42 protein-coding genes and 1 tRNA gene (2 of these 43 running past the window's edge) are annotated in these 57,671 nt (G+C 43.3%); 24 read left to right on the top strand and 19 right to left on the bottom strand.

The genetic code is table 11. From position 1 onward, the window contains the following. On the bottom strand, nt 1-3,048 hold the 5' portion of the coding sequence (locus J2X69_RS04525) for a two-component regulator propeller domain-containing protein (protein ID WP_310099101.1). The gene continues 1,029 nt to the left of window position 1, outside the view; 3,048 of the gene's 4,077 nt are visible here — the first part of the coding sequence; the start codon lies at nt 3,046-3,048; its stop codon lies off the left edge, out of view. Nucleotides 3,049-3,816: 768 nt separating this feature from the next. Here J2X69_RS04525 and J2X69_RS04520 point away from each other — a divergent pair. The 8 genes from J2X69_RS04520 to J2X69_RS04485 all read left to right on the top strand — a co-directional run bounded on the left by J2X69_RS04520 (nt 3,817) and on the right by J2X69_RS04485 (nt 18,057). Continuing rightward, nucleotides 3,817-6,969, top strand: coding sequence for a TonB-dependent receptor (locus J2X69_RS04520; RefSeq protein ID WP_310099099.1), 3,153 nt, complete (start codon nt 3,817-3,819; stop codon nt 6,967-6,969). Nucleotides 6,970-6,986: 17 nt separating this feature from the next. Beyond that, entirely contained in the window at nt 6,987-8,855 is a 1,869-nt protein-coding gene (locus tag J2X69_RS04515; protein WP_310099097.1) for a RagB/SusD family nutrient uptake outer membrane protein, read from the top strand. A gap of 22 nt (nt 8,856-8,877) precedes the next feature. Beyond that, nucleotides 8,878-9,582, top strand: coding sequence for a DUF3823 domain-containing protein (locus tag J2X69_RS04510; RefSeq protein WP_310099095.1), 705 nt, complete (start codon nt 8,878-8,880; stop codon nt 9,580-9,582). Between the two features lie 116 nt (nt 9,583-9,698). After that, a complete protein-coding gene (locus J2X69_RS04505; protein WP_310099090.1) occupies nt 9,699-10,751 on the top strand; it encodes a family 43 glycosylhydrolase in 1,053 nt (350 codons plus the stop codon). A 4-nt stretch (nt 10,752-10,755) separates the two neighbouring features. After that, nucleotides 10,756-12,846 carry a hypothetical protein gene (locus J2X69_RS04500; RefSeq protein WP_310099087.1) on the top strand — a complete coding sequence of 697 codons (2,091 nt, stop codon included), beginning with the start codon at nt 10,756-10,758 and terminating at the stop codon, nt 12,844-12,846. A 591-nt stretch (nt 12,847-13,437) separates the two neighbouring features. Further along, entirely contained in the window at nt 13,438-14,982 is a 1,545-nt protein-coding gene (locus J2X69_RS04495) for a glycoside hydrolase family 43 protein (RefSeq protein WP_310099084.1), read from the top strand. Nucleotides 14,983-15,058: 76 nt separating this feature from the next. After that, a complete protein-coding gene (locus J2X69_RS04490) occupies nt 15,059-16,903 on the top strand; it encodes a sugar-binding domain-containing protein (RefSeq protein WP_310099079.1) in 1,845 nt (614 codons plus the stop codon). A gap of 5 nt (nt 16,904-16,908) precedes the next feature. After that, the gene (locus tag J2X69_RS04485) at nt 16,909-18,057 is read left to right on the top strand and encodes an aldose epimerase family protein (RefSeq protein WP_310099076.1); all 1,149 of its coding nucleotides are present in this window, start codon (nt 16,909-16,911) and stop codon (nt 18,055-18,057) included. Nucleotides 18,058-18,446: 389 nt separating this feature from the next. Here the strand turns inward: J2X69_RS04485 and J2X69_RS04480 are convergent, their stop codons facing one another. After that, nucleotides 18,447-19,610, bottom strand: coding sequence for a DUF4221 family protein (locus J2X69_RS04480; RefSeq protein ID WP_310099073.1), 1,164 nt, complete (start codon nt 19,608-19,610; stop codon nt 18,447-18,449). A gap of 102 nt (nt 19,611-19,712) precedes the next feature. Between J2X69_RS04480 and J2X69_RS04475 the strand changes: the two genes are divergently transcribed. Continuing rightward, complete coding sequence (locus J2X69_RS04475; RefSeq protein WP_310099070.1) at nt 19,713-20,609, top strand: cyclase family protein; 897 nt, start codon at nt 19,713-19,715, stop codon at nt 20,607-20,609. A 118-nt stretch (nt 20,610-20,727) separates the two neighbouring features. On the opposite strand, the gene J2X69_RS04470 is transcribed toward J2X69_RS04475, so the two are convergent. From J2X69_RS04470 to J2X69_RS04445, 6 genes are all read right to left on the bottom strand, one after another. Next, entirely contained in the window at nt 20,728-22,134 is a 1,407-nt protein-coding gene (locus J2X69_RS04470; protein WP_310099068.1) for an efflux transporter outer membrane subunit, read from the bottom strand. 100 nt (nt 22,135-22,234) lie between these two features. Next, a complete protein-coding gene (locus J2X69_RS04465) occupies nt 22,235-25,402 on the bottom strand; it encodes an efflux RND transporter permease subunit (RefSeq protein WP_310099065.1) in 3,168 nt (1,055 codons plus the stop codon). A 15-nt stretch (nt 25,403-25,417) separates the two neighbouring features. Beyond that, nucleotides 25,418-26,551: an efflux RND transporter periplasmic adaptor subunit gene (locus J2X69_RS04460; protein ID WP_310099062.1), complete on the bottom strand. Its 1,134-nt coding sequence runs from the start codon at nt 26,549-26,551 to the stop codon at nt 25,418-25,420. A gap of 245 nt (nt 26,552-26,796) precedes the next feature. Next, entirely contained in the window at nt 26,797-27,384 is a 588-nt protein-coding gene (locus J2X69_RS04455; protein WP_310099059.1) for a TetR/AcrR family transcriptional regulator, read from the bottom strand. A 60-nt stretch (nt 27,385-27,444) separates the two neighbouring features. Beyond that, nucleotides 27,445-28,350: a serine hydrolase gene (locus J2X69_RS04450; RefSeq protein WP_310099056.1), complete on the bottom strand. Its 906-nt coding sequence runs from the start codon at nt 28,348-28,350 to the stop codon at nt 27,445-27,447. Between the two features lie 166 nt (nt 28,351-28,516). After that, on the bottom strand, nt 28,517-28,711 hold the full coding sequence (locus J2X69_RS04445) for a hypothetical protein (protein WP_310099053.1): 195 nt from the start codon (nt 28,709-28,711) through the stop codon (nt 28,517-28,519). Between the two features lie 25 nt (nt 28,712-28,736). On the opposite strand from J2X69_RS04445, the gene J2X69_RS04440 reads away from it, so the two are divergent. The 10 genes from J2X69_RS04440 (at nt 28,737) to J2X69_RS04395 (ending at nt 40,348) form a co-directional block, all read left to right on the top strand. Next, nucleotides 28,737-28,958: a hypothetical protein gene (locus J2X69_RS04440; protein ID WP_310099050.1), complete on the top strand. Its 222-nt coding sequence runs from the start codon at nt 28,737-28,739 to the stop codon at nt 28,956-28,958. A gap of 167 nt (nt 28,959-29,125) precedes the next feature. Then, nucleotides 29,126-29,803, top strand: a complete 678-nt coding sequence (locus tag J2X69_RS04435) for a response regulator transcription factor (protein ID WP_310099048.1) — start codon at nt 29,126-29,128, stop codon at nt 29,801-29,803. After that, a complete protein-coding gene (locus J2X69_RS04430) occupies nt 29,800-31,065 on the top strand; it encodes a HAMP domain-containing sensor histidine kinase (RefSeq protein WP_310099045.1) in 1,266 nt (421 codons plus the stop codon). The genes J2X69_RS04435 and J2X69_RS04430 overlap by 4 nt, the downstream gene beginning before the upstream one ends. Nucleotides 31,066-31,434: 369 nt before the next feature. After that, nucleotides 31,435-31,881, top strand: a complete 447-nt coding sequence (locus tag J2X69_RS04425) for a PepSY-like domain-containing protein (RefSeq protein WP_310099042.1) — start codon at nt 31,435-31,437, stop codon at nt 31,879-31,881. A 54-nt stretch (nt 31,882-31,935) separates the two neighbouring features. Continuing rightward, on the top strand, nt 31,936-33,120 hold the full coding sequence (locus J2X69_RS04420; RefSeq protein ID WP_310099039.1) for a porin: 1,185 nt from the start codon (nt 31,936-31,938) through the stop codon (nt 33,118-33,120). 368 nt (nt 33,121-33,488) lie between these two features. Then, entirely contained in the window at nt 33,489-35,075 is a 1,587-nt protein-coding gene (abc-f, locus tag J2X69_RS04415; protein ID WP_310099036.1) for a ribosomal protection-like ABC-F family protein, read from the top strand. 102 nt (nt 35,076-35,177) lie between these two features. After that, on the top strand, nt 35,178-36,077 hold the full coding sequence (locus J2X69_RS04410) for a sugar phosphate isomerase/epimerase (protein WP_310099033.1): 900 nt from the start codon (nt 35,178-35,180) through the stop codon (nt 36,075-36,077). Between the two features lie 189 nt (nt 36,078-36,266). Then, on the top strand, nt 36,267-37,079 hold the full coding sequence (locus J2X69_RS04405; protein ID WP_310099030.1) for an alpha/beta hydrolase family protein: 813 nt from the start codon (nt 36,267-36,269) through the stop codon (nt 37,077-37,079). 172 nt (nt 37,080-37,251) lie between these two features. Next, nucleotides 37,252-38,793: a M20/M25/M40 family metallo-hydrolase gene (locus tag J2X69_RS04400; protein WP_310099027.1), complete on the top strand. Its 1,542-nt coding sequence runs from the start codon at nt 37,252-37,254 to the stop codon at nt 38,791-38,793. A 469-nt stretch (nt 38,794-39,262) separates the two neighbouring features. Next, nucleotides 39,263-40,348: a serine hydrolase domain-containing protein gene (locus J2X69_RS04395; protein ID WP_310099022.1), complete on the top strand. Its 1,086-nt coding sequence runs from the start codon at nt 39,263-39,265 to the stop codon at nt 40,346-40,348. 193 nt (nt 40,349-40,541) lie between these two features. Here the strand turns inward: J2X69_RS04395 and J2X69_RS04390 are convergent, their stop codons facing one another. The 3 genes from J2X69_RS04390 to J2X69_RS04380 form a co-directional block, all read right to left on the bottom strand. Beyond that, on the bottom strand, nt 40,542-41,063 hold the full coding sequence (locus tag J2X69_RS04390) for an ATP-binding protein (RefSeq protein ID WP_310099019.1): 522 nt from the start codon (nt 41,061-41,063) through the stop codon (nt 40,542-40,544). 216 nt (nt 41,064-41,279) lie between these two features. Beyond that, nucleotides 41,280-41,912 carry a nicotinamide riboside transporter PnuC gene (gene pnuC, locus J2X69_RS04385; protein ID WP_310099016.1) on the bottom strand — a complete coding sequence of 211 codons (633 nt, stop codon included), beginning with the start codon at nt 41,910-41,912 and terminating at the stop codon, nt 41,280-41,282. 195 nt (nt 41,913-42,107) lie between these two features. Beyond that, a complete protein-coding gene (locus J2X69_RS04380; RefSeq protein ID WP_310099012.1) occupies nt 42,108-42,659 on the bottom strand; it encodes a hypothetical protein in 552 nt (183 codons plus the stop codon). Nucleotides 42,660-42,919: 260 nt separating this feature from the next. Between J2X69_RS04380 and uvrA the strand changes: the two genes are divergently transcribed. The 5 genes from uvrA (at nt 42,920) to J2X69_RS04355 (ending at nt 47,757) form a co-directional block, all read left to right on the top strand. Continuing rightward, nucleotides 42,920-45,736: an excinuclease ABC subunit UvrA gene (uvrA, locus tag J2X69_RS04375; protein WP_310099009.1), complete on the top strand. Its 2,817-nt coding sequence runs from the start codon at nt 42,920-42,922 to the stop codon at nt 45,734-45,736. A gap of 528 nt (nt 45,737-46,264) precedes the next feature. Further along, nucleotides 46,265-46,795 carry a hypothetical protein gene (locus J2X69_RS04370; protein WP_310099006.1) on the top strand — a complete coding sequence of 177 codons (531 nt, stop codon included), beginning with the start codon at nt 46,265-46,267 and terminating at the stop codon, nt 46,793-46,795. A gap of 51 nt (nt 46,796-46,846) precedes the next feature. Next, nucleotides 46,847-46,921: transfer RNA gene (locus J2X69_RS04365), tRNA-Val, on the top strand. A gap of 112 nt (nt 46,922-47,033) precedes the next feature. Beyond that, the gene (locus J2X69_RS04360) at nt 47,034-47,444 is read left to right on the top strand and encodes a nucleotidyltransferase substrate binding protein (RefSeq protein ID WP_310099004.1); all 411 of its coding nucleotides are present in this window, start codon (nt 47,034-47,036) and stop codon (nt 47,442-47,444) included. After that, entirely contained in the window at nt 47,434-47,757 is a 324-nt protein-coding gene (locus tag J2X69_RS04355) for a nucleotidyltransferase domain-containing protein (protein WP_310099001.1), read from the top strand. The genes J2X69_RS04360 and J2X69_RS04355 overlap by 11 nt, the downstream gene beginning before the upstream one ends. A gap of 64 nt (nt 47,758-47,821) precedes the next feature. On the opposite strand, the gene J2X69_RS04350 is transcribed toward J2X69_RS04355, so the two are convergent. The 8 genes from J2X69_RS04350 to J2X69_RS04315 form a co-directional block, all read right to left on the bottom strand. After that, nucleotides 47,822-48,223 carry a nuclear transport factor 2 family protein gene (locus J2X69_RS04350; protein WP_310098998.1) on the bottom strand — a complete coding sequence of 134 codons (402 nt, stop codon included), beginning with the start codon at nt 48,221-48,223 and terminating at the stop codon, nt 47,822-47,824. A gap of 230 nt (nt 48,224-48,453) precedes the next feature. Further along, nucleotides 48,454-49,059, bottom strand: coding sequence for a Crp/Fnr family transcriptional regulator (locus tag J2X69_RS04345; protein WP_310098995.1), 606 nt, complete (start codon nt 49,057-49,059; stop codon nt 48,454-48,456). Between the two features lie 154 nt (nt 49,060-49,213). After that, nucleotides 49,214-49,447 (bottom strand): AAA family ATPase, encoded by a 234-nt coding sequence (locus tag J2X69_RS04340; RefSeq protein WP_310098992.1) that lies wholly within the window; start codon nt 49,445-49,447, stop codon nt 49,214-49,216. A gap of 155 nt (nt 49,448-49,602) precedes the next feature. Then, nucleotides 49,603-50,508, bottom strand: coding sequence for a carbohydrate kinase (locus J2X69_RS04335; protein ID WP_310098990.1), 906 nt, complete (start codon nt 50,506-50,508; stop codon nt 49,603-49,605). Next, a complete protein-coding gene (locus tag J2X69_RS04330) occupies nt 50,501-51,844 on the bottom strand; it encodes a sugar porter family MFS transporter (protein WP_310098987.1) in 1,344 nt (447 codons plus the stop codon). The genes J2X69_RS04335 and J2X69_RS04330 overlap by 8 nt, the downstream gene beginning before the upstream one ends. Before the next feature lie 36 nt (nt 51,845-51,880). Then, nucleotides 51,881-53,395, bottom strand: a complete 1,515-nt coding sequence (locus J2X69_RS04325; RefSeq protein WP_310098984.1) for a glycoside hydrolase family 32 protein — start codon at nt 53,393-53,395, stop codon at nt 51,881-51,883. A 446-nt stretch (nt 53,396-53,841) separates the two neighbouring features. After that, nucleotides 53,842-55,581, bottom strand: a complete 1,740-nt coding sequence (locus tag J2X69_RS04320; protein ID WP_310098982.1) for a RagB/SusD family nutrient uptake outer membrane protein — start codon at nt 55,579-55,581, stop codon at nt 53,842-53,844. 125 nt (nt 55,582-55,706) lie between these two features. Further along, nucleotides 55,707-57,671, bottom strand: the 3' portion of a protein-coding gene (locus J2X69_RS04315) for a TonB-dependent receptor (RefSeq protein WP_310098979.1). It continues 1,185 nt past the right edge of the window; the window shows 1,965 of its 3,150 coding nt (coding positions 1,186-3,150); its start codon lies beyond the right edge, outside the window — the gene reads right to left on this strand; its stop codon occupies nt 55,707-55,709.

Here is a 57,671-nt window from a genome sequence, read left to right as displayed (position 1 = left end):
GAAGGGTTCAAAGATTTTTTCAGCCATATCTTTTGGAATGAGATGGCCGTCGTTGGAAATTTCTATTTTGAAGCCATAAGGATGGTCGGGATCATAGTGCAAGCGAATGTGGATCATGCTCTCGGCATTTTTCAGTGCATTGATCAGCAGATTGCTCAGAATTTTGGTGACAGCTTCTTTATCCACATCTGCGAAAAGTGTCGTCGTGGATTTTTGGATCGTAAAGTTCAAGCCCGACTGACCGGCAGTGACTTTGAACCGGATATATAGCTCATCCAAAATTCCGCATATTTCAGTTTTGAGAAAGCTCAGCTTGAAGCCCCGCTGCTCAGTCTTGCGAAAGTCAAGAAGCTGATTGCTTAGATCAATGAGACGGTTGGTATTCTTCTCGATGATCAGGAGGTCATTTTTCACCTCTGGATCGCAGTTTCTATCCTTGCTCAGAATATCTTCGAGCGGCCCTTTGATGAGCGTCAGGGGCGTTCGGATTTCATGCGTGATGTTAGTAAAAAACTCGATTTTAGCTTCGTAGAGCTCTTTTTCTTTTTCGGCTTCCAGTAAATTAATCTGTACCAAATGCCGGTTATTTACCCTCCTTTTATACATGGAAATGAGCCAATAGGCGACCAATATCGTCAGCAACGCATAGAATGCATAGGCCAAGGGAGTGAGATAAAACGGAGGAAGGATGACGATTTTCAGCTGCACCTCCTCATAGGAATCTGTGACGGGGTTTTTGGGAGCCCGAACGATCAGCCTGTAATCCCCGGGAGGCAGGTAAGAGTAAGAAATCGTTTGTGAATCATTCATCTGTCTCCATTCCTCCTCCAATCCATCCATTCTGTAGGCGAAGTTCCAGCTTTGAGAATTGGTAAAGCCAAGAGATGCTACTTCAAATGTCAGGGAGTTTTGATCATGTTCGAGAATAATTTCATCTGTGAAGACAATGGATTTGGTAAGAATACCTCCATCAGGATCAATGGGAATTTCTTGGTTGAACAGCTCAACTCTTGTAAAGATAAGTTCCGGCTGAAAGTTGGGAGTTTCAATCTTCTCGGGATGAAAGGAAATCAGCCCGCCCTGCGATCCAAAATAAAGTGTTCCGTCTTCAGCTTTGTAACCGGAGCGATAATTAAACGGGCTGGGAATAAGCCCGCTTTTTTCATCATACAAGCGGATGGTCTCCGTGGAAGGATCAAACTGTATCAATCCTTTGTTGGAAGTTATCCACAGCACACCATGATTGTCCTCTATTATTTTGTAATAAGTACTTGCAGGAAAACCGCTCGAAACGCTATAAGTCTTGAACGTTTGATCTTTCTCATTGAATTTGGCAAATCCACCTCCTGTGGTAGCTACCCAAATCGTATGTTGGGAATCTTCGAACACGTCTATAATCGTGTGATGGGGAATACTTCCCTCTTTTGCAGGATCGGGAGTATATTGGGAAATCTCAAATGAGTCCGGATTTAGACGGATCAATCCATCATTGTAAGTTCCCGCCCAAATATTTCCGTTATGATCTTCCAGAATATTGTAGACAAAATAGTTTTTGAGCTCCTCTACCTTTCGGAATCTATCTTCTTGGACGCTGACAAACATCCCATGGGGAGTACCGAGCCAGACCCGATCCCTGCTGTCGATAAGTATAGAGAAGATATCATCGCTGGTCAATCCGGCACCCTGTGTGCCCGAATTGATTTTTTTTATTTTGCCCGTTCTTGCATCAATTATATTTAACCCTCCGGTGAAAGTCCCCACCAAGAGTTTGTCTCCTTTTTTGGCTAGTCCGTGTACATTTCTATAAGATAATTGACTATCTGAATCTCCTACCGGCAGATGCTCAAAAGTTCCAGTCTGTGGATCAAAGAGGTTAAGACCCGCGTCTTCCGTTCCTATCCAGATCCTGCCATCACCGTTTCCTACTATTTCACGCACTCTTCTCCCACTGATGGTATTGACATTGGTAATGGGATAATATTTTTCGAATTTTACGGGCTGATTTGGAAGGTAATTTACTCCTCCAAAGTAACTCCCAACCCATATTCCTCCTTCTGTATCCTTCCAAAGTGAATAGATTGCATTATTGGCTAAGGAGTAGGGATCATCTGCATTCTCCTGAAGGTGCTGATACGTTTTGGTGACAAAATCATAAATAAACAATCCGGATTCAGTCCCAATCCCCAACTCATTTTTGCTGAATTGAAACATATCCCGTACAAAAAGCGGAGCACCATTTTCATCGTTTAGCAAGAGATCAGTCACCTTTCCACTGCTTTTCTCCATTTTCTTCACTCCGGAATTCTTAGTACCAATCAAGATAAAATCTCCCCAGTCCTGTAGCCCTATGATAAAATCTTGCGGAAGTTTCTTCTCATCATCCATATACATGGCAAATGTTTCTGTATCCTCCTGAAAACGCCCTACCCCATTTCCGATAATTGAAATCCACACTACATTATTATCATCCACTTTGACACTGGAAACATCTCCCGCAGGAATGCTTCCTTTTTTGCCGGGATCATGGCTAAATAGTATCAGCTCTTTCTTCTCAAAATCAAATCTGAAAATTCCACGATTATTTCCACCTATCCAGATATTTCCAGCCTGATCTTCGGCAAGGGAAGATATGATGCCTGTGGGGAAGGTGCCATTTTCTGTTTTATAAGGCAATGGGGAGAATCTATCCAGAGTCTTGTCATATAAATAAAGCCCTTCGTCTGTTCCTATCCACAATATTCCATCACGGTCTTCGTGGATAGCATGCACATAGTCATTTCCCAAGATAGTTGAGGGGTCACCTTTGGAGTCTGTGTTGTAGCTTTTCCACCGCTGCCCATCAAACCTACTAAGCCCATACTTGGTCCCAAACCACATAAATCCCTCGCTATCCTGAAAAATAGAAAAAACGGAATTGTGGGATAGCCCGGCATAAACGTCATAATGCCGAAAGTAGTAGCGCTTTTCTTGAGCAAGTCCCGGGCCGACACTACAGAGCAGGAAACTCAGGCTTAGTAAACCTGCCAGTAAACTTTTGGACAAGGTCATAGGATTTTGGGTTGTGAATCTGAAATTATCAAAATTCAATTGCCCAACTCAGATAGATTGGAAAATTTACAATCCTCGAATGATAATTGGAGATTTCCTTTCATTTGCTGACTGAAAAGTTACAAATCCTCAACAACTGTAATTTTTTTTCGAAATCGATTGCGAGTGGTTTTAGTCATCGCTATACCAAATCCGCAGGACATGTAAGTTTTTAGGCACTTTCCGAACACACGCAGGCTTTCTTGTGAAAAAAAATAGCCACTAACCAATTTTTATTTTGAAAAGTTTACTTTTTGAAGGTTTTAAAGAAAGTATGCAGCGGTAAATCTTTCATTTTTTGAAGCTTTTTTGGTATAAGCTCGGTGAAGGGGAAATTACATTTATAGACTCGGAAAAAGAGCCATTTCTTCACTAAAATGCTTGGCTGCCGAAGTGGATATTTTACATTAAACCCTAAAGAAACCCAATGATAAAAAGCCTAACTCCTACCTAGCCAAATCCCTCGGCGCTTCGCTTAATCACTTCTGATCAGCGTAGTATTTCTTCCCTTTCCCAGCCTTCTCGATAGGGCCTTTTTCAAGGCTTCAGGGAAAATATTGCCAAAACCGAAGACCTATTTATTAACAAATTTTCTAACCCAAAATGATATCATATGAAATCGAGCATGTCGAAAACGACACACAACTTGTCCCGAACTTGCTTCGGGAGAGGGATGATTATTCACCATGCGAGATTCCATATGGCCTTAAAAAATTCAATTATAAACATATGAAAAGACTTCTTCTCATGAAATCTAGCCTGCTGCTGTTTATAAGTATGCTGGCTGTAATCCCACTGATGGCACAGACAGGCACCACCCTTCAGGGAACGGTACTGGAAGAGTCCTCTGGAGAACCACTGCCGGGTGTAAGTATCCTTGAAAAGGGAACCTCCAACGGAACCGTCACAGACCTTGACGGCAAATTTGCAATTACGCTAAAAAGTGAAAGTGCTGTACTGAGAGCTTCCTTTATTGGATTCAAATCTCAGGAAATAATAGTGGGGACTCAGACTGAACTGAACCTCAATATGGTAAGCGATCTAGGAAGTCTGGATGAGGTAATCGTAGTGGGCTACGGAGAGCAACAAAAAGAAACCATCACCGGAGCGATAGCCAATGTGACGAGCCGTGATATAGATAAGGTACCGTCTGCTACGGTTTCGGGAGCTTTGGCAGGTAAAATGGCCGGACTTTCTTTCCGTCAGCCGGATGGACGCCCGGGAGCAGGCGCATGGCTTCAGATCAGAAATATGGGAACGCCGCTCTTTGTAATTGATGGAATCCAAAAGGATGAAGGGCAATTCAACAATATTGCTCCCGGAGATATAGAAAGTATCACCATTCTGAAAGATGCATCGGCGGCAGTGTACGGATCCCGTGCTGCAAATGGTGTAGTAGTGGTGAAGACCAAGCAGGGCAGCAGGGGAGAAACTCCCACTATCAATATCAACGGCTATTACGGCTGGCAAAACTGGTCCCGGTTTCCTGATGGTGTGAACGCCTACGAGTGGATGCTGGGCAAAGCCGATGCGGATATCAATCAGTTTGGAAACACCAATATTACCGCAGAGGAGTTGGAAAAATGGAAGCAGGGCACTGAGTATGGATTTAGATCCTTTGATTGGAAAGACTTTATCATCAAAGGAAATGCTCCACAGAGCAATTTCAACGCTTCTGTATCCGGAGGTTCTGAGCGGACGAATTACTATTTATCGGTAACCCGATTTGACCAGAAGGCCGTGTTCTCAGATGAGTTTGAATTCAACAGAACCAATATTCAGTCCAATATCAATACAGACATCACCAACAAGTTCAAAGTGGGAATGCAGATCAATGGCCGAATCGAAAACCGCAACAATCCCGGAGTTCCCGGTCATGATGATTACTGGCAGCCAAGATTTGCGCTGTTCAGAAACAGACCTACCGAGCGACCCTATGCCAACGACAATCCGGATTACCCGGCGAATATCAACAATATTGAGACCAACTGGGCACTGCTAAACTATGACCGTACAGGCTTCTACGAAAACAAATGGCAGGTACTTCAGACCAACTTTACAGCAGAGTATGAGATCGTTCCTAGTCTGGTAGCTAAGGGATTGTATTCTTATTATTTGGCAGACAATATTTTCAACACGTTCGAATACACTTATGATGTCTATGGATACAATCCTGAGTCAGATGAATACTTTCGATCCGGTGGAAACGAGAACCCTTACCGTGACCGCGGACAGGAAAAGATCATGGAAAATGTATGGCAGCTATCTTTGAACTACAATAAAACCTTTGGTGATAAGCACAACATTTCAGCCTTATTCCTAAACGAGCGGATCGAGCGCACCCGCCTTTATAATTTCTTACACTCCGTACCAACGAATAATTTCTTGGACATTATCAGATTTGCCGATACAGACACCTATAATGATGTGCGAGAGGAAGAAGCTAGAATAGGCTATGTAGGCCGTGTAAACTATGACTATGCAGGAAAATACCTGTTGGAAGTAGCGGGTCGTGCGGATGCTTCTTGGAAATTTTCTCCTGACAATCGCTGGGGGTTCTTCCCTTCAGTGTCTGCGGGGTGGAGGATTTCGGAAGAGGCATTTATGGATGATTTCGCAGCACAGCTGGATTTGGATGAATTGAAGATCAGAGCATCTTATGGGCAGCTGGGCGATGATAATATCAACATGGGAATTAATCGAAATGACCCAAGATATATTACCCCTTTTGATTATCTGAGAGGCTATCAATATGGAATAGCCACGGTGATAGTAGATGGGCAAAATGTGCAGGGATCAAGGAATACAGGTCAGCCGATTGATAATCTATCCTGGTTTGTAAGTTCAATAGCGGATATAGGATTAGATTTCTCTTTTGGCAGTGGAAAAATCACCGGTGCAATAGATTATTTTCAAAGAAAAAGAACAGGCCTGAGAGGGATAAGAAATGACATTTTCCTGCCTGCAGAACTTGGCTATGGACTTACCGATGAGAATCTGAATTCCGACTCCCATTCCGGAGCTGAGATCGCAGTAAATTGGAATGGGAAAGTCGGGGACTTGGTATTCAGAATAGGTGCAAATGCCTCTTATGCCCGCAGCAAATTCCTAAGCTCCTACAACCCAACCTTCAGCTCTTCTTGGGATCACTACAGAAACTCCGGTGAAAATAGATACAGTGGTATCTTCTGGGGCTATGAGGTCATCGGTCAATTTGAATCCTACGATGCAATCAATGACTATCCCGTAAATATCGACGGACAAGGAAATAAGACCTTGCTTCCTGGAGATTTTATCTACAAGGATATCAACGGAGATGGTAAAATAGACGGATACGACGAACGCCCAATCGGCTATCAATCTGCCGGACAGCCAATCATAAACTTTGGCTTAAACTTTAATTTTCAATACAAAGGATTTGACCTGACCGCCGACTTCTCCGGTGGAGGGATGTACTCTTACAACCAAAACTGGGAGATGAGATGGCCTTACCAGAACGGTGGCAACCTCCTGACAGCCATGTATGAGGATCGTTATCACAGAGAGGATATTCTGGACATCAACAGCCCGTGGGTAGCAGGAAAAAATCCTCCACTGAGATTCAATACAGGAGGACACAGTAATTACAACAAGAATTCTACCTGGTGGCTTACCAATGTAAAATACCTGAGAATGAGAACACTGGAGGTCGGTTATACCCTTCCGGAGAAACTCCTGAACAGATGGAATATGTCCAGAGCTAGAGTGTTTGTAAGCAGCTACAATCTATTTGCGCTTGACAATGTAAATCAGTTTGGAATTGACCCTGAAATAGCAGACGAAAACGGCCTGCAATACCCACAGAACAAAGTGGTGAATGTGGGATTCAACGTATCATTCTAAGTAAACCCGAACCAACAATGAAAAACTTCAAATACATATACTTGGTCATTTTTCTGGCAGCTGCAGGATGTAGCAATGACGAGTTTCTAGACAGAGAGCCCACTGATATTCTTGGTGAAGAGCAGGTGTGGGGCAATGAAGATCTGGTCTTTTCCGTGCTGGCCGATCTGTACAATCGCCTCCCGGACTATCAGGGTCTGGAAAACTGGTGGGAATATACCAATTTCGATGAGGCATTTGCGAGCAATGCCGGCGATTATGGGAGACATCAAAATCAGGAATATAGCTATGGAGACTGGGGAATGTGGGATTATGCCTACATCCGTGACCTGAATCTATTTATAGAAAGATGTGAGGCTGCGACGGCGTTGTCCACAGAATCAAAGGCCAGCTTCTTAGCCGAAGCCAAATTCATCCGTGCCATGGTATATTTCGAGCATGTGAAGCGAATGGGCGGCGTGCCATTGATCTTGGAGTCCATGGAATATGACTACAGCGGTGACCCTACCTACCTTCAATACCCCAGAGCGAAAGAACATGAAATCTATGATTTTGTAATAGCCGAGATGGAAGATGTGAAAGATGACCTTCCAAACGGCAGTACCAAATCGAGAGCAACTAAAGGAGCAGCATTGGCTTTGGTTTCAAGAGCAGCTTTGTATGCAGGCTCTATTGCAAAGTACGGTCAGTTGACTCCTGAGGTGTCCCTTCCAGGTGGAGAAGTAGGAATTCCCAACAGCATGGCAGATGCGTATTATACCACTGCTTTGAATGCTTCTGAAGAAGTAATGTCACTGGGAACGTACGAACTCTATAACCAGGATCCCGACAAATCAGAGAACTACACCAATATCTTCCTGAATAAAAGCTCGAACAATGAAGTGATTCTTGCCAAAGACTTCTTGGTGCAGGGAAGAACACATGGATTCACCATAGAAACCATCCCTCGCTCCCTTAGAGAAGAAAATACTTCCGGCGGCAAATTAAATCCTTCACTCAATTTGGTTCAGTCTTATGAATTGCTTGATAACACCTTTGCCGAATTACCCACAAAGGATGCCTCAGGAAACCCGATCTACTACGACGATCCAATGGAAATTTTTGCCGGAAGAGACCCAAGATTATTGGGAACAGTGATCGTACCCGGCTCATCCTTCAGAGGTAAGAAAGTGGATATCTGGGCAGGATATAAGCTGCAAAACGGTTCGGTCATCACTTCAGATCAACTGGGTGGACAGGCACAACTGCCCGGAAGCTCCTCATCTGTGCAAGTCGTAGGTTTTGACGGACCGATAGACCAACTGGAATGGTCTGCGCAGAATGGTTTCTATCTTAGAAAATATGTGGATACATCTGTAGGCTCAGGACAAAGAGGAACCGGTTCGGCGGTTTGGTTGGTAAGATTCAGATTTGCTGAGATTCTCTTAAATGCTGCTGAAGCTGCCTTCGAACTGGATCAACTGGACAAAGCCGCTGAGTATATGAACCAGGTGAGAAGGAGAGCTGGGTTTCCCGTCGATCTAACGCCAAGCGAGATTGATTTTGACAGAATCGTACACGAAAGAAAAGTGGAATTGGCTTTTGAAAACCATATTCTTTGGGACAAAAAGAGATGGAGATTGGCGCATCGGATCTGGAATGGAGTAAGCACTAATCTCACCAATAATCCGGGAGATGCTTTGGCTGTAAGCACGAGAGTTTTCGGACTGAAGCCCTACAAATACTACGAGCCCGGCTCACCGAATAACGGCAAGTGGATTTTTGAAGAATTTGTGCCTGCACCGGTATTCAATGCTCACCGGTTCAGATTGGGCAATTATTATTCATTCATCAGTGATGGTGTGAGAAATAACAATCCGAAAATCATCCGAAACCCAAATCATTAACTTCCTCTAAACTCAAAAAAATATGAACATAAATTTCAAAAATATACTGGGATTAATGGGGATAGCAATTTCCTTTGTATCCTGCAGCTTTGACAATTACGACGAGCCCAACTTTCAGCTGGATGGCAGAATAACCTATCAGGGGGAGCCGATAGGCGTAAGTTATAATGACGTGTACATTGAGCTATGGGAACAGGGCTGGCAGCGTCTTGGTAACATAGGCGTAGCAATAGATCAGGATGGATCGTATTCGTCACTTCTGTTTAAGGGTGAATACAAAATGATCATTCCCGACAATCAGGGACCTTTTATAAAAACCATCAATGACCAAACAGGTAATGACACAATTCCAGTGAGTCTTACGGGGAGCAGAACGATGGATATAGAAGTCATTCCTTACTACATGATCCGCAATACGAATATCAATGGCGGGAGCAATAAAGTCTCAGCGACTTTTGACCTGGAACAGATTATCACCGGAGACGATGCCAGAGAGGTCCAGGAAGTTTACCTGTATGTAAGTAAGACGTTATTTGTCGACAATCGCACGAGCATCGCTACCAGCAACAGAGGTGGAGGCGATCTGGAGGATTTATCTTCCATCACACTGGAAGTGGATGTGCCTGAGAGAGTCCCTACCCAGAACTATGCCTATGCAAGAATAGGCGTAAGGATCCGAGGGGTAGAGGATATGATCTTCTCTGAAATATTAAAAGTAAATCTATAAGCCTCTTATGGATATGCCGGGGAGTTCAGCCAGTGAGATGGGTACTGGACGACCCCGGCTTTTTTCTGAAAGTCTATTTAAGATCTTTTAATAATATGTTTAGAAAAAATCATCATATGCATCTTCTACTAAGTCTTACTATCGTACTCGGATCTTGCTCAGAATCTGCTGAGAATCTCGTCACCACTCCTGACCAACCAACAATCAGCGACACCCTTACTTATATCAATCCTGTTTTCGAACCTGTATTGGCTGATCCTACCGTAGTGAAAGTTGGGGATGTCTTCTATGCTTATGGCACCGAAGACAACTGGGGAGAAGAAGGAGGCTACCATTTGGTTCCCGTGATCAAATCCAGTGATCTGGTAAACTGGGAAGTAGTCGGAAATTCTATGGATGAGAAACCAAGCTGGAAAGAACGGGGTGGTATCTGGGCACCGGATGTGACTCAGGTAGGAGATCAATTCTACATGTATTATTCCTTTTCCACTTGGGGAGATCCAAATCCCGGAATCGGACTGGCCATAGCTGACAGTCCCGAAGGGCCATTTGTAGATCAGGGAAAAGTATTTGACTCGGAAGAAATCGGAGTCGCCAATTCTATTGATCCCTTTTATATAGAAGAAAATGGGGCAAAATTTCTAATCTGGGGAAGCTTTCATGGCTTATATCTTACCGAACTGACAGCCGATGGCAAGAAGCCCACAGGGGAAAAACTCCGGGTAGCAGGTGATCACTTGGAAGCTGCTTATGTCTACAAAAAAGACGGATATTATTATCTTTTCGGGTCGGCAGGGACCTGCTGCGAAGGAGCTAATAGTACGTACAAAGTTCTGGTAGGGAGATCTGAGAATCTGGAAGGACCATACTTGGATAAGGAAGGAAAAAGCCTGCTCGATTCTGATTCGGGAACGTTGGTCGTAGGTAGAAACGAAGGCGAATCCGGTTATGCAGGTCCGGGACATAATGCGGAAATCGTACTGGACGATGCGGGTCAGGAATGGCTTCTTTATCATGGCATGGACAAGCAGAAACCAAAACTTGAAAATGGTACCAATCGCAGGGTACTGCTTTTGGATAAGATCATCTGGGTAGACGGGTGGCCAAGTGTAAGTGGATTAGTCCCCGGCACAAGCTCACAAAATGCTCCTATTTTAGACTTAAAATAATCCCATGTATTCCACCAAACAATTTGTATTAATTCCACTCCTACTATTATTCACCTCCTTAGCTATTGCTAGGCAGAACGTAATTCTTGAGGAATTTTCTTCAGAAAACGGTGCTGAAGTCATAGAAAAAAACGGGGAGGTCCAGGTTTCTTGGCCCTCGGGAAAAGGTGAAAAAGGTACTCTTCACCTTGATATGAGCTCAGGTAATCCGCTTTTCAAAGCTATTCTACTTGAAGATTCTCAGCAAACAAAGACTATAGCGAAAGCAGTTGATCCTCTTTTTCTGCTTACGGTAGGTCAGCGGGATCTCAGCAAAGAAAGTGGTTGGAATATATTCTTTGACAGAACCGCTTATAATCCTTACGAAGAGCACCTGATAATGCTGGAGAAGCAAACCATAGCAGTGAAAAGCCAAGGTCAGCGAACAGTCATTCAAGTCAACACCATGACTGCCGGTAATTTCCATGGCTGGCTGGAAATCACGCTTTATCATGGCAGTACTCTGCTGAATATGGCTGCTGTAATGGCTACACCTGATGATGCAAAAGCTATTATTTACGACGCAGGACTAGTCAGCAAGAATAGTCCTTGGACAGAGCTCTTTTGGTCAGATACCGAAGGCTATTTGCAGTCTTCGCAAATTTCTGCGGGGAAAAATTCCAGTGAAAATCTGGCCGTTAAGTACCGAACAATTATTGGAGAAGGTGAAGAAGGAAGTTTAGCTGTTTTTCCTGCACCACACCAGTATTTCTACCCGCTGGATAATGCTTATAACCTAAAATATGTATGGTTTGGAGCTAATTATCGGAATATGACAGAGGAATTTGGGATTGGAATTCGACATGATTTAATGGGTGACAATAGGCATGTGCCCTGGTTTAACGCTCCGCCAAACACCAATCAGAGACTTAATTTCTTCGTCCTGTTGTCAGATTCCAAAGACGGTCAGATTCTAAAGGATGTCAAGGCTTTTACTCATGATGATCAGTATAAACCCCTTAATGGATACCGGACTATGGCGAGTCATTTTCATACTGAGCACATGGACGATATTCTGACCCATAAGCCGGTACCTGCTATTCCCGGGCACGTGAAAGCCTTGCGAAGTATGGGAGTAAATATTATGCACTTGGGAGAATATCATCTTGCAGGAAATCCACGCGACCCGGGACCTAGGAGACTGCCTGAATTGAAATTGATGTTTGAAGAAAGCGCACGCTTATCATCTGGCGACTTCCTGATGATTCCCGGTGAAGAACCAAATGTCCACTATGGAGGGCACTGGATGAATATGTTTCCCAAGCCGGTGTATTGGATCATGTCCCGTGAAGATGGGCAACCTTTTGTAGAAGAAACCAAAGAATATGGTAAAGTCTATCGGGTGGGCAGCAAGGAAGAGATGTTAAAACTTTTGGAAGCTGAGGGTGGACTAGCTTGGACTGCCCATGCTCGAACCAAAGGATCTACCGGATTTCCCGATAACTATAAGGAAGAGGGATTTTTCCACTCCACCACTTTCAACGGGGCCGCTTGGAAAGTAATTCCCGCAGATCTGTCATTGCCAACTATGGGCAGAAGGGTGCTTGACTTGATGGACGATATGGCCAACTGGGGTGAGCGAAAATACGTGATCGCAGAAGCGGATCTTTTCAAGTTGGAACCGGATTATGAGATCTACGGGCCGATGAATATTAATTATTTACAGCTAGACAAACTTCCAAAATTTGAGGATGGGTGGCAAACCGTAGTGGATGCTATGCAAAATGGTAAATTTTTCTCGGGTACAGGAGAGATCCTATTGCCTGCTTTCTCTGTGAATGGCAAAAGCAGTGGAGAAACGCTAAAGCTCGACGACAGCCAAACCGCTGAGGTGAATGTGACTATCGATTGGACATTTCCATTGAATTATGCAGAGATTATTTATGGAGACGGAGAGAAAGTTTTTCGTGAAAAAATCGACCTCAGCGATACACAAGCCTTTGGAATACAGGAATTTCAATCCACCATAAACATAAAAGGGGTAAAATGGATAAGATTAGAAGTTTGGGATGTAGCTGCAAATGGAGTCTTTACCCAACCGGTTTGGGTCGAGTGAAAATTTGGCTGTTAAGATTGCTGTTAAAGTTTTCATTCTAAGCTTGCTGTCTTAACTTTAAGGGTTAAACTGATCACAAATTTCAATTACTTAACCCAAACCTATTATGAAAAAGTCTTACACGAGAAACACTACTAAAATCAAACCTAGTCTAAAACAAGGTGTAGCGCTCTCCGGGAAGTTCATAATCCCCAAACCTGCCAAAAATGTCAAAAAACCACTTTAAATCAACACTTGCACTACTTTGTAGTGGTTCGTTGATTTCTTGTACCCCTGACAATAATTCCGGAAATTCGGTCACACTGGCTGACCGAATTTCTACAGATAATACGAATCTATTTTACGTCAGCAATTGTGAATTGTGAGCTGTTGGTTCCAAGTGCGCTGATCAAGCTATCCGTAACGGTGAAGCCTGAAGGATATCTAAAGGAATACCGGAATGGCAATTAGATCAATACGGCTCGGTGGGTGAATTGAAAGATCTGCCAAAAACTTCTGATGAGCATTTAATCCATGTCACGCTTGTGCCCATGGGTACTGCACGATTATGCCTTACCGTTTTTCCGAAATTAGATAATAACCCAAAATGGAATGAATAAACTACTTGGCTTACCCAGAATAATCTTACTATTTCTCCTGCTTCTCAGCTTTGCCCATGTAGGTTTAGCCCAAAGTAGGGCCTTTGACAATCCCGTTTTGGCCGGAGATCGACCGGATCCTACCGTGGTGCAAATCGGTAAGTATTATTATGCTTCTGCCACCTCCAATGAATGGGCACCGCTTTTTCCAATTTTTAAATCTACCGATTTGGTGAATTGGGAACTGGTGAATTATATTTTTCCGGACGGCGCGCCCGATTGGGCAAAGAATAACTTTTGGGCACCGGAACTTTCCTACGACGAGAAGCAGAAAAAAATCTACGCTTATTACACGGCAAGGGACAAAGACAGCAATCTCTTAAGTGTGGCTGTTGCAAGTGCGGATTCGCCCGAAAGCAAATTCACTGATCACGGACCGTTGGTAGCGCAAGAATACGGCTCCATCGATGCATTTGAGGCGCGAGATGAAAATGGGAAGCTCTATGTGCTGTGGAAAGAAGACGGAAACAGCAAAGGACAGAAAACTCCGATTTGGGCTCAGGAAGTGAATGAGGAGCGCACTGAATTGACCGGTGAAAAGCATGAGTTATTCACTAACGATCAACCTTGGGAAGGCGGATTGGTGGAAGGAGTAGCGATTTTTCAGAAAAACGGCTATTTCTATGCAACCTATTCTGCCCGTGGATGCTGCGAAATCACCTGCGATTATGTCACGGGAGTTGCCCGAAGCAAAACGCTTCTGGGACCTTGGGAAAAGTATGATATGAATCCAGTCCTAAAGGATAACGATAACTGGAAATGTGCCGGACACGGAACGGTTGTGGAGAAAGACGGAGACTTCTGGATGCTCTACCATGCGTACAATACCGAAGGAAGCGTATATGTAGGAAGGCAGGGAGTCTTGGAGAAAATTGAATGGACTTCCGATGACTGGCCTATTCTGGCGAATAATGCAGGCTACGAACGCAGCAAAGCTTCCTTAGAATTTAGGGACAATTTCAAAAAAAGATTGGATCCGATCTGGCAGTGGAGAGTGACGCAGGATATCCAATACGAAACAGGCAAAAAGGGGCTTAAGCTTCAGGCATCTGAAGAGAATGAAACCTTGGGAACCCTGCTCGTGCAAGGCACCAAATCGCTCGATTACCAATACGAAGCGACAATTATTCCTGATGAAAATGCAGCAGCAGGCTTGGCGGTAATCGGCGGTGCAAATAATGGTTTCGGAGCTCCCCCAGCTGGAATGGGAATTTCCGTGAAAGGAAATCAGCTAGTCCTTTGGGAGACTATCAACCGAAAAACAAGAGAAATTGCCACTGAGACAGTTCCTTCAGGCAAAGAAGTGAAACTGATACTGAGTATGAAAGAAGGATACAAAATGACCACTTCAGCCATCGTGGATGGAAAAACAATCCAAGTAGGTGAAGTGCAAGATGTAAAGCATTTGGTACCTTGGGGAATGGGATTCCGACTTGGATTGGTAGCCAAAGGAGCTACGGATTCTTATGCCCATTTCAAGGAAGTGAAGATTTATTAGTAGAAAGTATAAAGTAGCAGGTATCAAGATTCGGGACACACTGAATCCCGAATTACTCACCAATAAACCTACACCTATGAAGAAAACACTGATTTTTGGCGCATGCCTGCTTTTTGGGCAGCATCTCGCAACAGCGCAAACTGGCAATTACAAACCTGTAGAAGGGAAAATCATGACCGAATGGGCAGCTCAGGTAACTCCTGAAAATGTCCATCAGGAATATCCACGGCCTCAGATGACCCGGGAAAATTGGGTGAATCTGAATGGGCTCTGGGACTATGCCATCAAACCAAAAGGGCAGGCTGTACCAACTAGCTTTGATGGAGAAATTTTAGTGCCTTTCGCAGTTGAATCTGCGCTTTCCGGAGTAGGAAAGGAAGTTGGAAAGGACAACGAACTTTGGTACAATACGACTTTTGCTACTCCAAAAAAATCAAGCAAGGACAAAGTACTGTTGCATTTCGGAGCATCTGACTGGGAAACGGAAGTATTTATCAACGGTAAAAGTGTTGGAAAGCACCAGGGAGGATATGATCCTTTTGAGTTTGATATTACCGGTCAATTAAAGCCCGGAAAATCGCAGACACTACAAGTACGTGTATGGGATCCAAGCGATGATGGGCCTCAGCCCCGTGGCAAACAGGTCAAGAATCCTCATGCGATATGGTACACTCCCGTGACAGGAATCTGGCAGACAGTGTGGGTTGAAACTGTACCCACATCCTATATTTCCAGGTTGAGAAATAGCTCAGACATCAAGAGTAAGGAGATCCTAGTCACCCCTGAGGTAACAGGAGCCATGGGAACACAGCAGGTAAAAGTAAGTGCCTGGAAGGACGGAACCATGCTCGCCGAGCAAACAGTGAAGCCTACTGAAACTGCCAAGTTGTCGATTAAAGATGCCCAACTTTGGGAACCGGGAAATCCGGCACTTTATGATTTGAAAGTGGAATTGGTAGATGGCAAAAAAGTGGTGGACGCTGTAGAAAGCTATGCGGCTTTGAGAGAAATCAGTATGGCTCCGGACGCAAATGGTATCCAACGAATGATGCTGAATGGAGAGTTTTTATTTCAATATGGCCCTCTGGATCAAGGCTGGTTTCCTGACGGATTGTACACGGCTCCAAGCCATGAAGCGATGGTCTTTGATATCCAAAAGACCCAAGACATGGGTTTCAATATGATCAGAAAGCATGTGAAAGTAGAGCCTGCCACTTGGTATCATGCCTGTGACAAAATGGGCATGCTTGTATGGCAGGATATGCCGAGTGGAGATATGGGAAATGGCTGGGAAATGAAATTGGCCGTACTCGGAGAGCAGACGGATAGGGATAGAACTCCGGAGTCCGAAGCGATTTTCAGAGAAGAATGGAAAGAGATCATGGATGACTTCTATAACTTTCCTTCTATCGTAGTTTGGGTACCTTTCAACGAAGCCTGGGGTCAGTTTAAAACCAAGGAAATCACCGAATGGACTAAGAAGCATGATCCTTCCAGACTGGTAAACAGTGCCAGCGGAGGCAATTTTGAGATGGAAGGAACCAAGATTGCGGGTGATATCATTGATCTGCATAATTATCCGGATGCGAAAATGCCTGATCCGAAGATTTACGGAAAAGACAATATTCTAGTGCTGGGAGAATTTGGTGGACTGGGACTTCCTGTGGATGGGCATGTGTGGCAACAGAAAGACAATTGGGGCTATCAGTCCTTCAAAAATCAGGAGGAACTTTACAATCGCTATGCACAATTGATAACAAGACTTGGTGAGTTGGTAGAAGCCGGTCTCTCGGCGGCAGTCTATACCCAGACCACAGATGTGGAAGTAGAGACCAACGGACTGATGACCTATGACAGAAAAATCATCAAGTTTGATGTGTCCAAGATGAAAAGCATACATTCCCCTTTATATAAAAAGTGAGCGCAATGAATAATCATTTCAACAAAATCCTTGGTGCAGCTGCACTGGGGGTTTTACTTTACAGTTGCGAAAGCAAACCCAAAGAAGAAACTAAACTAGAAGAACCTGTACAAGAGCAGGTTTTCGGCACAACCTTTCAAGATAAAAAAGTGGAAACATACGAGATCAAGAATGCCAACGGCATGAAAATGAAAGTCACCAATTTCGGTGCACGCGTGACCCATCTGTGGGTACCGGATAAGGACGGAAATCCGGTAGATGTAGTTCTGGGTTTTGAGACCTTGGACGGATATCTGGAAAGTAGTGAGAAGTACTTTGGCGCAGCCATTGGTCGCTATGGGAATCGTATAGCGAATGGAAAATTCACCTTGGACGGCAAGGAATATACATTGCCTCAGAACAATAATGGACAGACACTACATGGTGGTCCGGGTGGATTGGATTATGTAATCTGGAATGTGGAAAAGTCCGGAGAAAACGGACTGATTTTCAGCTACACTTCGCCTGATGGAGATGAAGGTTTTCCGGGTGAGCTGAAAGTAAAAATGGTCTACACGCTCACAGATGACAACGAATTCAAGGTTACCTACGAAGCCGAAACTGACAAAGCCACACCTGTAAATTTGACCCACCACTCATTTTTCAACCTAAACGGTGCAGGAAACGGAACAGTGCTGGATCATACGCTGCTATTAAGTGCCAGCGAATACACTCCTGTAAATGATGTACTGATTCCTACAGGAGAGGTGGTTTCAGTAAAGGAGACGCCTTTTGACTTTACAGAACCAACTACGATTGGCGCGAGAATCAACGAGGAAAATGAGCAATTGAAGTTCGGTGGCGGATATGATCACAACTGGGTGCTGGACAAATCCGGAGCTGATTTGACTCAAGCGGCAGTGATCTCATCTCCGCAGACCGGGATAGAAATGGAAGTGTGGACAACTGAGCCTGCAATCCAGTTTTACAGTGGCAATTTTCTTGACGGAACCATCACCGGCAAAGGTGATAAAGTCTATGAACAGAGATCTGCATTCTGTCTGGAAACCCAGCATTATCCGGATTCTCCCAATCAACCGGATTTCCCGTCTACAATTTTAAAACCCGGAGAGAAGTACGGGCAGACTTGTATTTACAGGTTTGGGACGAAGTAAAAACAGAAGCCATCTTGAGAAATCGGGATGGTTTTTTTTAGATTAACCACAAGTCCACCAAGGAGCACAAAGGTTAGAATTTGCTTTTCCTTGACCATTGAATTTGAAAATTGAGAATTGATCATTTTTTTGAGCCACATAGGAACATAGCAAACATAGAGGAACTCGTATTTCAATAAGTCAAAGTCAGGAGACTTGAACTAGATAGTGTTTTTTAAACCGCAAAGCACTAAGGAAGCGCAAAGGACACGGCTGCCCTGCTTCTCATGAAGCAGGGCGATATACGTTCTTGCATCTGCCGCAGTGAGTCCATAAAACTATAGACTGGATCTTTATGAATAGTTTTTTCACAACCACATACCAAAAACAAACCTATCCAAAGAATATACCTACAGCTTGACTTCAAACAGTTGAAATACCTTTTTGTCTTCATCATCTGTTTGCACTTCGATAAGCAATCCTTCTTTTACCACTCGAATAAAATCCACATAATAGTTGTCCCGGTCGAGCTCAACCACACCAAGTTCTCTGAAGTCCTCGTCGAATACCATAATGGTTCTTTCAGGGAGTCTTCCCTTTTTATTATCTCCAAGGGATTTCGTTTCTATCAAATGCTTGATAGTTTCATCAGGGTATGGTCCTGACATAACCCTATAATACAGATTCCTGTAGGAATCATAGAGGATCATGTTGTTCTTTGGATTGGTATAGATGTGCTGATAAAAAATACTTGGGTCAAGATCAAATTTTGGAAGTGAATGAAAGCGTCCCTCATAAAGTTGGCTAAAGAGTGCCGGGGACTTCAACAGGTTTAGGTCAAAATCATACACCATCACTCGCTCCTCGATGGGAAAAGACTGTAAGATTACAGAATCTTTATAGTTGACGGTGTAGGAGGGCATCTCTAACATGACTCCCCAAAAGCCTGATTCCATGTATTTGTCACTGTATCCCAGATGATAGCCAAAAGCCTTGCTCTCCAGATCCAGAATCATGCTAAGGTTTTTCTGTTTGTAGCCATTTTTAAAAGGATCAATATCCGGCATGGAGGAAATCATAAGCTTTGTTCCTAAATCAATTATGGGAGCATAAGTCCAAAGTGTAGGCAGTGCAGTTTCTTGGGATGGCCTGTTGGAATCATCTGACCGCAGCCTATAGCGACTCTTGATCCGTCCAGAAGTATCAACCAGATTGAGTTCATACTTATACTGGTTTAACACGAAAATACTGTCTAAGTTTCTGATATGAAAACCGTCGAGTGCCCCTATCCCTTCCGGCCCTTCCAAGGCTAATTGCACCTTAAAAGACTTCTCCGGATCCGCTATATGTGCGAAGTGAATAAATCTCTTTTTGGCTCTAATCATATCATGATAAGCTAGGTATTCTTCTCCCTTTAGGTTGATTGCCTGCATAAACCACCAATTCGTGGACGTTTGATCATCTATAGGAATCTCCACCAAGCGTTTGGGAATAAGTTCAAGTTTGCGGTACTCTTGAGATCGGGAGCAGGAAAGGAAAAGCCATGGAATAAGCAGAAAAACCAAATATTTCATATTCCAAAAGATTTTATATTTAAATGAAAGTATAAAGTAAGGCTGGTATTTATTATGAGCAACTTAAGCAAAGGGGATTTGAAAAGCTTCAAAAAATCATAAATGGACAAAAGAGTAAAATTCGATTTTGAACTCTACTTCACCAACGGTGGCAGTATCAAGGGAGAGGATTTTCGACTGGATATCGCAGGGGATGATATTTCGGACAAAGAACTTGCAGACTACATCATCAAAGACCTTAGGTTGCTTATGGTGGGACGGGCTATCATTCTGAACAAAGAAATCCTGGTGGAACCTCATAAACGCAAACCCATCGATCAAAGCAAAGGAAAAGAGCTACTGGTTGATCTGAGCCATACTATCGAAAATGGACTGGTTACCTACAAAGGACTCCCTGCTCCTATCATCTGTGATTATCTGAGTAGAGCAGATTCTAAACAGTACTATGCTGAAGGAACGGAATTTCAAATCGGAAAAATAGAAATGGTGACAAACACCGGCACGTATATCGACTGTCCCTTTCATCGCTATGAGACAGGAAAAGACCTTTCAGAGGTAGAATTGGAAGCCTTTACTGACTTAGAAGCTGTAGTCATCCGAGTGCCGCATTCTCAAACCCTGGAAATAACTGAGGAGCATCTGCTAAGCTACGAAATCCGAAATCGGGCGGTATTGATCCACACAGGCTGGGATGCCCACTGGAATACGGAAAAATACTATGAAAACCACCCCTACCTCACGGAGGGTGCAGCACAGTATTTAAAAGATTGCTCGGTCAAATTGGTGGGCATTGATTCTCACAACATCGACTGCACAGCCGGAAAAACCAGACCCGTTCACTCTATTCTTTTGGGGGCTGAAATCCTGATCGTGGAACATCTGTGTAATTTAAACCTGCTGCCTGAAGATGGGTTTACCTTCAGTGCCATCCCTCCAAAATTCAAAGGAGCAGGTACATTCCCCGTCAGAGCAATGGCTAAATTGAAAAAAATCAATTGATCTGAAAGGCAGAACCGGTTATTCAAAACCTATCTGATTTCATTTCAGCTTTTTCAAAAAACCCGGTTAGAATTGCTATTCCAACCGGGCTTTTATCCAACTACTAAACGTCCTAAAATCAACGCCAGCCTCCACCCAAAGCCCGGTAAAGGTCAATGGAAGCATAAAGCTTGGCGCTTCTTATTTCCACCAGATCCAATTGGCTTTGGAGCAGATTGCCCTGTGCGGTAATAACTTCCAGGTAATTGGCCACGCCATTTTCAAACAAGAGATCGGCATCGCCCACGGCGTGCTCCAACGCCTCCACACGTGATGTAGCCACATTCTGCCGCTCAGCTGTCTTTTCTATTCTGACCATCGCATCAGACACTTCCTTTATGGCAGTCAGTACAGTTTCTTGGAAGGTGTAAATTTGCTGCTCCCTCTGGATTTGCTCTGTTTGCAGTCTGGTTTTCAGCCGTCTCCTGTTCAACACAGGCTGGGCAAGGCTTCCGCCCACCACGCCAAATACCGATCCGGGAAAGTTAAACCAATTAACGGCTTCAAAAGCATTGAGTCCCATGGACGCAGTGATTCGAAGGGAAGGATACATCATCGCTTTGGCAACACCCACTCTTCCGTTGGCCGCTTGCAGTCCCAGCTCGGCCGCCTTTACATCCGGGCGTTCACTCAGAAGATCTGCAGGAACACCTGTTCCGATCACACTTGCCAGATTTTCCTGAAACACACCCCGTGCGATTGAGTTAGGAGCAACACCCGTCAATACGCTGAGTGTGTTTTCCTCTACCGCTATTTCTCCTTCCAGATAAGGAATCAACTGCTGTGCCTGCTTCAGCTGCGCAGTGGCCTGATCTTTTGCAAGCGTGGTGACCAGTGCCGATTCAAACTGTAGATCAATGACCTCTTGAGTCCGCATGCTGAGTTCTAGATTCTGTTCTGCCACTTCCAACTGAGCATCGAGTTTCAGCAGATTATAGTAGCTTTTGGCTATCGAAGCTACTACCCCTGTCTGCAAAGCCTTGGCAGCCTCACCGGTCTGCAGGTATTCAGCAAGGGCAGTCTGAGTTTGCCTGCGTATTTTACCCCAGATATCAGCCTCCCAGCTCAGCAAGCCCTGAAGTTGGTAATCTTCCAGGCTTTTCCGCTCCAGAAATAAATCAGTACTGATTCCATTCAGGGAGTTGTCTGAAAAACGGGAGGAATTAGCTGTCACCAACAGATCAAATTCGGGGACATTGCCCCATTTGGCTTGCTTAAAATTCAACTGCGACACTTCGATGTTCTTTCTGGCGATCAACAGATTGTTGTTTCTTTCCAGTCCCCGTTCGATTAATGAAACAAGGTTTGGGTCAGTAAAAAACTCGTTCCAGAGAATTGCGGCATCGGTAGAATCCACCGATGTCTCATTGCCCCTGAATGTTTCCGGAAAAACATCCACAGGCGTGCCTATATCTTCAGATGCCTTGCATGCTGCCAGCCATCCTATAGACAGGACTATCGCTATTTTATAAATCAAGGATTTCATATGTTTATAATTGTCTGTCAAAGGTCATATGGAATCTCGCATGGCTGAAAATCATCCCACTGTGTGTCGTTTTCGACATGCTCGATTTCATTTTATCAGATTAATTCGTTACAAGTTCTTTTGATTCTTCCGGCTGGAGTTCACGTGGACTGCTGATACGCTCATGGATATGTTGGAAAATGACGAACAGCAATGGAATGATCATAAGTCCCAAAACCACTCCTGACAGCATTCCTCCCGCCGCTGCGATACTTATGGAATGATTGCCCATTGCGGATGGGCCCTTCGCAAACATCATCGGGATAAGGCCTGCAATAAAGGCCAATGATGTCATCAATATAGGACGTAGACGAAGTCGGGCTCCTTCCAGAGCCGCATCCAGCAAGGTTCTCCCAGCTCTTCTACGCTGCACTGCAAATTCCACGATCAGAATGGCGTTTTTCGCCAACAGACCAATCAACATGACCAATGCTACCTGTACGTAGATATTATTCTCTATTCCCGTCAGTCCTATTGCCAAGAATACACCCAGAACACCGGTCGGTATGGAAAATATAACTGCCAGAGGAAGGATATAGCTTTCGTACTGAGCCGAAAGCAAGAAATAGATAAACAGAAGAGAAAGAAGGAAGATAATCAGCGATTGCCCTCCTGAGCCCATTTCCTCCTTGGTCATACCGGTAAATTCCAACGCGTAACCGTTCGGCAGCTCCTCCCTGACTACTTCCTGAACTGCAAGCAATGCATCCCCCGAACTGAAGCCGGGTGCGGCCACGGCATTTATTCCTATAGAGTTAAAGAGGTTGTATCGGGAAACCGTTTCGGGGCCATACACCCGCTCAAGTCTGGCCAGCGTGTTCACTGGCACCTTTTCGCCCTGGCTGTTTTTCACAAAGATCCCGTCAAGCGAAGACTCATCCACCCGATCTGTCTTTTCGGCTTGGATCATCACCCGATAATATTTACCAAATCGATTGAAATCCGATGCCTGCATACTTCCAAAATAAGCTTGAAGCGTCTGGAGAACTTCCCGAACACTCACCTGAAGCTGAGCGGCTTTCACTTCATCCACTTCAAGATTGTACTGAGGATAATCAGACTTGAAAGAAGAAAAAGCAAAACCGATTTCCTCTCTGCCCATAAGCTTGCCCATGAAGTCGGAACTTACCCCACTGAATTTTTGGAGCGCGCCTCCCGATCTGTCCTGAAGTACAAGTTCAAGACCGTCCACATTGCTGAATCCAGGTACTGTTGGAAACGTAAACACGAAGAAATTTGCCCCTTTAATTTTGGAGAATTCCTGATTTACCACCGCCATGATCTCATTGATATCACTGACTTCTCCCCGCTCTTTGACCGGTTTGAGCAGGATAAAAATAACTCCGGCAGAGGGGCTTGCCGCTTCCGTAAGAATATTGAACCCGGACATCACATTCAGCGATGAATGAAAATCCATATCTCTGAGTGCAATCTCCGCTTCTTTCATCACCTCAGTAGTACGCTCCAATGATGCACCTGCCGGCAAATCCAGAGACACCGCTATAAAACCCTGATCTTCTGAAGGAATAAAGCCTGAAGGAGTTATTCTGATCAATACTACAGTAGTCACGACCACAAGGGCCAGCGCCGCAATGCCCACCCATCGGTGACGGATCAGCATTCGGATCCCGCCGACGTAATTATTGGTGAGCTTTTCGAATCCTGAATTGAACCCGATGAAAAACTTCTCGCTGAAAGTTAGTTTTTTGCTCCCATTGGTCCCGTGATGCTTGTCCTTAAGAAATAAAGCAGCCAATGCAGGGCTCAACGTAAGTGCATTTATCGCCGAAATGATAATGGCTATCGCAAGGGTAAAAGCAAACTGCTGATAAAACACTCCCGTGGAACCTTCCATAAAACCTACCGGAAGAAATACCGAGGCCATCACCAAGGTAATGGAGATAATCGCTCCCGTGATCTCTCCCATAGCACTTCTTGTGGCCGCTTTCGGAGGAAGATGTTCGAACTCCATTTTGGAATGAACTGCCTCTACTACCACAATAGCATCATCCACTACTATCCCGATCGCCAGCACCAGTGCAAACAGCGTGAGCAGGTTGATCGAGAAACCAAAAAGCAGCATAAAGAAGAATGTACCCAAGATTGCCACCGGCACTGCAATGGCCGGAATCAACGTGGAACGAAAATCCTGAAGGAATAGAAAGACCACCAGAAAAACCAGCACAAATGCCTCAATCAGTGTAGTAACCACCTGTGAAATAGACTGATCAAGAGAATCCTTGGTGTTATAAAGGATGAGGTATCCCACTCCTTCCGGAAAATCTTTCTCAGCCTTCTTCATCAGCTCAGCGATAGCGATCTGGATTTCGCTTGAGTTGGATCCCGCAATCTGAAATGCAGCTATATTTACTCCCTGTTTTTCATCTACTCTGGTAAAATTCGTATAGGAATAAGCTCCAAATTCTATTCTGGCGACATCCTTCAGTCTAAGAACTGTTCCGTCCGGATTGGCTCTAACCACGATGTTGTCATAGTCCTCGGGCTTATTCAGTTTCCCTTTGTATTTCACCACATACTCAAAAGCCACTTCGCTGCTTTCTCCCAGTTTTCCGGGAGCAGCTTCCAGACTCTTATCTTGTATGGCAGCGGTCACTTCTGCGGGAGTAAGATTATATGCGGCCATCTGGCTGGGATTCAGCCACACCCTCATGGAGTAATCCTTGTTCCCTCCGAAAATCATCGATTGCCCTACTCCTTTGATCCGTTTGATCTCCGGAATAATATTGATCTGTGCATAGTTGGCCAGAAAAGTCTGGTCGTAAGCCTCGGGATCCGTGGAAAACATGGATACTACCATCAACAAACTGTTCTGTTGCTTGGAGGTGGTGATTCCAGCCTGCACCACCTCTGCAGGCAGCTGGCTGGTGGCTTGGGACACACGGTTTTGGACGTTCACCGCAGCCTGGTCTGGATCGGTACCCAGCTCGAAGTATACTTTGATGACTAATGAGCCGTCATTACTTGCCGTGGAGCTTATATGGCTCATGCCTTCCACGCCGTTGATGGATTCCTCGAGCGAAGGAGCTACTGACCTCAGCAGTGTTTCTGCGTTGGCACCGGGATACAGGGCCACTACCTGTACTGCAGGTGGGGCAATATCGGGGAACTGTTGCAGGGGCAATTTGAAGACCCCCAGAACCCCGAGAATAACCAATAGGATAGAGATGACAGACGCCAATACCGGCCTGTCTATAAATTTTTGAAACATCGGTTTAGTTTGTTTTTAAGGATTGGCAGGATTTATTTCTGAGGATTCCGGAGTGATGATCGCCCCATCCTGAAGCGTTTCAAATCCTTTGTAGACAATTCTGTCACCTCCCTTCAGTCCACCGGATACCAGGTAATTATCTCCTGACGTCCCACTGACTTGGATTGGTTTCCGAACAACTTGGTTTTTCTCATCTACCCCTACTACAAAGACTTTATCCTGAATTTCAAAAGTCGACTGTTGGGGAACAAGAATAGCCTTATCATGGGGATGGGTGATTACAACCCTACCGGTATTGCCGGAGCGGAGTAAACCACGTTCATTTGGAAAGGTTGCCCTGAAGGTGATTGTGCCTGTATTTTTATTAAACTGTCCATCCACGACATCGACTTTTCCCAACTCCGAGTACTTGCTGTGATCGGCCAGTACCAGTGTGACAGGAGGAAGATTTTTGATTTTCTCTGTCAAAGTCTCGCCTTCATACCTACCTGTAAACCGTATGAAATCTGTCTCTCCCAAAGCAAAATAGACATGTACTTCATGGACATCAGACAGGGTGGTCAGCGGACTCTGATCCGCAGGGCCGACCAGTGTGCCTTGTTTCTTGGGCAATCTTCCGATATAGCCACTTACAGGGGCATGAATCTTCGTATAACTCAAGTTAATTTTGGCGGACTCTACCTGTGCTTTTGCCTGCTCCAGATTGGACAGGGCAAGTTGGCGGCTTGCTTCAAGGGTTTTCAGCTGAAACTCAGAGACTACCTTTTTCTGCACCAAAGGCGTATACTTCGCCACTTCAAGTTCACTTTGCATCAAGGCAGCTTCTGCGGCATGTAGATTGGCAACAGCTTGGTTGAGTGCTTCGCGAAAAGGTAAGTCATTGATTGCAAACACAGGTTTTCCCTTCTCCACGTATTCTCCTTCATCCACCAGGACCCGGTCGAGTATTCCGCTTACCTGCGGCCGAAGTTCAATATCCACGGTTCCTTCCACAGTGGCAGGGTATTCCAGAGAAGTCTCGGCGATAGATTCTTGAATAGAGTACACAGGTAATTGAGGTGGAGTAGTGGCCGCTTGATCAGTGGAGTGCGCCGGACTGCATGCATTCAGCAATACAAGAGCGCCTAGGCTTAAGATTAAATTTTTCATTGGTTTAGTGATTTTAGAGTACTGATAATAGTTGGAATAATTGGGGTTCCCCATTAGTTGGACAGGAGAAAATAACGTTATAAAATTATTTAACATCGTTAAGTGAAAGCTTGTCTGTTTTGAATCATATCATCTGAAAGGTGGTTAAATTAGCTTTGGATCTGTAAGAAAATAAAGCATGCTATTCTTCACATTCTAATGCTATTAAGTAAGCTAACAACGTTAGAAAATGGGATAAAAATTTTTTAGATAGTTTTTGTTATCCCGACAATAGCATCTTTTAAAATTTGTTTATTCATGTCAGCAGTAAGGCCTTTTCCTATCAAATTGATAGACAGTAATCCGTGGATTACAGAAAAGAAACTGAAGTACTTCTGCTGACAAGTCTCCGTATCCCTATTCCTTTCCAACAACAGCCTGGTGATTACCGGGCAAAATCGCTTGGACGGCAACTGGGATTCCGGAACCATCCCGATACAACAGGTCATCTCTACGCCAAACATGATCTGGTAGATCTCCTTATTGTGAAGACCAAACTCCCAAAATGCCATCCACATCGCTTCCAGTTGCTCTTCAGGAGTGCTATGCGCTTTTTCAGCCTCCTCCAATGCTTCATCCAAATCCTCAAATCCAATTCGGGCCAGCTCGTTTAAAATTGCTTCCTTATTGGTAAAATATTCATAAATAATGGGAGCGGTATATTCTATCCGGTCTGCAATCTTACGCATGTTAAGTCCAATCCATCCTTCTTCTTTGACAATCTCAAATGCCGCACGAAGAATGTTACTTCTGGTTTCTTCTTTTAGTCTCGATATGCGTTCCTTACTTCCCATCTCTTCTCTGAATTAAATCACTTAACAGTGTTAGAAAAAATAGGTTCAAAAGTCTTCAAATTATTTTTCATTCACTACATACTCATAAACAGTCTTCGACAATCCAGCCAATTGCTCCGTGGCTTTCTCATAGTCCTCCAACTTATTGGATAACAACACCAACACATAGGAGCGCCCATCAGGCAGATAAACTATTCCGGCATCATGGTGTAATCCTACAATCGAGCCCGTTTTATGAGCCACCTCCACGTCTTCAGGCAAATAAAAAGGAATCACCCTATTGAATTGCTGGTCTTTCATAATGGAGACCATCTCTTGGCAATCCTCCTTTGTACCCGCCGCATTTTCGGCAATTGCTTTCATAATCAGCATTAGATCTTTAGCTGTAGTGGTATTGCTCATGCCAAGTTCATATGCCTTGGTATCCTCTACCCCTCTCAGTACTTCGATTTTGTCCGCACCCAGATCACGCATGGTTGCAGTGGTGTTTTTTGCCCCTACCAGTTCTATCAGCACATTGGTAGCCAGGTTGCTACTGAGCGTGATCATATTATACATCAGCTCTTTTAGAGCGACAGTAGAACCTATCTTGCTATAAATCACACTGTCGCTATCCATGCCAACATGCATGCTGTAAAGGCTGCTATCAACTATACTTCTGAACTCATTTTTTAGCAAAATAGAATCCTCAAGATTAAGTTTCCCTTCATTGTCCTGCTTGAAAAGCTCAATCATCACAGGCACTTTCATCGTACTGGCAGCATGAAATTTCTCTTCTGCATTGATCAATAAACTATCCGTTGGATCAGATAGATTATAAAAAGCCACTGCTACATCTCCTTGAATAGAATCAAGTTGAGATTTGATGGTAGTTTGTAAGACTTCCAGCTTCGACACCTTTTCTGCACACGAAAACAAAAAACCAATTATGGCAAAATAGGTAATAATGGTTTTGAACAAATTCATAAGGGGCTGTCAAAAGGTTGATGACTGGCAATTTAAGCCATCTGAATTTAATCCTGGATCTAGGTTTTAAAAGTTTCTGAGAATTTATCAGATCTATCCCACATCTCGAGAAGCAAGAAAACCTAAAGGTTTTACTATTTTCTGATCCTCGTCTCATGTAAGTAGATTAAAAAAAATTGTATCGGCAATAAAACCAATCTTCATTTGCCCTTATTGCCAGCTGATAGTCTAGTCCGTCAATGTTACGCTTAAGTTTACCGAAGTGCTTAGCAAGATTGCCGGTTGTGGAAGATTTCTTTAACCTCTCCTTAAGGATTTTTGAAATGTTCTTTTCGTTTGATTTATCGATAATTAGAATCATAGCGAACACAGTTTAAGTCAAATTTATGGAAATTATCGGTAAACGTTGGAGGTCTAATCTATTGAATTTTAGACTATTTTCTTTGCTGAAAAAGTCTCAGGTATGCCAGCTTCAAGGCGGCCGAGTGAAGATGTATGCTTATACCTCGAAGGAGGCCACCGTAGAAGATGGTATGGCTGAGGCTAGCTTGAAAATCCCAATTTTGGAATTTTCTGATACATGGATAAAGACCTATTGTCATCAATAAGCTTGCACTTGCTGAAAAACCGTTTGCATCAAAAATGGGTTAATCATCCAATATGATAGCTTTTGATCTATAACCGTCGTTTTTTCAGCATGCCCTATTTATAACGTATTGTTTATGAGTCCCCACATTCCCAAATTTTTCCAGAATTGCTCCTTATTTTTGAAACAATGAAAATTTTGGCGATTGAAGACGAACCTGAATTGGCGGAAGTAATCCGTAAAAGCCTTGAAAAAGAGCTTTATCTGGTGGAGCATGCCGAAGATTTTGAGACCGCTATGGAGAAAATATCGCTGTATAAATACGACTGCATTCTTCTGGATATCATGCTTCCCGGAGGAAGTGGGATGGATATTCTGGCAGAACTAAAGAAAAAGGACGGGGGAGAAAATGTAATCATCATTTCTGCCAAGGATTCTCTTGATGATAAGCTTGCAGGACTAGACTTGGGAGCGGATGATTACCTCACCAAACCTTTTCATATAGCCGAACTGAATGCCCGGATTAAAGCCGTATTTCGCAGGAAAAACCTGAATGGAAGTAATCAACTTACCATTAAAAACGCCGTGCTGGACTTAAATGAGCGGGAATTTAAAGTGGATGACTTATTACTTGAATTGAACCGAAAGGAGTTTGATATCCTCAATTATTTCATGGTTAACAAGAACCGGTTGATTACTAAAAGTGCTCTTGCCGAGCATGTCTGGGGTGATCACATCGATCAAGCGGACAATTTTGACTTCATCTACTATCAGATCAAAAACCTACGCAAAAAACTGCAATCCACTCATGCTCAGTTTGAGATCCAATCCATCTATGGCGTGGGCTATAAATTGGTTGAACTGTGAAGCTGCTCAATCAATCCCTTAAATACCTTTCGGTATCGATATTCCTGATTGTGACCATCTGGTCAGCGATTTTTTACATCAATATGCTGGACGAAATCCACGACAGCATCGACGATGGGCTGGATAATTATAAGTTGTTAATCATCAAGCGTACCGAAAAAGACGGGCAGGTTTTAGAGAAAAGAGACTTCGAGGAGGGCAATTTTACCATTCATCAGATCACTGAAAAAGAAGCATTGGGAATGCGGGATTATTTCACAGACACATTGCTCTACATGGAAAATGAGGATGATCTGGAGCCCGTGCGAATGCTGACATCGGCATTCAAGCATGGTGACGATTATTACCAACTTACGGTTTTCAACTCCACCGTGGAAGAAGACGATCTGATCGAGGATTTGTTCTATTCCATCATTTGGCTTTACATCATTCTGGTTGCAAGCATTGTTTTAATCAATAATGTAGTTCTTCAACGGCTTTGGAAACCATTTTATCTGCTTTTGGGCGATTTAAAGGCATTTCGTATTGACAAAGAAAGTCCCGTCCCGATCGTGAAAGGAGACACCAAAGAGTTTAAAGAGCTGGAACTCGCGGTCAATTCCCTCATTATTCATGCCCGTGAAACTTATTCCAGTCAAAAGAAATTCACTGAAAATGCCTCTCACGAACTGCAAACACCTCTGGCGATTATTTCTACCAAACTGGAACTGATGCTGGAAAAAGAAAGTCTGGATCCCGAAAATGCCGAAATTGTGGGTCAGATTCTACAGACTATCCAGCGATTGACAAGACTGAACAAGTCCTTACTTCTACTGACCAAAATCGAGAATAGGCAGTTCTCAGAAAATTCAGAAATTTCCATCAATCAAGTAGTCGCACGATCAGTGGAAGACTTGAAGGAATTTGCTGATTATAAGGAAGTGAAAATTCTTGTGGATAACTCTTGCGAAATTCAGGTAAAGATGGATGAAAACCTGGCTTCTATTCTGGTTAGCAATCTTATTCGAAATGCTATTTTTCATAATTCAGATGGTGGAAATGTGACAATTACACTTGTGGAAAACTCCCTTAGGATTCGCAATTCCGGTAAATTAACAGCGCTTGATTCTGAGAAGATTTTTACCCGCTTTCATAAGGAAACCCAAAAAAGCAGTAGCACAGGCTTGGGCCTGGCGATTGTCCACGCCATCTGTAAACTGTATGGTTTCCATGTTTCATACAGTTTCGATGGTAAGCATTGTTTTGAGGTTAAAATGAGTTGAGGGTTGTAAGGTGGTAAAGTGCATCTGGGAACGTCACTTTACTGTAGCAAGAGGTTAAAATTAAAGCAGAGGCATAGTAGCATACCAAGAAGTGACTTCCTTGACTAGTAAGGCCAAAAGAGAAGGAGTAAAGTCAATGGCAGAAAACACCGATTCCTTATTACGCATACCTACAGCATTTTTGTCAATGAATCCAGGCCCCCATACGATGAGTGAAGAACGGATGCCTCCTTCAGGTCGATTATTATTCAGGTAAACTTTGCGCCACTTCGTGATCTTCGTGGTAAAAAAAAATCTAGGGTCCTAAGATTCCCAATTGTTTCCAGATTCCCGCTTTTCCTTTGAGGCATAACTTAAAATTATGCAAAAATGAAAAAGCACATCACAATCATCGCAACTGCACTAACACTAATCTCCACAGCTACTTTTGCTCAGGAAATTAACCCTAGCCAAGTACCTTCTGTAGTAGCCAACAGTTTCAAAAAGGAATTCCCAAAAGCAACTGATATCGAGTGGGAATTGGATGGGGATGATTACAATGTAGAATTCGAAATCGGCTGGGGCACAGATCACGAAATCTGGTATGATGCAGCAGGAAAAATACTGAAGCACAAAGAAGAAATAGCTAAAAGCGATCTCCCAGAAGCCATCATTTCTAAAATAGCTTCCGATTTCCCTGAATTGAAAATTGACGGAGTCAAGAAAATCACAGAAGGCGATGAGATCAATTATTCAGTAGAGCTCGAGAATTTCACTGAAGAATGGAAAGTGATTTTCTCCGGCAAAGGAGATATTCTTGACAAAATCAAGGACTAAAGAAACTGCTTCTCCCTTCCTCCCCACACCATCCAGTCACCTCTCCTGAATGCCATGAACAAAAATATCCTAGTTGCTACCCTATTACTTCTATTTACTCTCTCTTTTGCGCAAGCTCAAGATAAAACTGAAGAAAAAATCTCCAAGAACTGGTTTGACAAAATCCACCTTGGAGGTTATATGCAGGTGCGATACAATGGATTGTTTCAGACCAATCCGGAGCTGGGATGCGAGCAGTGTGATGAGGCTTGGGGAGGAGAGGAAAATTCACTTTCTATACGAAGATTACGGTTCAAAATCTATGGACAGATCCATCCACGGGTATTTTTCTACTTTCAGCCTGATTTCTCCAAGTCTGTGACGGGAGCCCATCATGTGGGAAAATTGAAAGATGCATATGTGGATTTGGGGCTTGACAAGGACAATGAATTTCGTCTTCGGGTAGGACAAAGCAAGGTTCCCTTCGGGTATGAAAATCTCCAGTCCAGTAGCCAGCGATTGCCTCTGGATCGGGATGATGCCATTAACAGCGGCATGAAAGATGAACGGGATTTGGGGATATTTTTCCATTGGGCGACTAAGGAAAAGCGGAATCTGATGAAAAAATTAAAAAAGGATGGAATGAAGCATTCTGGAGATTTCGGTGTGTTTGCGCTGGGAATTTACAATGGGCAGACTGCAAACCAACCTGATCAAAATGGCAAATTTCATGTCGTGACCCGCTTTTCTCTTCCCATAGAAGTAGGCAATCAGGTCATCGAACCGGGAATTCAGGCATATAGCGGAAAATTTGTGCTCCTGGAAAGCAGTCCCGAACTGAATATCAGAAACCAAAGGGAATTCACTGACCAAAGAGCCGCCGCTTCATTTGTGCTCTATCCTAAGCCTTTTGGCATCCAGGCCGAATACATGATAGGACAAGGCCCTGAGTTTAATAAACAATCCCAAAAAATCGAAGTACAAGAGCTACAAGGCGGCTATGTGACTTTTTCCTATATCCAGGGAGAATTTATCCCATTCACTCGCTTACAGTATTATGACGGAGGGAAAAAGCATGAGATGGATGCGAGAAGCTACACGGTAAAAGAACTGGAACTCGGTCTGGAGTGGCAGCCACATGAGGCGTTTGAATTGGTGGCGATGTACACGTTATCAAACCGTCGATACGAAGATTTCCAGCTTCAAAATAACGGGCAGACAGGGAGTTTGCTGAGATTACAGGCGCAACTGAATTTTTGATAGCTTCCATTCCAGCTTCCTTGCTGTCACTGCTTGCTTTCCAATTGAACGGTATAAGCTCAGTATGAAAAATACAAAGAATGCCTCCTGACTTTTTTCAATAATCAACAATACGCTATATTTGTAATTCGAATTCACACTAAAAAACATGAAATCGAGCATGTCTAAAACGACACACAACTTGTCCCGAACTTGATTCGGGAGAGGGATAATTATCCTGCATGCGAGATTCCATAGCCTGCCCCGACTATTCGGGGTGACCATTGAAAAACAATTATAAACACATGAAAATAATTTCTTTCTGACTATAAATGCGGCTTTCCAAAGTTCCGGAGCAGCCATTTGTTTAATCTTCAAAGAGAGAAATTATGCTCAGTTTACAGCGTATTTCATACATACATCCCAATAAGGATTTGTTGTTTTCAAACATCTCCCTTACCCTAAATCATCATCAAAAGATAGCGCTAATAGGCAATAACGGAGTGGGCAAGTCCACCTTGTTACAAATTATCGCTAAGGGAATTTCACCTTCAGATGGTCAAGTCATTGTAGAATCCCAACCTTATTATATCCCGCAGATTTTTGGGCAGTTCAATCATCTCAGTATTGCAGAAGCCTTGGGGGTAGAAAGGAAGCTTACTGCCTTTCGGGAGATCCTTGATGGAAAAGCCTCTGAAAAAAACCTGCTGGCACTGAATGACGATTGGACCATAGAAGATCGGGTCAATGAAGCGTTGTGCTATTGGCAACTTTCTGATTATGAACTGACCGAAAAGCTGAAAAATCTAAGCGGCGGGCAGAAAACCAAAGTTTTTCTGGCGGGAATTTCTATTCATCAGCCTGACTTGGTGCTGCTTGACGAACCCAGCAATCATCTTGACACAGATGCGAGGGAATTACTCTACGGCTATATTACCTCCACTTCCAATACGCTCGTGATAGTCAGTCATGACAGGAAATTACTGAATCTCGTGGATACTGTATGTGAACTTAGTAGTAAAGGAATCCGCAGCTATGGAGGTAATTATGATTTCTATGCTTCGCAAAAACAATTGGAGCAGAATGCCCTAAACCAAGATGTAAAAAGCACGGAAAAGGCATTGCGAAAAGCCAAGGAGAAAGAGCGGGAAACGGTAGAACGGGAGCAGAAATTGGATGCCAGAGGCAAGAAAAAGCAGGAGAAGGCAGGGGTTGCCACTATCATGATGAATACGCTCCGCAACAAGGCTGAAAAGAGTACTTCAAAAATCAAAAACGTCCATACGGATAAGATTGGCAGAATTTCTCAGGATTTACAGGACTTAAGAAAAGAGCTGCCGAAGATGGATAAAATGAAGTTTGGCTTTGAAAATACCGCCATACACAAAGGAAAAGTACTGGTAACTGCCACCGACATTAACTTCTCCTATCAAGACATACTACTGTGGAAAACTAATCTGAATTTTCAAATTACCAGTGGGGAAAGAATTGCCCTCAGAGGTGCTAACGGCTCTGGCAAAACGACATTGATTAAGCTCATCTTGGGTGATTTGAACCCACATACAGGAACACTTATCAAGGCAGAAAGCAAAGCCGTCTACATAGATCAGGATTATTCCTTGATAGAAAATAGCTTGAATGTTTATGAGCAAGCGGAGCAATTTAACAACTCAGCACTGGAAGAGCATGAGATCAAAATCAGACTGAACCGTTTTCTTTTTCCAAAAGAAGACTGGGACAAATCCTGCCGCTCGCTCAGTGGAGGAGAAAGAATGCGTCTGATGCTGTGCTGCCTGACCATCAGCAGCCAATCTCCTGACATGATCATACTAGATGAGCCGACGAATAATCTGGATATCCAAAATATCGAAATTCTGACCGATGCCATCAACGAATATCAGGGAACGGTACTGGTGGTCTCCCACGATGAACCCTTTTTGGAGCAGGTAAAAATAGAGCTTACCATTCAGCTTTGAAGCGAAAAAGTCTCACAGAACTTATCCCATTCCAACATTCAATGGTAGTTCAAAAAATAAACAAACCCGCTATCTTGTATGCTAAATTCCAAACCCAAACCTATGATTAACCGCCGTGATTTTATCAAACAGTCCGGTCTTGCCCTTTCAGTTGCAGGATTTGGCCTCTCAGGATTCCAATTTCCAAAAGGAAAATCCTACAAAATGGGGCTGCAGCTTTTCACGATCAGAGCTGCTATGGCAGAAGATCCCAAAAAAGCATTGAAAACCATTGCAAACTTTGGCTATCAGGACACTGAAATTTACGGATATGACGGCCCCTCAAAGAGCTTTTACGGAATGCCCGCAGCAGATTTTAAGAAAGTGTTGGAGGATAATTCCCTTGACTGCACCAGTGGTCATTACGATTTTATCAAATACTTCAGGGCTACTGAGGATGAACTTATCCGCTACACAGATCAAAGTATAGAAGGTGCCCATGCATTGGGGCAAAAATACATCACCTGGCCATGGCTTGATCCGGAGTCCCGCACTATCGAGAGTTTTAAAATCTTGGCCGATAAGCTGAATTTGATCGGAGAGCGTGTGAACAAGGCCGGACTTGGATTTGCCTATCACAACCATGACTTTGAATTTACTGATCAGAATGGAGAAATTGGATACGACATTATCATGCAAAATACTGATCCGGAATTGGTCAAATTACAGATAGACCTGTTTTGGGTAGCTCACAGCTCTCAGCGAACAGTGCATGAGCTTTTCATGGAAGCCCCTGGTAGATTTGTCATGTGGCACATCAAAGACATGGATAAGATCAGCAGAGACTATACCGAGTTGGGAAATGGGGCTATCGATTATACTAAAATCCTTCCGGACGCATCCCTTTCCGGAATGGAATATTATTACTTAGAGCAAGGTGGAAATTTCGCTCAGGATCCCATCCAAAGTGTAAAGGACAGTGCTGAATATTTTAAGAAAAATCTGATCAACTTGTTTGAGTAGCCCGATATCACCACACCCTTTTAATTCAGAAGACTAACTTTTCAATTCGCATAAAACTATTTAACCCCTGAAATCGAGCATGTCGAAGACGACACACAACTTGTCCCGAACTTGCTTCGGGAGAGGGATGATTATAAACCCTGCGAGATTCCATGTGGCCTTTAAAAAAACAAATTATAATCATATGAAATGAGAAATAAATTATCCATTCTGCTTACACTTACTTTTCTGCTATCCCTGCATGTATTTGCAAGTGTGGATACCGTCACCACTTTTAGCCCTTCTATGCAAAAAGAGATTAAGGCAGTAGTGATCACTCCGGCAGATTATTCAGCCTCCAAAAAATACCCGGTTGTCTACTTGCTCCATGGGTATTCCGGTAATTACAGTAACTGGATCAGCAAAGTACCCCAACTGGAATCCTACGCAGATCAATACGACATGATCATAGTCAATCCCGACGGAAATTTCGGAAGTTGGTACTGGGATAGTCCGGAAGTAGAAGATTCCAAATACGAGACTTATGTGGGAAAAGAGCTTGTGGAATTTATCGACAAGGAATACAGCACTGTCCGAAGCCGTGAAGGAAGGGCAATCACGGGCTTGAGTATGGGCGGACACGGAGCGCTTTACTTGGCATTCCGTCATCAGGAGACGTTTGGTACGGCTGGAAGTCTTAGTGGTGGCGTGGACATTGGGCCATTTCCCGAGAATTGGGAGATGAAAAAGTATCTGGGAACCAAAACAGAAAACCCGGAGCGCTGGGAACAATACTCGGTAATGTATCAGAGCCATCGCCTGATTCCGAACAAACTGAAACTGATCATCAGTTGCGGCACAGAAGATTTCTTCTACGACGTCAATGTGAAATTGCATGAGAAACTTGCCTACAACAATATTCCCCACACGTTCATGACCGGTCCGGGAGGTCATACATGGGAATATTGGGCAGAAGCAGTACAATATCAGTTGCTGTTTTTCAATGACTACTTCAAAAGATAAGAAAACCATCTTTCTTTAAGACTGGTAGCGGAAGCTTTAAATTCCGGTAGAAATCGGAATTCTATAAATTAAAATCCAATACAGTAACATTGTTTTAGCATTAGGACAAATCCACAAACGGCGCGGATATAAGGCTTGCAAAGCATAATTTTAGGATTAAAATAAACCAAATATGAAGAAGAGATACGTACTAGGCGTGGGTCTTATGCTGCTTTTGGGCAGCAACGTCCACGCTCAAGATGATGTGATTGAAAAAATCATTAAAGAGGAAACCGAGAATTCTCAGCTGAAGCAGATCGGCCATGAACTGATGGATGGCATAGGGCCGAGATTGGTAGGCTCTCCTCAAATGAAAAAAGCCCATGACTGGGCTATAGAGAAATACAAAGGATGGGGAATAGAAGCCCGCAACGAGCAATGGGGCGAATGGAGAGGATGGGAAAGAGGAATTACCCACATCGACATGGTGGCTCCTTGGACAAAGTCCCTGAGTGGTCAGCAACTGGCTTGGAGTCCCGCTTCCCCAAAAGGCGGTGCCGAGGGTGAGGTAATAGTCCTGCCTGATCTGGCAGATTCTGTTGCTTTTGCTACATGGCTTCCTTCAGTAAAAGGCAAATACGTAATGATCTCTGCTCCCCAAGTAACCGGTCGTCCGGATTACAATTGGGAGGAATTTGCAACCCCGGAGTCTTTCGAAAAAATGAAAGAGGAACGCACAGAATCCAATAATGCTTGGAATGAGCGGCTTCAGAAAACCGGAAAAGGAAGAAGAGAATTGCCAATGGCCTTAGAAGACGCGGGTGCACTTGGAATTGTCACTTCTTACTGGTCTCAAGGTTTCGGAGCAAACAAAATCTTCTCTGCATCTACCAAAAAAGTCCCTACTGTAGATCTATCCTTGGAAGATTATGGTCTGCTTTTCAGGTTGGCGGAAGGTGGAGAGAAGCCTACGATCAGCATCAATGCCCAATCCAAAGAAAACGGGATGGTGCCTACATTCAACACCATTGCTGAGATCAAAGGCACTGAGAAGCCTGATGAATATGTAGTGCTATCCGCGCACTTTGATTCTTGGGATGGTGGAACAGGCGCTACTGATAATGGAACAGGCACGATCATGATGATGGAAGTGATGCGCATATTGAAAGAAATATATCCGAACCCTAAGAGAACTATCTTGGTAGGACACTGGGGTTCGGAAGAGCAAGGACTTAACGGTTCCAGAGCTTTCGTGGAAGATCATCCTGAGATGATGCCAAAGATACAGGCCCTTTTCAATCAGGACAACGGAACTGGTCGTATAGCCAATGTATCCGGACAAGGATTTGTACACAGCTATGAATACTTAGGAAGATGGATGAATAAGGTACCCCGTGAAATCACAAAAGATATCCAAACCAGCTTCCCCGGCAATCCGGGCGGTGGCGGATCTGACTATGCTTCCTTCGTCGCTGCAGGTGTTCCTGCATTCTCACTAGGCTCGCTGAACTGGTCCTACTTCAACTATACCTGGCACACCAACTTGGATACCTATGACAAAATTGTTTTTGACGATGTGCAGAACAACGTGATCATGGCAGCTATCATGGTGTACATGGCAAGCGAGGAAGACGACATGGTATCAAAGGAAGTAAGAATTCCAACCGGAAGAAACGGTGAACCTACAGAATGGCCTGCTGTCCGCTCTCCTACCCGAAAAGGCGGGGTGGAATAGAAAACAAAACCTCATGCTATTTGATTAAAGAGGCTGTCTCATAACTCATAATTGTCACATTGAGCAGCCAGTCTGCCGAAGGCATGAAAGTCGAAATGGGCTTAATCAGCACATAAAAAGCTTCGACTCCGCTACAATTGACAGAATTCAAAAAAGTGTGCAAATGTTGTGTCAGTCCGAGCGGAGTCGAGGACCCTTCGACTCCGCTCAGGGTGACCCAACTTTAATTCTACATCACTTTCCGTCATTATTCATTCGTAAATCTTAAATTTTTCTTACTCAGCCTGACAAGAAAACCTGATTATGAGACAGCCTCTTTTTTACTAAGCACTTCAAATTGATGAATACTTTTTTAACCTATGAACTAATCCAATTCTGATCCCGTACCTAGCCCGTTTTTAATCCCCATTCACCTTTTCTTCCCATTAGTGCAAAAGGTTTTGTAATTTCCTGACAAATCCACGCTGACATGAACAAATTCCTTGCATTCATCCTTTTGGCTTTTGTATCCTTTCAGAATAGCGGAATCGCGCAGCAAAAAATCCTGAAAGAAGCAGTTGAAAGAGCAAAAAAAGAAGGCTTTTCCGGGGTAATCCTAGTTGCTGAAAAAGGAGAAATCCTTTTCGAAGAAGCCATGGGTATGCGAACCTATGAAAATCGAATTTTGCTTCATAAGGATGATATCTTCGAGCTGGCCTCCCTTTCCAAGCAATTCACGGCTATGATGATCATGATGTGCAAGGAGAAAGGTCTTCTGGATTATGACGATCCATTATCCGACTACATAGACACCCCGTACCCGGGGATTACTATTCGAAACTTACTGACCCATACTAGTGGACTTCCTGATTATCAGGATATCATGGATGAGCATTGGGACAAAAGCAGAGTAGCCGGCAATCCCGAAATCCTAGAATACCTAAGAGAATATGCTCCCAAAAAATCCTTTGAGCCCGGTGAAAAATATGAGTACAGTAATACCGGTTACGTTTTGCTTGCCAGTGTAGTGGAAAAGGTAACCGGTGAGGATTTTGTAAAGCTTACCAAAGCTTGGATTTTTGATCCGTTGAAAATGAAAAGCACTGCCATTCGAGCGCTAGAGGAAAAAGCCGGGGTAATGACATTCGCGGCAGGACATCTAAAGAATGATGATGGCCAATTTATCAATGCCAATACTTTCCACTCGTCAGATTATACCGTCTGGCTTGGCAATAGAAAAGGTCCAGGGAGAGTTTCCGGCAATGTGAAAGACCTGTACAAGTGGGACCAGGCACTTTACAAAGAAAAGTTGGTCTCCAAAGAAACTATGGAAGCGGCTTTTACTCCCTATAAATTAGATGATGGCTTTCTGAGTTATTATGGCTTCGGCTGGGAGATCAAACCTCAAAGCCCCTTCGGTAAAATGGTCATGCACACAGGTGACAATCCCGGCTATAAAACTATAATCGTGAGATACATAGAAGAAAACAAAACCATCATAATCCTAAACAACAACGCCTATCCTGATTTAATGAGACTGGTAGAGGCTGCTACTCTTTCTCTGGGAAAGTGGTGAAGAGAGTTGAAATTGGAAAATCTGATTATCCATAATGACGGGAGTCTCCCTAATTCTATACTTATCAGGCCGGAAGACCGATGACAGGAGACCGAAGTAACCTTATCGCTAAATTTCAACTAATTCTATACCGCTTTAAATTTTATTGATACAACAGCGGATATCCCTATTGAAAAATTATAGGAGTTTACTACTAAAGTTGGTTTACAGCTGCTACAGCAGTGTTTAGCCTTGTCTTCCGGTCTCCGGAAATAATCAAAAACGGAAATCCGCTCTCCTGTGCCAGTTGTAGATACTTTTTGAAAAAATACTGCCGCATTTCCAGTTCCGGATATTCCCGCTGAGGATCCGGCGTCCACGGCAAATCCGTATCAGTAAGCAAGATCAGGTCATATATTCTTTCGGCAATTTGGTCCATAACCCAAGGATCAGTTTTCCCAAACCTATGCTCAGACCAGATGTGGATAACCCGCAGATCTGTATCGCAAAACAGAAAGTTTTTTGCCTCTTCGGCCACTTCATCTTCCAAGGCGACCTGCCCTTTCCCGATTTTCACCAAATCCTCATAACAGTATTCTCTGCCTAATTTTTCCAGGTATTCCCGGGCGAATTCGGGAACCCATGGCTCCCCGAAATACGTGGCCAAGCCACCAGCCAATGTACTTTTGCCTGTAGACTCAGGCCCAAGGATTAATATTCGTTTAGGTTCAGGCATTTTTTGATGATGAATTTTACCACGGACCACAGAGATTTACGCTGAGGGCACGATGTGGATATTCCAGAATTTTATTAATCAAAGATTGAAGTTCAGATTCGGCAAATCCCTTTGCCGCAGCGGAGGATTAGAGCCTGTCCCGAAGTATTTCCGGAGGGATTTTTAAGCAAAAGCAAATTATTTCGGAAACCAGACTAAGTATGTTTATTTCTAACTCTATTTATGACCTGCCAATTCAAAGCTATTTCTATTAGCTGATTTAATCCAAGCTATTAGTCCCATTATTGCCAAAACAGTGAAGAATAGGTATTGAAATGAGGTTAAGACTAAGCCTTTGTAGAAATATAATGGTACGGCTACCAAATCCGTCAAAATCCAGAACATCCAGTTTTCCACTTTCTTCTTGGCCATCAGCCACATGCCTACAAAAGCCGAAGCCGTGGTGAAAGAATCCCAATAAGGAACATCGCTATCCGTGAAATTAGCCAGAACATAGGCTAGAATAACATAAGATGCCGCAAAAATCGCTATGGAAACTGCCCAGCCGCCGGCTTTCAGCCAAGTCACCGGAAATTCTTCTTTCCCTTCCTTGGGATGAGTCCATACATACCAGCCATAAATAGACATACTGAAATAATAGGCATTGATCCCCATATCAGCATAAAGCTTGTATTGCAGGCAAATCCATACATAAATCAGCGTGGAAATAATGCCCGTGGGATAAACCAGAATGTTTACTCTCATGGAATAATACACCGAGGCAATTCCCAAAACTACCGCAAATGCCTCCAGCCAGGTCATCTGCTGCAGACCTTCCGCAAAGCCATCAATTAAAAACTGGAAATCCATGCTGCGAAGAAAAGGATAAAAGTTGGAAGGTGGAAAAGTGGTAAAGTAGAAAAGTTCAGTCTTAGCTGAGAACAAGCTTTAGAACTCCGAGACTCTTGTTTGGCACATTGAAAAATTCGTTAATACTAGGCAGCATAATTAAAAAGCCTCCCAAATGTGGAAGGCCTCAATCAAAGTCAGCAGTATTGCTGATCGCTATTCCTTAAAGTCTTTGACTAGAGAATAAATAGGCTTTTCTCCATCTCTTCGCATATCCCAAATAAGATCTTCATTAAGCCAAAGTTTTTTAACTATAACAGAGTTGGACATATAACTAAATTCAGCCTCCAATATATCAATTGTCCCATCTTTCCATTCCAAATAAGTAGTTGGTAATTCTTCATTCTCAGAAGAATTTAAGATAACATGTAAGATGTACCTATCCACTCCAGCCAAAGGTTCCGGTTCGGTTATTCTAGGAAAACTACTCATGTGTGAAATCCTTGGGTCAAATACCTTCACCTTTTCCCCGTTTAGCAAAAAATAGACATCAAAATCAGAAACTTTAATACTTTCCGGATTTTTGGGGTCAAGTAAATCTACATTTTCCTTATTGACTACCTCAAAGGAAAAAGAGGTATCAATGTTGGTGCATCCACACGGCTCTTCCTGTCCATTACAAGACAAACCTATAATTAACGGAATTAAAACGCATAAACTCCTGCTGAAAATCCTCATAATTTCAACTTTAAACAAAAACTGCTTCAAAATAATGATAAATCAAAACATACGACAAAAAATCACATTGTCATGAATTACAATACAACTATATGACGGTCAACTCCTGATGAATGCTACAACGAATCAACCTACTAGCAACTCACGTCGGGTTGATTTAACAGTGATAAACTTCCGATGCTTATATGAACCAATCGCCAAACCTAGCCTTCTTCTTTATAGCAGACAATTTACCACAAGCTTAAAACTTTCCGAGGAGTTCCTCTGTTCCTTTCGTAACTTTGCCAGCTATGACTTTGAGCACTTTATCAGCTAAAACAGACATCGACTCACTCGATCCCAAAGAATTTATAATCATCAAAAACGCACGGGTGAACAACCTAAAAAGCCTGAGCGTCGCGATTCCCCGAAATAAATTTGTCGTGGTGACAGGGCTTTCCGGTTCCGGAAAATCTTCTCTTGCCTTCGATACGCTTTTTGCCGAAGGCCAACGCATGTATGTGGAAAGTCTGAGCTCCTACGCCCGGCAATTCCTGGGCAGAATGGAAAAGCCTGATGTGGAATACATCAAAGGCGTGGCCCCAGCTATCGCAATCCAGCAAAAAGTCAACACCAAAAATCCCAGATCAACTGTCGGAACCACTACGGAAATCTATGATTATCTGAAGCTGCTTTTCTCCAGAATAGGCAAAACCATCTCTCCGATTTCCGGTAAGGAAGTAAAACACCACACCGTCACGGATATAGTGGATTACATTCAGTCTTTCGAAGAAGGATCAAAAGTGATGATCTCCTGCCCACTCCAAATTGAGCGGGGAAGAAAGATTAATCAGGAGTTGGAATTGCTTCTACATAAGGGCTATACGAGGATATTAATCGATGACGAAGCTTACTTTGTGGAAGATCTGCTTCAGGAGAAAAAAATCCCAAAAGGGAATTATGAGATCCTGATCGACCGGGTAGCGGTGCATAAAGAAGACGAGGATAACCAGTTTCGAATTGCTGATTCTGTTCAGACTGCACTTTTCGAAGGTCATGGAGATTGCAAAATCACCATTCCGGAGATAGAGACCAAGAGCTTTTCTGACCGCTTCGAACTTGATGGAATGCAGTTCGAAATACCTTCGGTAAATTTCTTCTCTTTCAACAATCCCTATGGAGCTTGCAAAACATGCGAAGGTTTTGGAAATGTGCTGGGAATTGATCCGGACTTGGTCATTCCTGAAAAGGACCTTTCGGTTTACGAAGGGGCTATTGCACCTTGGCGTGGAGAATCGTCACGCAATTGGGTGGAGCCTCTTTTGAAAAAAGGAATTGAATTTGATTTCCCTATCCATAGGGCATATGAGGATTTGAATGATAAGGAAAAAGCGCTCCTTTGGACTGGAAACAAATATTTTAAAGGATTGGATGATTTTTTCCAAGATCTGGAAACCAAAACTTATAAGATTCAATATCGGGTGATGCTTTCTAGATTCCGTGGACGCACGACTTGTCCGGATTGTAGAGGCACGCGCTTGCGCAAAGATGCTTCCTATGTGAAAGTGGATGGAAAATCCATTCAGGACATCGTATTGATGCCGATAGATGAAGCCTTACCTTTTTTCAATAAGCTTGATCTTCCGCCGCATCAGGCTAAAATCGCCAACCGTCTGCTGAAAGAAATCCAGAGTAGATTAGAATACATGGATCAGGTAGGGTTGGGTTATCTGACCTTGAATCGATTGACTTCCACCCTTTCGGGGGGAGAATTTCAGCGTATCAAATTGGCCACTTCTTTGGGATCGGCTTTGGTGGGATCGATGTACATACTGGATGAACCGAGCATTGGGCTGCACCCTCGGGATACAGACCGTCTGGTGGATGTGCTGAAATCACTTCGAGACATGGGTAATACCGTGATCGTGGTGGAACATGAGGAAAAAGTGATGAAGGCCGCCGATCAGATCATCGACATCGGACCTGATGCCGGGGTCAATGGTGGAGAATTGCTGTTTCAAGGATCTATCGAAGAGCTCATGACCTCTGCCCAAACCTATACTGCAAAATACCTACGCGGTGAGGAGCAAATCTTCAAAAAAGACGGAAATAGGAAGTGGAAAGATTCTATCAAGGTAAAAGGTGCCCGGGAGAACAACCTGAAAAATATCTCGGCCCAATTCCCGCTTAATACACTCACGGTTGTTACCGGAGTTTCAGGATCAGGCAAGTCCACCTTGATCAAAAAAGTGCTTTATCCTGCCCTTGGCAAAATGCTGGGAACGGTCATAGATGAAAGTGGAAAATATGACAAAATCGAAGGTGATTACAAAACCATTTCCCAAGTGGAATTTGTGGATCAAAATCCCATCGGTAAGTCTTCCCGCTCCAATCCGGTGACCTATGTGAAGGCGTATGATGCAATCAGAACATTATTTTCAGAGCAGACGCTCTCCAAGCAGCGCGGCTACAAACCTGCTTTTTTCTCCTTCAATGTCGACGGCGGACGCTGTGAAAACTGTGCAGGAGAAGGCATCACCACTGTAGAGATGCAGTTCATGGCGGATATTCACCTGACCTGCGAATCCTGCAAAGGAAAACGGTTTAAGAATGAGATCTTGGATGTCAAATACAAGGAAAAGGACATCTCAGATGTGCTGGACATGACCATTGACGAAGCGCTGGACTTCTTCAAAGGAAAAACCCAGATCATCAATAAACTTCAGCCGCTGCAGGAAGTTGGTTTGGGCTATATAGGTATGGGACAAAGCTCCAATACGCTCTCAGGAGGGGAAGCACAGCGGGTGAAACTGGCATCTTTTCTGGGAAAAGGCGGTACCAAAGTAGGTGATCGCATTCTCTTTATTTTCGATGAACCGACGACCGGACTTCATTTCCATGACATCAAGAAACTCCTCCATTCCATCAATGCGCTGATCGATCAGGGTCATTCGGTGATTATCATCGAGCATAACACCGAGGTGATCAAATCAGCCGATTGGGTGATCGATCTGGGGCCTGAAGGTGGAAATAAAGGTGGGTACCTGACTTTTGAGGGAACACCTGAGGATATGATGAAGGAAGAAGGGAATTATACTGCGAAGTATTTGAGGGAGAGTTTTGTGTAGAGCTTACTTGATTTTCCCGCTGATTTTCGCAGAAAAATAACACTGATTTTCGGGGATTTTCAGGTTAATTTTAAACTAAATCGGTCTGATTAGTAGTGAAAGTCTTCTGCCTTTTGTTTGTAGGACGGCCATTTTCTAGCTTGATTTCATCTACATGCCTGAGCCTTGGACTCGGACTCATTTCTAATCTGCGGGGATCTGCGATCCAAATCTCCGCTTATCTGCGGGAAAAAACCTTTCTCAAACAAACTAAATACGTTTCTCTTCTTATATACCGATCATTTGATACCCTCACTTTAAAAAGTTGGAAATAATCCTGCTCTACCTCTTTATCAGGTTTTCCCATCATCCAAAGTTCACCATTTCGCACTACCACGCTGTTAGCAATAAAAGACGAACACTACTCCTTGTTTTCTAAATTCTTAATTATCCTTAAAGGATACGTTAAGGATTTTGCAAGACTGTACAGGATTGATATATTCCACCTTGGAATCACTGAAACGGTTTTTATTTTTAATCGAATACATCATGATACACCGTCTGCTTCTCTGCTTTACACTGGCATTAACCCCTCTTATTTCCTCAGCCCAAAAAAGGGTCGAGGTCAAAGATCCTGAAATCAAGTTCAGCTATCTTCTGCCTGATGGCTGGGAGGTAAAAGATGACGGTTATGATTACGTAATTCAAACTCCTGATATAAAAAATGCCTATATTTCCCTTACCTATGTGGAGAATGCCAAAGGGTCAGACTTTGTCGAATCCCTTGGTAAAAAACCGTCTTTTGATGAGGATTTTGATTTTGAACTTCGCTATGTGCTGGCAGATGAGCATTCAAACCTAAAACTACTCGAACAAGGTAAAACAGTTATCGATAATGCTCCGGCCAGATGGGCAAGATTTCAGTCCGGAGCCAAGGGAGAAAAAATTGGTATTTTCTATATGTACCAAAAGCTTAACCAAACCTTCAAAATTACAGGTGTTGCCCCAGAGAAAGATTTCGAAAAATTTCATGTCACTATCTCTTCTATTCTAAAAAGTCTCCTTTCGGAAAAAGTTTAGTGTAGTCGCTGGCAATTTCTTCAGCATTTCAATAGATTCGCAGCACAATCAGGAATCTTAGCTCAGTTGGTTTAGAGCGCTGCTTTGACAGAGCAGAGGTCATGGGTTCGAATCCCCTAGGTTCCACTTTTTTTCCTTAAATTATATCTATCCCCTCCCTTGTCGTGAAGCTGAGATTCCAGCAAATCTAAAAATAAAGCCTTATTTTAGCTTGACTCATAGGAAAACCCACGACAAAATGTCTAAAGATGATATACGCTGGAAACAACGATTCTCTAATTTCGCCAAAGCAATGAATCATCTGGAAAGCGCATTACAGATTGAAAGCCCTGATATCGTTCAGAAAGCAGGAATTATCCAGTTTTTTGAGATGAGTTTTGAATTAGCGTGGAATATGGTGAAGGACTATTTGGAAGATCAGGGCTTTGTGGATATCAAATCGCCAAGAAGTGCTTTAAAGAAAGCATTTGAGATGAATATCCTAGAAAATGGACACGATTGGATGGATTTATTGCAGGACAGAAACCTGACTGCACATACTTATGATGAGCAAAAGGCAACTGATATGGAGCAACTGATCAGCAATAAATATTTTCCCTTGTTGAAAGCTTTGCGTGATAGTTTCAAACAAAAGGTAGATGAAAAATAAATTTGGGCTTTTGGATACGGATCTGGAAGCTATTCTTAGTGTGCTGGGCGATCATCCAAAGGTAGAAAGCGCATCTATTTTTGGAAGCCGTGCCAAGGGAAATTTCAGAAATGGCAGTGATATCGACATTGCCCTTAAAGGGGAAAAACTGGATTTTGACACGGTGAGCCAAATCAGCTATTGGCTGAACGAAGAGACCAATATGCCTTACAAGTTTGATGTGGTAAACTATCATTCGATCAAAGAACCTGAATTATTGATGCATATTGATCGGGTAGGAATTGAGGTTTATAGTCGAGAGTTAACCTCTTAGTACGACCCCAGCCTTGCGATAAATCCATTGCGGTCTTAAGACTGCATTTTTATAAATCCAACCACTAAGTGGAGGCCTTAGTAAAAAAAACATCGACCATATGTTGATCCTGTGGGAAATTGAAAACCTCGACAATCTTATTATCCTCAATCTTCCACAGCAAGCAAGACATTGCATTTAGTACCACAGAGCCACTGGATGTACTCCAGTTTCTATGACAATCGACTACATAATTGTCATTTACACCCATTACAACCTGCTCGGCTTTGAACCCGAATTGGTTGAGTTTTTCCAAATATCCCATAAGTTCCAGAATGCCATTTTTCGTCCCGCTAAATGGATGCTTTCCGGGAATATGCCACTTAATATCTTGTGACATTACCTGCTTCATTCCTTCAAAATCAGCAGTTGAATAGGCTTTGAAAAAGCGCTCGATTAATTGAATGTTAGGATGCTTTCCGTTCATTTTTCTCAGTTAAGTTTTACAAAACTACCGCGTCCAAATCCCAAAAAACTTTAACTACATTAAGATTTTTATGTATATCCGCTTTTCTGCCAGTAAAGCAATAAAAGCATCATAGGATTTGGTGAACTTCTCATTAAGGTCACTTCGGTCATCCGTCATCGGCCAGTCTCGCCGTGGCGGGTCTTCCAGCAGCAAAACAAAGAAAATATGTTACTGGCAATTCCGGATAATCATAATGTTTCATATTTCTTTCTCCTTTCCATCTGATTGAAATACTCCGGAGAAACCCCTAAAAAGGAAGCAATCCTTTTCTGAGATAGGCGGTCTCTGATCACAGAATATTTTTGGCAAAACAAGGCATAACGCTGCTCTGCCGATTGTGCTAATTGCTGGATGATCCGTTCATTTGCAGCGATACTCGCATTCTCGCTAAGCGTTCTGAAATAATTCGAAAAAGGCTGGGAGTTCGCCAATAATTCGTCCAGAGAAGTTTTTGATATTTCAAGCAAAATAGAATCCTCCAACGTTTCGATCCTCATAATTGAAGGAGTTCTGGACGTAAAGCTTTTGAAATCACCCACCCACCAATTTTCATGGGGAAAATTCAGCGTATATACTTTTCCTGACTCGTCCGGCACGGAACTTTGAAATAGGCCCGAAACAACAAAGTTTTCGAAGCGACAAATATTTCCAGGTTCAAGGAGATCGGTTTTCCTTCCTATTCTTTTAATAGAAAAGTAGCTGCTAATATGAGCCATTTCGGAATCTCCGATTTTGACATGTTTTTCAATATGCGCCCTGAATTTCCTAAAATATTTCTCTGACTCTTTATTCATAAATCCAATCAACTATTTCAATTTAACTACTTGTATGCTCCTTAGCGCAAGTCTCACGACTTTGTGCTCGATTCATTGCAGTCTTCAGACTGCCTTACCCAGAATCTGACCTAAGCAAAAAGAAGTCTAGAGACTTCATTATCGTAGGTTCAAGTCATGAGAACCAGAACGCTTTAATAAAAAGCTCCACATCCATCAATTTGGCGCGATCAGAAGCTTTTTCCAGATCAATATAAATACTATCCTTGTCGAGATTCAGATTCTTGACAAGTGTAGTTTTACCCACTTGTCTAGGTCCCAAAGGCCCAATTGTAGGGAAAATCAAAAGATATTCCTGAAGCAAAGGAAGTATTTGCCTGTTTTTTACCATGAAAATCGAAAGTTTCATTTACAATCTTCATGGTAAATTGTAAAAGACACCTGTCCTAAATACTCGGATATCAGCCTAGTTTGAAGAAGTCTGATGCCACGAATCTCCCTCTCAAATCCACTTAGGTGGACTATTGCTCCATCAGAGAAGTATTATAACCCTGCAAAGCTCTCTTATTCTACAGGTTTAATGAATTCCTCCAGCTTATATTTTGGGGTTCCACCTTGCTGAGTGGCCACATATGCCCCCAGTGTACAGGAAAAGTCTAAAATTTCCCTTGGCTTTTTACCTTCCAGATACATCTTCACAAACCCACTTAAGAATGCATCTCCTGAACCTATTGTGTCCTCTACCTGTATCTTGTACCCATCATGTTTTGTGATCTCTCCTTGGCAATATAGCATAGCCCCATTACTCCCAAGTGTGATACAGATGATTTCAATAGGATATTTTGCAACCATAAAATCACAAAATATTTTTACAGAATCCACTTGGCTTTTACAGCCATTTACGTTCTTAACTTCAAAATAATCAGCTAGAAACGCTAATTCATCTTCATTGATTTTTAAAATATCAGCATAGCCCAGCAAGCTTTCTATCTTGTCAAAATCAATAAAAGGTTCACGTAGATTGATGTCAAAAACGGTCAACACAGGTTGTTGGACGAGGTGATAGAGTGTTTTCCAAGAAAATTCATTTCTTACCGCAAGACTGCCAAACACCAAGGCATCCGCTTCTGCTACTGCCTGTAGATTTTCTTCTGTCAGATCAATAAAATCCCAAGCAGATGGGGCTACAATATCATATTTGATATTTTCCTTATTCGTTTTATCTACTAAGACCATACCTGTAGGATGCTCCAAATCTTCTTGGATTAAATCCTGTTTCAGGCCGTAGCTTTTGACGAAATCAAGGAGTTTACTTCCATGTTCATCTTTTCCTAACCTTGAGATCATTTGTACATCCAGCCCCAATTGCTTCAAATGCAAAGCAACATTCATTGGTGCACCACCTGCTGTCTCGAAATCAGGAAAACAATCCCACAGCATCTCTCCAAAACACACAATTTTCTTAGTCATGGCCTTTTTGTAAATCTTTCTGAATCTTTTCAAGAGATCTTCCTTTGGTCTCAGGCATCCTCACCGCAACCCAAATGAGTTGCACTACCATCATCAATCCAAAAAATGCGAAAATACTCCCTGCTCCATAGCGATTGGCTACCAGAGGGAAAATATTTGCAATCAGCGCAGCCAAAACCCAATGGGTGAAAGATCCCATAGACTGCCCATAAGCCCGAAGTTCGTTAGGAAAAATCTCCGAGATAAACACCCATATCACAGACCCCTGTCCTATAGCGTGGGCGGCAATAAAGGCAAATACAAAATAGGGCAATAAGCTGCTTTCTATCGCCCCTCCAAAATAGCTATAAGCCATCAAGGAGAGAGAAATAATATAACCTACAGAACCAATATACATCAGCATTTTTCTGCCGATTTTGTCAATCAGATACAGCCCCAGCATGGTTGCAACCAAATTGATCGCTCCTATCCCTATGGTAGAAATCAAGGCTGTCTCATTTGCGATACCTGCAGATTCGAATATCCTTGGGGCAAAATATATAATCGCATTGATCCCTGACAACTGATTGAAACAGGCCATCAAAATTGCCATAAAGCTGATGTTCCGAAATCTGGCACTAAAGAGCATCGATACGGTCACTTTCCCCCTGATCTGCTTGCTTTCTTCAATAGCTAGAGCCATCGCTTCATCAACCCCTTCAGGATCTGTTCTGGTCAAAATAACCCTGGCTCCATCAAAATCTTTCTGCTTTGCAATCAGCCATCTTGGACTTTTTGGTACTTTAACAATCAGCGCAGTATAAATCAATGCAGGTATAACTTCCACCCCGAGCATCCATCTCCAAGCATCACTCAGATTCGCAGTACCAATGAGGTAGTTGGAAAAATAGGCCATCAATATCCCGAAAACAATGTTGAACTGGTAGAGTGCAACGAGCTGTCCCCGTCTGTTGGCCGGAGCGATTTCAGAAATATACATGGGGGCTACCACAGAGGAAGCTCCTACTCCCAATCCTCCCAAAAATCTAAAGAACATAAAGGAATTGATATCCGGTGCCAACGCAGATCCCAAAGCAGACACGAGGTAAAACACCCCTATCCATAGCAGCGATGCTCTCCTCCCAAATCTATCCGCAGGTATAGCCCCAAAGAGGGCTCCTATGACCGTGCCGTATAGGGCAATGGCTACAGCCAGTCCATGCTTAAGGTCTGACAATCCCCACAGCATCTGAATGTCCCGTTCTGCGCCGGATATCACAGCGGTATCAAATCCAAATAAAAATCCACCCAATGCCGCTGTGATGGAAAGAAAAAGCACGTAGTTTTTGCTTTGCATTATATCTTATTATTTCTGCTTTCTAAGTATTTTAATTCACCAAACTGATTTTAGTGTATGAATTTTCACGGTTTCGTTAAATCCATTTGTCGTTAACTTGGTGTATGGTGATTCCGGAAATAGAATCTCCGTCAGAACAAGCTCTCCGTTATTGAAAAACAACTCCAAGGAAGATCTGTCTATAAATACCCGGAGCTTCTTCAAATCCAAGCCTAAATCAGGCGCGGTGTGGAGGTTTACAAACTCTTCGCTAAACCCTGTCAGACCGGACAGGCTTCTATCCACAGAAATCTCATTTCCTTTCTTGCTAACGGTTACTTTTTCGCCATTATCATTGGACAAAATCAGTTCAAATTCATCTGAGTCCAGTTCCAATTCCAGTTCAGTAAGTTCATTGGAAATACTGATTTCCTTTCCTTTGAGCGATTCAGGTAAAGCCCTGATTTTTTCGATCTCCTCTACAGGTCTTGACGCTAATAAATAGTTGCCTTTGCTGCCAAAAATCTCCAACGATCTCGGTAAAGTATTGGCAGACCTCCAGATTTCGGTAGGTACCTGATTGGCATACAGCCAATTACTCATCCAGCCAATAAACAGCCTTCTTCCATCCTCCTTAGGTACATTGGACCAAGTCACTCCCGCATAGTTGTCCGCTCCGTAATCAAGCCATTTTACCTGCTCATCATCTGCCCTGAAATTTTTCCCATCAAAATCCCCTATGAAATATTGGGTAGCAGAACCTCCATTGGGGCCTCCTGGATTGATACTCACAATAAGCACCCATTTATCACTTCCCTCAGGGGTCTTCAGCTTAAACAAGTCTGGGCACTCCCAGACACCGCCATAGGCTGCCCATGAAGGATTGTAATCACTCTGATGTGCCCAGTCTATCAAATTTGGGGAGCTGTAAAAGGAGATCTTATCCTTAACGGCAAGACTCATGATCCACTGTCCACCACCGCTTTTGTCTTCGACCCAATCTACTTTTGGGTCACGGAAATCCTTGATTCCGGGATTCTTCAGTACAGGATTCTCTTCATACTTCTTCCACGTCCTTCCCTTGTCCACACTATAGGCTATACCTTGTGTTTGGAAGTCAATTTTCCCTTCTTGCTCTGCTTCCGCATTATGATAGGTGAAAATCGCTACCAAAGGTGGATTGTCTTCAGTACCTAAACCGGAAGTGTTTTTGAGATCAGCTACAGCAGATCCTGAAAAAATAGTCCCATGTTCATCGGGAAAGATTGCTATTGGCAGATGATCCCAGTGTACCAAATCCGCGGAAACAGCGTGCCCCCAGTGCATAGGTCCCCAAGTATTCCCGTCTGGATGATGCTGGTAAAACAGGTGATATTCTCCCTCGTAATAAACCATACCATTGGGATCATTCATCCAATTGGCAGCAGGGGAAAAGTGGTATTGGGGTCGGAAAGGCTCGTCAAAAGCACTTCCCCTGTCTGCAATAGTCGAAGTGTTCTTTTCCTGAGGCTGGCAGGAAAACTGTACCACTGCCAGTGCCACAAAAAGGTATTTAATATTTTTAGTTTTCATATGATTATAATTGTTTTTCAGTGGCCATATGGAATCTCGCCAGGTGAATAATCACTCCTCTGTGTGTCGTGTTCGACATGCTCGATTTCATGTGTTTATAATTTGTTTTTAGCGGTCACCCCGATTAGTCGGGGCAGGCTATGGAATCCCTGCCTAAAGGCGGCAGGCAGGTCGCATGGCAAATAATCATTCCAGTGTGAAGATGTCTCATAAGTAGGTTTTTTTGTCAGGCTGAGCGAAGTCGAAGCCTTTTATGCACTAATTAAGCCCATTTCGACTTCGCTCAATGTGACAATTATGAGTTATGAGACAGCCTCATGCTCGATTTCATAATGTTTTTATTTTGAATCTGTACAGATCATATGGTTCCCGATATACAGTAGTAGCTATATATAAATAGACTACATACCTGTGGTCAACCAACAGCATGTAGTCTATCAATTTTATCAATATCCGGGATTTTGAGTATATACCCCTTTTGTGAAGTCAATTTCACGCTGAGGGATCGGGTAGTATTCATCCCTTCCTGCTGTGAACCTTGCGTTACTTAAGAAATCCTTTCTTTGCTTCTCCGTATCCAAATATGCATTTAGTACAGGAGCGGCTTCTCCCCACCTTACCAAATCGAAGAACCTATGACCTTCCATGGCAAACTCAAGCCTTCTTTCAAATTTTAACACCTTGAGAGCAAAATCTTTACTTGGGAAAGATGCGTAAGGGGCTACTTTATAGACATCACTCGCTCCGGCTGCCAAAGGCCTTGATGTACTTTGACCGGCCCGTTCCCGAATTTGATTAATAATTGGTAGTGCCTCATTCCATTGATCCAGCTGGATCAATGCCTCCGCTTTGAACAATAACACATCTGCATACCTGATGAAATCGATATTTTTGGATGTCCCCATGAATGGGCCTTCCTTTACATAGCAGCTACAATCAGGTGCTTGTTGTTCTTTCATATTTCCGAAATACCCATAAACTCCGGGATCTCTAGCCCAAGAAAAGTTGTAAACCATATCTCCTTGACTATTGAGTGTGTTTCTATACTTGAACGGTCTGCCCGGAATACCTACAGTATGATCAAGTCTAGGATCTATTGTCATACCTGATGCCAGCGGAGTGGTTCCGTTTGGACTCACTGCATCAAATATGTTCTGGCTGTTGAAGTCATCCAATAAAGGAAGACCCTGACTTGTTGTTTTGAAGGCATTGACCATATTTTGACTGGCAAGATGGAAGCCACAGCATCCATATAAATCCGTCCCGTGTGGTGAGTTCAATCCTGTCACATAGCTAACTCTACTCACCACTGTACCGTCATTGATGGAAAACTGAACTGCCCAAATGGATTCGGGACCATTATCAAATCCATCCAGAAAATTGTTTCCATAATCAGGCTCCAAAGAGCCCTGCACTTCATCCGCATACCGGATCACATCTTCCAGCCTGTCTCTATTGATATTGACCACTTGGTGTTGATCATCCTGCTCATAAGCTTGATAAAGTCTCAGTTTAGCCAGATAGGCTGCAGCAGCGTTTCTGTTTGCCCGCCCCGTTTCGTCTTGAAACTGAGGCAAATTATCGTAGGCATACAAGAAATCCTCGGCAATTTTATCCCATAAATCATCATTGGGTATGTCATTGGTAACTTGGGCGATTTCTTCCTGAGTCAGATCCTCGGTGATGATCGGGATTTTTTTGAAGAGCATTTTTAACATAAAGTGGGAGTGCCCTCTCAAAAATCTCAGCTCTGCCTCACGGATTGTCTTGTTTGGATAATCTTCCAAAGGGATTTCGTTGATTACCCTCAAAGCAAAATTCGCTCTGGAAATGGCCTTATAGTAATTTGTCCATGTCCTTGGAGCCATGGCATCTCCCATGTCGGGAATGGTCAGGTTATATTGCTCATATCTGTCGATTTCGCCCACATCTCCCCGGCCGCCGCCTCCTTTGTAGGCATCGTCAGACCTGACACTCCCATACACCCACAAGCTGGTGATAGGCCCTATCATCTCGTCATTGCCAATCCCTGCATACGCAGCGATCACCAGTGATTCTGCATTGGCAGGTGTGCTGACATTTTCACTTGACAATACTCCCCGGGGTTCGTATTCGAGAAAATCTGAGCACGAGACCGCGCTCAAAAGAAAAACTAGAATGAAGCTATATTTTAATGATTTTTTCATGTGTTTATATTTTGATTTTCAATGGTCACCCCGAATAGTCGGGGCAGGCTATGGAATCTCGCATATGGAATAATCATCCCAGTGTGTGTCGGTTTCGACATGCTCGATTTCATGATTTCTGCTGGTTAAAAACTGATACTTAAACCCAATGAATACACTGTCGGAACAGGGATTCTGTTCACATCCGTACGCTCCGGATCCGAACCTATATAGTTCTTTGGGGTAAACCAGAAAAGGTTCTCTGCCTGAAGGTAAGCTCGCGCGCTACCCAAACGACCCACCTTTTGCGCCAAGGATTCCGGTAAAGAATACCCCAACTGTAGATTTCTGATTTTGAAATACGAGTTGTTTCTAAAAAGGTAATCCGACGTCTGTGTGTCATTAAATGCAAGGGATAGAGAAGGAATATCCGTATTGGTATTCTCGGGAGTCCACGCATTCAGCACCCCAAGTCCTGCATTTTCCCTTCCCTGAATGAAATTATTCCAGAAGATGTAGGGATCCTGACCGATTCTTCCTGTCACGCCAGAACCAAAGATTGCAAAATCAAAATTTTTGTAGCTCAAATTCACCCCAATTCCGTATTCCAATGCCGGAAGGGTAGTGCCGATGAAGTCCCTATCATCTGCATCGATAATTCCGTCACCATTGAGATCAACAAACTTGATCCCCCCGGGCCGGGCTCCTATTTGAGTTGGGCTATTGATTACATCTTCCGGATTTTGGAAAAGTCCATCCGTTTTGTATCCGAAAATAGAAAACTGGGACTGTCCAATAATGGAGTTTTGGGCTGTACCGGGAAATGCCGCCCTCACTTCTTCCGGCAAATCTGTAATCTTATCCCTGAATGCACCAAAGTTGGTATTCACCGTCAAATTTATCCCATTGCCAAACTTCTTATGGTAGCTCAACATCAGTTCCCAACCTTGCGTCTCAGTAGAAGCACCATTAAGCACTCTTTGCTGTCCTTCCCCTATCGCCGAGGCAATCGGAGGCCTAGTCAGAATATCGGTGGTATTTCTTCGGAAATAATCAAAAGACCCTGTCACAGCATAATCAAACAAACTGAAATCCAAGCCTAGGTTCACTTCTTTAGTCGTTTCCCATTTCAGATCGGGATTTTCTGCCTGGATAGAAACAAAACCGGAAGGAAGTGTCCCCGTGTCGTTTCCTGCAATGTCATAGGCTGTTCCCACGTTGTAATAAAACTCAAAAAATCCTCCTCCATATAGCGCCTGATTAGGCCCATATCTGGCTTCATAAAGACCAAACCTGGCCAAATCTCCAATCTCCTGATTGCCCACTACACCATATCCCGCTCTAAATTTCAAATCCGAAATCTGAGTGATTTGTTTGATTAATTTCTCTTCACTTAATCTCCAGCCCACAGTCGCAGCCGGAAATACACCGTACCGGTTGTTTCTGCCAAATCTTGAAGAGCCATCCCGTCTGATGGTGAAAGAGGCTAAATACTTATCGGATAAAGCATAGTCAATTTTCCCAAACTGAGATAGCAGCCTATTTCCGGTAGTTCTCCCATTATTTGTTCTGGCTCCTGTCGCAGCATCCAATACAAAGTAACTATTCGTCTCAACAGCAAAACCATCCGCAATGGCAATTGTTGAGGAAAAATCATCTCTAATTGCTTCTATCCCTGCCAAAATATCAATCCTGTGTACCCCTGTTGCTATCTTGTAGTTAAGGGTATTGGAAAACACCAAACTGGAAAACTCATTGGTATCATGGATCAGTCTATTGTTTGATCTAGTAATAAACCCATTTCTCACAGTAGGCTCAATGTCTCTTCTGAAAAACGAACCATAGTCAATCCCTACACTGGTCTTGTATGTCAAATTCTCAAGAATAAACCATTCGGCAAATACGTTCCCATAAAAATTATTCTTACGGTTATTATCCCAACGATTTAAATACTGCATTAATAGAGGGTTATTTCTATCAGAATAACCTGCTCCCAATGGCCCCGCAAACTCCCCATTTGAATCTCTAACCGGAATGGTCGGCGCTAAGGTAATGGCCAAGCCGGGAGTCGGTGCATTCCCAACATCTCTGGCTGCCGGAGTTTCATTTGA

Source organism: Algoriphagus sp. 4150 (assembly GCF_031457395.1).
Taxonomy (GTDB): domain Bacteria; phylum Bacteroidota; class Bacteroidia; order Cytophagales; family Cyclobacteriaceae; genus Algoriphagus.
Note: the sequence above shows the minus strand (reverse complement) of the source record. Positions and strands in the feature narration are given on the sequence as shown.

Coding starts and splice junctions, on each gene's coding strand:
- J2X69_RS04355 (WP_310099001.1), top strand. CDS start 47,434: ATGAAAAATAAATTTGGGCTTTTGGATACGGATCTGGAAGCTATTCTT.
- J2X69_RS04440 (WP_310099050.1), top strand. CDS start 28,737: ATGGAAATTATCGGTAAACGTTGGAGGTCTAATCTATTGAATTTTAGA.
- J2X69_RS04455 (WP_310099059.1), bottom strand. CDS start 27,384: ATGGGAAGTAAGGAACGCATATCGAGACTAAAAGAAGAAACCAGAAGT.
- J2X69_RS04405 (WP_310099030.1), top strand. CDS start 36,267: ATGAGAAATAAATTATCCATTCTGCTTACACTTACTTTTCTGCTATCC.
- J2X69_RS04330 (WP_310098987.1), bottom strand. CDS start 51,844: ATGCAAAGCAAAAACTACGTGCTTTTTCTTTCCATCACAGCGGCATTG.
- J2X69_RS04345 (WP_310098995.1), bottom strand. CDS start 49,059: ATGAATAAAGAGTCAGAGAAATATTTTAGGAAATTCAGGGCGCATATT.
- J2X69_RS04475 (WP_310099070.1), top strand. CDS start 19,713: ATGGACAAAAGAGTAAAATTCGATTTTGAACTCTACTTCACCAACGGT.
- J2X69_RS04495 (WP_310099084.1), top strand. CDS start 13,438: ATGAATAAACTACTTGGCTTACCCAGAATAATCTTACTATTTCTCCTG.
- J2X69_RS04335 (WP_310098990.1), bottom strand. CDS start 50,508: ATGACTAAGAAAATTGTGTGTTTTGGAGAGATGCTGTGGGATTGTTTT.
- J2X69_RS04425 (WP_310099042.1), top strand. CDS start 31,435: ATGAAAAAGCACATCACAATCATCGCAACTGCACTAACACTAATCTCC.
- J2X69_RS04465 (WP_310099065.1), bottom strand. CDS start 25,402: ATGTTTCAAAAATTTATAGACAGGCCGGTATTGGCGTCTGTCATCTCT.
- J2X69_RS04410 (WP_310099033.1), top strand. CDS start 35,178: ATGATTAACCGCCGTGATTTTATCAAACAGTCCGGTCTTGCCCTTTCA.
- J2X69_RS04320 (WP_310098982.1), bottom strand. CDS start 55,581: ATGAAAAAATCATTAAAATATAGCTTCATTCTAGTTTTTCTTTTGAGC.
- uvrA (WP_310099009.1), top strand. CDS start 42,920: ATGACTTTGAGCACTTTATCAGCTAAAACAGACATCGACTCACTCGAT.
- J2X69_RS04490 (WP_310099079.1), top strand. CDS start 15,059: ATGAAGAAAACACTGATTTTTGGCGCATGCCTGCTTTTTGGGCAGCAT.
- J2X69_RS04460 (WP_310099062.1), bottom strand. CDS start 26,551: ATGAAAAATTTAATCTTAAGCCTAGGCGCTCTTGTATTGCTGAATGCA.
- J2X69_RS04390 (WP_310099019.1), bottom strand. CDS start 41,063: ATGCCTGAACCTAAACGAATATTAATCCTTGGGCCTGAGTCTACAGGC.
- J2X69_RS04340 (WP_310098992.1), bottom strand. CDS start 49,447: ATGAAACTTTCGATTTTCATGGTAAAAAACAGGCAAATACTTCCTTTG.
- J2X69_RS04395 (WP_310099022.1), top strand. CDS start 39,263: ATGAACAAATTCCTTGCATTCATCCTTTTGGCTTTTGTATCCTTTCAG.
- J2X69_RS04360 (WP_310099004.1), top strand. CDS start 47,034: ATGTCTAAAGATGATATACGCTGGAAACAACGATTCTCTAATTTCGCC.
- pnuC (WP_310099016.1), bottom strand. CDS start 41,912: ATGGATTTCCAGTTTTTAATTGATGGCTTTGCGGAAGGTCTGCAGCAG.
- J2X69_RS04510 (WP_310099095.1), top strand. CDS start 8,878: ATGAACATAAATTTCAAAAATATACTGGGATTAATGGGGATAGCAATT.
- J2X69_RS04445 (WP_310099053.1), bottom strand. CDS start 28,711: ATGATTCTAATTATCGATAAATCAAACGAAAAGAACATTTCAAAAATC.
- J2X69_RS04470 (WP_310099068.1), bottom strand. CDS start 22,134: ATGAAATCCTTGATTTATAAAATAGCGATAGTCCTGTCTATAGGATGG.
- J2X69_RS04480 (WP_310099073.1), bottom strand. CDS start 19,610: ATGAAATATTTGGTTTTTCTGCTTATTCCATGGCTTTTCCTTTCCTGC.
- J2X69_RS04370 (WP_310099006.1), top strand. CDS start 46,265: ATGATACACCGTCTGCTTCTCTGCTTTACACTGGCATTAACCCCTCTT.
- J2X69_RS04435 (WP_310099048.1), top strand. CDS start 29,126: ATGAAAATTTTGGCGATTGAAGACGAACCTGAATTGGCGGAAGTAATC.
- J2X69_RS04505 (WP_310099090.1), top strand. CDS start 9,699: ATGCATCTTCTACTAAGTCTTACTATCGTACTCGGATCTTGCTCAGAA.
- J2X69_RS04420 (WP_310099039.1), top strand. CDS start 31,936: ATGAACAAAAATATCCTAGTTGCTACCCTATTACTTCTATTTACTCTC.
- J2X69_RS04450 (WP_310099056.1), bottom strand. CDS start 28,350: ATGAATTTGTTCAAAACCATTATTACCTATTTTGCCATAATTGGTTTT.
- J2X69_RS04515 (WP_310099097.1), top strand. CDS start 6,987: ATGAAAAACTTCAAATACATATACTTGGTCATTTTTCTGGCAGCTGCA.
- J2X69_RS04500 (WP_310099087.1), top strand. CDS start 10,756: ATGTATTCCACCAAACAATTTGTATTAATTCCACTCCTACTATTATTC.
- J2X69_RS04485 (WP_310099076.1), top strand. CDS start 16,909: ATGAATAATCATTTCAACAAAATCCTTGGTGCAGCTGCACTGGGGGTT.
- abc-f (WP_310099036.1), top strand. CDS start 33,489: ATGCTCAGTTTACAGCGTATTTCATACATACATCCCAATAAGGATTTG.
- J2X69_RS04325 (WP_310098984.1), bottom strand. CDS start 53,395: ATGAAAACTAAAAATATTAAATACCTTTTTGTGGCACTGGCAGTGGTA.
- J2X69_RS04400 (WP_310099027.1), top strand. CDS start 37,252: ATGAAGAAGAGATACGTACTAGGCGTGGGTCTTATGCTGCTTTTGGGC.
- J2X69_RS04520 (WP_310099099.1), top strand. CDS start 3,817: ATGAAAAGACTTCTTCTCATGAAATCTAGCCTGCTGCTGTTTATAAGT.
- J2X69_RS04350 (WP_310098998.1), bottom strand. CDS start 48,223: ATGAACGGAAAGCATCCTAACATTCAATTAATCGAGCGCTTTTTCAAA.